Consider the following 44492-nt stretch of genomic DNA (forward strand, 5'->3'; position numbering starts at 1 on the left):
TACCGCTTCTGTCAATCTGGCTGCTGCAGGGGCGCACTACATCATTGATACTATTGCGCAGTTGCCTGAGGTAGTGCTGGATATCAACGCCAGATTGGCACGGGGTGAGCGGCCCTGATATTCAAGTAAAATCACTGTTAAGCAGCCCTTATTCTCCAGCAGGAAAGGGCTGCTTTTTTGTATGACTGGATTGCGTTTAACCAGTGCCGGCAAGCCGGGATCAAACACTTATCTGGGTATCCTTGTGCTGGGCGACTAGGGCTATCAGGGTCTTTATCATGGGGGAGTTGAGCTGTTTATTGTGCACCACCAGGCTGCTGCTGGCCTTGAGCTGGTCACTGACAATCCGCTTGGTTACTACCTGTTCGTGGGGCGTATGCTCATCCTCGGCCACCACAGAGATACCCAGGCCCTGGGCGACAGCTTCGCGCACCGATTCGCGGCTGCCCAGCTCATAGGCAAGCTGAGGGACAATGCCCGCGTTTTGCAGCGCGCCAAGAAACAGCTTGCGAGTCAGGGAACCTGGCTCGCGGATCAATAGCTCCTCATTGGCAAAGTCTTCTATGCTCAGGGTGTCCTTACGGCACAGCCGATGGTCTCTTGGCAAAATCGCCATCAGCTTATAGCGATAATAATGGAAAGCCTGCAGCCCTGGCTGACTCTGCGGCAGGACAAAGAAACCGGCATCCACAGCTTCTGTCTCCAGCAGTTGCAATACCTTGTTGGAGGCGGCAAAGGTGATATTGACCTTGATGTTGGGGTAAATAAGCCGAAACTCGCGCACTATGGCCGACAGTCTGACAGGGTTGACGGCGGCGATATGCAGCTCGCCGGTTTGGCTTATGCTGTGGGAAAGCAAAATAAACTCGGCTTCTTTCAGCTGGCTGAGTATTGCCCTGAATGAAGGCAACAGCGCTACCCCGAGCTGGGTCAGGCGATTATTTTCCCGCTGGCGCAGAAACAGCTTGGCGCCATAGGCTTCTTCCAAAGAGGCTATCTGATTGATGATAGAGGGTTGCGATACTTGCAGGTGTTCGGCGGCCTCTTTAAAACTGCGCTGCTGCGCCAGAGCACAGAAGGCGCGGATCTGAGCGAGTGAAATTTGAGGCTTGGGCATCTTTTCACGAGTAAACAGGGGCTGATGGCATAATTTTGCTACCAATTTATGACGCCACTATGACATGACCTGGATACAACCAGGATATAAGAGCAGAGATCAGAGCTGTTGCAGGCTGGCCAGCAAACGGTCCATTGCCCGATAACCCAGGGCCTGGGCCAGATGGCGCCGCTCGACCATGGGGCTGAGCTGCAGATCGGCTATTGTGCGTGCCACTCGTTGCAGCCGATGAAAGCTGCGCACCGATAATCCCAGCTGATTGACACTCTGTTCGAGAAACGCCAGATCGCCGGGTTTGAAACCTGCCTGCTTCAATGCCTTACTGCCCAACTGACTATTGAGTACGCCGGCGCGGCTGAGTTGTAGTTCCCTGGCCGCAGCGACTCTGGCGGCTATCTGCTCACTGGTTTCACCCTGCGCCGCCTCTGAGGTCAAGGCGCCTGGCGGGAGTTTGGGCACCTCAATGGTGAGGTCGAATCTGTCAATGAAAGGGCCTGACAGCCGGGCCAGGTAACGGCGGATCTGCTCTGGGCTGGCGCGGCTTCCCGGGCCGGCATCTCCACAAGGGCTGGGATTCATGGCGGCGATGAGTTGAAAACGGGCATCGAAGCGCAGTTTGGCTGCGGCGCGGGAGATGATGACATGGCCGGTTTCCATGGGTTCACGCAAGCAGTCGAGTACCTTGCGGGGAAACTCGGCAATTTCATCGAGAAACAGCACTCCCAGGTGAGCCAGTGAAATCTCGCCGGGTTTGGGAATCGAGCCGCCACCCACCAAAGAGATGGCGGAGCTGGTGTGGTGCGGAGCGCGAAACGGGCGGCGATAAAACTCCCCCGGCTCAGTGGCCATACCGGCCACTGAATGAATCGCAGCCACTTCCAGCGCCTCTTCATAACTCATGGGGGGCAGGAGTGAGATTATCCGGCTGGCCAGCATGGTTTTGCCTGTGCCAGGTGGCCCCAGCATCAGCAGGTTATGCCCGCCGGCGGCAGTGATTTCCAGTGCTTGTTTGGCTTGATATTGGCCTATGACCTCCGACAGGCAATCACTCGAGTGCGGCTTTGACTGTTCCAGCCATTCGGTTCCCGGCACTATCCCCGGCAGGGTTTGTTGCCCGTGCAGATAGGCGGCGATATGTTGCAGGTGCTGGGCCAGGCAACATTGCCGGTAGCCCACCAAATCGGCCTCACTGCGGTTATCCTGTGGCAATACCAGTTTGATGCCTCTTTGACGGGCGGCGATGATCACCGGCAGGATACCAGTGCAGTGCCTGACCTCACCGGACAGCCCAAGCTCACCGACAAATTCATGATCGTCCAGAGATTTCAGTGGCAGTTGCCCGGATGCTGCCAGAATGCCAATGGCAATAGGAAGGTCGTAACGTCCACCCTGCTTGGGCAGATCGGCCGGTGCCAGATTGATGGTTATCCTGCGCATGGGGAATTCAAAACCCGCATTGATTATGGCGCTGCGGACTCTTTCTCTGGCTTCCTTGACCGAAGCTTCCGGCAACCCCACCAGATTGAAGGCCGGCAGGCCGTTGGAGAGGTGAGCTTCGACCAGTACCTGAGGCGCCTCCACACCTTTGGCGGCTCGGGTGGCAACTCTGGCTATGGGCATAACAGTTCCTTTGTAGTGCGCTTCCCTGATTCAGTAGAGTGTAGCAGTTGCCTGGATTTACAGTGGCTTGAGGGAATAGCGGTTCTGGCCTTATCGACAGAGGTTTCCAGAACCCGGGAATGGACTGCACCAATAGCTATCACCACTGGAAGGTGGGATTAGATGACTTTCTTCATACACCTTAGACTGGTGTCTGTTTCATTGGAGAAGCAGAAAATTTGGTCGACCAAAGTGTAGTGCCACACCACTTTATAGTCAGTCGCCAGCAAGAGCTTCAACAGTGACAGTGCAGGGTTGGCAAACAAGACTTCCAGCGAATCGGCTGAGACAGGGTAGACTTTAACCTGTTCGACCTGAACTGCATTGTCGTGCAATACCAGCCTGGAGACCTTGCCGGAAAAGAGTATTTTCCCATCCGTTTTTTCTTTGTTGTCACTCAGTTGCAACAGCCCCCAGAAGCTTTCTGAATCAATATCTATGTAGAGGGAAAAAGTGATGCGCTTGACCTGCTTATCAGGGCCTTCTACTTCCTTGATCATCTGGTACATGCCATCTATGTCCTGAACCTCGTGATAGTCATATAGAAGGTTAATGATGATGGAACTCAGCAAGAGGGCTAGAGGGATGGTGATTGGCAGCAGTTTTTTTAACTTTGGCATACAGTTCCATCCTTCAGCTTATTGAGTATTGAGGCATCTGCATAACTGACATAGGTATTAATACTGTTATGCGATTTATTAATGCAGTCGATGGAAAATAAACCTGATCTATGGCTCAAGATAATAGTGTCTCTGTTATCCTTTATTGTTCTCCCAATTTCATAGAAGTCTACAGTGCCAATGAGTTGATAGTTTAGTTCTTCAATGACTGAGTTTATGGCTTGCTTGTCTATTGTGTTCTTGATCCTTGATATAGTAATTATCTTATTTATTCCGTTGGTGTATATTTTTATTCTTGGTGGCGTGTGTGTCAGCGCTTTTGTTATTGCGAATGGTACAAAGAATAATGCCAATGATATGCTTGTGATATACAGAATTCGTCTTAAGCTGAAATTGAACTTTTGTGGGATAGGCGTTACCGCCTCGGTATAAGCTGGATTAATGTTGTCATTGATGAACTCCAGCTGGATATTGCCCTGAAGTGTATCAAGGCCGTAACCAAAACCTTTCTTGGTGAATATAATATTGTTGCCGGAGATCTCTCTGAATATTCTTCTCAGATTGGCAATAGCAACTGGAATAGAATTGGGGGAAACAATTCTTCCATGCCAGCCGGCATCCAAGAGTTTATCTCTGCTTACTGCTTGACCTCGACTGAGGTATAGCTCTTTTAATATATAAAATTCTGGAATTGAACATTTATATCCTTTGGTGTCTGTTTTGATAATTGGATTGTCGTTGTTTTGGCGAGCTGTGATTGTTTTCCTACCTTTAGTGATGTCCATTTTTATTCCTATTGTTTTTGTTTTTAATTTAAGTTTCTACATGTTTTACGCCCTAATAATAAGTAATAAAAAATCCTGTTGTTGAGATAATGTTTCATTAATCAATAGAGTGTTAATTTTGCAAGTTATTGATTCTTAAGCTAAATACCTGTGTTGTCAATAGTGGGTATCCCTTAGGCTCCATTTATTAGTTTTTATAACTCCGGGATTAACTCCACTGGTGAGAATCTCTGCCTTGATCCCGCAAAATGCATAGTGTAACCGAATGCTGGTCTGTTTGTCGGGTTGTTGCTGTTCAGTGCTATCAAGGGGGAAACATGCTTACGCAGCAGAGATGTGACAATACGGATTCCGGCAATGAGCCGGGCAGCATAGGCAAGCTGTTTAATGAGTACAATAACGCACCATTAACTGAAGCCCATTTTCAGGAGATAGTTGCCAGAAAAATAAGCGGCTGTGCCCAAGAGGTGGCTTATGAAGTATTATTCAGGCCTGGAAAGCTATGCTTAAGTGTGGAAGGCTTCTATGCCAATCTGCATCAAAAAGAGCTATTGAATTTATCTCTGGAGCAGTTGCATCAATTGGCGGCTATTGATTACAGGCATCTCGATGTTTTGGCCCTGGCTGGCCACAAAATTGCACGGCTGTTTATCAATATAGAAGCTAGAATCATCTCCTCTTTAGAGGCTGAATTGGTTTGGCTAAAAGAAACATTGAAACAACAAGAGGTGGAGTTGGTTGTTGAAATCACGGAACGTTTGTCAGCCAAGATTGCTACAACTGCTTTTGCCAGTATCGCCAAGTTACATGATTTTGGTGTTAAATTTGCTTTGGATGACTTTGAGCCTAAAGGTGATTTGAGACGGCATTGGATTAATACTGCTTGCGTCGATTATATCAAATTGATCCTTCCCCGCGGTTTTGAAAAATCAGAAAAAGTCAGGTTGGATTTTATTGACTATATATATCAATTAAAAAATCAAGCTCAGATTAAGGTGATTGTTGAAAAGGTAGAGACGCTGGAGCAATTTTTGGCGATGGAGTTGGTACCCTATGATGGTTTGCAGGGATACCTGTTTTCCCAGCCGGAAAAGCTGGCGCAAATAGAGTTGCACCGGCATGCCTTTGGGTGATGTCGCAGGCGCTAATTCACTTGTTTAACGGATAAAAAAGGTCACTGTCACGGCAAAAATTTCTCGTTATCTGAATGTAAAATCTACTGATAGATTGTGTGAGACTTCTCTGTGCTGCCCCATGGGATGGCACTTTACTCACACAAGGAAACAAGATGAAAAGCTTAACTCTGCTGCTGGCCGGTATGTTACTCAGTGGTGCTGCCCTGGCAGCTGATGAAGAAAACGCCTTGCCTCAAGCCAGTGAAACCGATATTCAACAACTGCAGCAAGCCTGTTTGCAAATGGCCGATGAAGACGCGGTGCCAGCCGAAGAACGTCAGGAATATCTGCTGACTTGCGTTAATGATCAACTCAACGAAATGGGTTATCAGCTTCTGGAAAGTTTGCCAGAGGTTAATTAATCTCCAAAAGGGCAGCCCATCTGTGTTTTAATTCTCCGGTATACGATATGCATTGTTTGCTGGGGGATGGATGCCTTGCTGTTGAGTCTATTTAATACGTGGTGGAGTGATTTATTCACTCCACCACGTAAACTCCTTTCCCTTTTTCTGCTTTTGCTGACGGTTTTTCTGAACTACCCGACCAAGGTATTGGCTCAAGCTCATCCGTTACGGGTCAGCTTTATTAATCCAGGCTCTGCTCAAGAGAGTTTCTGGGGTGATATAGATAAGCTGATGTTGGTGGCGGCGGCCGAGCTCAACATTGAGTTGGAAATACTGCATGCCAACAGGGATCATTTCAGGATGATAGCCCTGGCACAAGAGTTGGCGGCTCGCGAGCAATTGCCCCGGTATGTCATTTTGGTCAATGAAAAAAATGTTGCCGCAAAAATGCTGGCAGCCTTTGAAGGGCTCCCCTTTAAAACGCTACTGCTGCTCAATGATATTGAGCCCAAGGCGCGTCATTCATTGTTGCAGGAGCCTTATTGGCAGCAGCATTTGCTGCCACCATTGGTTCCGGACAATGAAAGAATAGGTTTTCTGACCGCCCAGGCGCTGTTAATGCAAATGGGGAATAAGCGGCAGGGCAAGGTATTATTGATCTCAGGTGACAAGGGGACACCGGCGTCTATCGAACGGACTCAAGGAGCTTTAAACGGTTTTCGGCAGGCGGGGATAGAACCGCTGCAACTCGTCTATGGTCACTGGCAAGAACAGAGAGCCAGGGCGCAGACTCAGGTGTTGCTGAATCGTTACCCCGGGCTGGAAGGGATTTGGACCGCCAACGATCATATGGCCTTTGGTGCCATTGCGGCATTGGAGGACAAGGGGCTCAGACCTGGAGAGGATATTTTCATCGCCAGTATCAACACTTCCTCCAAGGTACTTGATTGGCGTAGTCAGGGGTACATCAGTGTCTTGGGCGGCGGTCATTTGCTGGCGGGGGCAGAGGCGCTCATGCGCATCCGTGACGACAGCGAGGCCAGGCCATGGAATGAGAAGGTTCCCCCAATGTTCAGGCTTCTGGTGCCGGGCACTGAGCCTTTCAATCTGCTCGAGCAACGAAATTGGCGGGCACTGCTCGCCTGGTACCAACAGACATCGGAAGTAACGCATTGAAACAAAGCTCCGTCATCAGTCACAAGATGACCCTGGTTATCATAGGTGTCAGTTCATTTTTTGCCTTGGTGACCATGGCGGCCCAGCTGTTCTGGAACTATCAGGATGGCGTTGAAGGCAGCAATCGCAGGTTACATGAATATGTCGAGGCAAATCTGCCCGGCATGGCGCAGGCCATTTGGGATGTGGACCATAAGCTGCTGCGGGACATACTGATTGGCATAGGCATGCAGCCCTATGTTTCCGGCGCGTCTTTGTCCAGTGCCGACGGGATTGCCCTGCAGGTGGGAAATAATCAGGCCCAGGATAATGAGACCTTTCTGTTTCCAATCATCTACCGTCAGCAACAGATAGGTGAGCTCAAGGTTCAGCGCAGCCGCAACCAACTCTATTATGAGTTGTGGCGACAGATGATTCTGATCGTCGTGGGTAATGGCTTGAAAACCCTGCTGATGATCTATGTGATCCTGACGCTGGTACGTAGCCTGGTTACCGGAAGATTGGCGGCACTGGCCGCATACGTCAACCGCATAGATTTGGGGCAACCGCGAAAAGTGCCCTTGCCCGATGCGGTTGGTGCGGCGAATCAGGATGAAATTGGCAGTGTCGCCCGCGCCATAGAGCAGATGTATCGACGTATTAGAACCGATTTTGCCCGCAAACGTTGGCAACAGAGACATCTGGCCCGGGGGCAAAGGCAGTTGTCTGAGTTGGTAGAGCTAAGCCATAAGGAGCTGGCTTGGCAGGCCAGAGCCAATGAGTTGTTGGCGGATCTGTCATTACAATTTTTGAAGTTGCAGCCGGGAGAAGTCAATCAGGCCCTGGCCGATGTTGGCCGTCAGATTGCCGAATTGTTTGCCGTCGAACGGGTCGCCTTGTTGGAGATAAAAGAGCAGCAACTCTGCTACCGCAGTGTCTGGAGCCGCCGGGGTGACCCTCAGGCTTCACGCTACATAGATATCAGTGAGTTGAATCGTTTTTCAGAGCAGCTCAACTCCCGCCAGATGATGGTGGTGGAAGATGTGGAAACCCTGAGGCCAGAGGCGGATGCGGAATATCGTCTGCTCAAGCAGTTGCAGTTACGTTCCCTGGCACTGTTTGCCATTACCGATGGTCACGATCTGTTGGGGGTATTGTCGCTGAGTAATGGTCAATCACCTCAGCCGTGGCCGCAGTCCCGCCGTGCCATGCTGACCCAGTTTGCCGCTGCGCTCAATGAACTCTTGGTCAGGGAGCGCAGGGACTTGCAGATGCTGGGGCTGCAGCGGGAGCTGTTGGGGCTGAATCACAAGCTCAAGCAGCTGTCGGAAACCGATGAGCTTACCGGGTTGGCCAATCGCCGCCCCTTTACCGAATCTCTGGCGCGGCTGCTGGCCTCGGAAGAAGCCGGTGCACTGATCATGCTGGATGTGGATCACTTCAAGGCCTTCAACGACAGTTTCGGTCATCCGGCCGGTGACAGTGTGCTGCAGCGCCTGGCGCAGACCATGCAAAAAGCGCTTCCTGAATCAGCCTTGTTGGCCAGGGTCGGCGGCGAGGAATTTGCTCTGGTCTTGCCGGGAGTCGACCGCCGGCAAGCCAAGGATTTGGCTGAAACCCTGTTGAATCGAGTCAGGGCGTTGCAGATCTCTCACGCAGCATCGCCCGCAGGCATAGTCACCATAAGTCTTGGGCTGGCACTTCTGCCCCGGGATGAACAGGATTTGAGTGAGGTTATTCGAGTGGCAGACAAGGCGCTTTATCAGGCCAAGCATTTGGGACGCAACACTTGGTTTCTGGCGGAATAACACTTGGTTTCTGACGGAGTAACACGGGGGATCAGTGGCCGGTGAATGTTTGCAGTAACAGCTGCAGTTCGCCGCTTTTTTCCAATTGGGTTACACCGGTATTGAACTCTTCCAGCAGCGCCATCTTGTGTGGGCTTTGCCTGGAAACCAGCATATAGAAGGGTTCTGGCCGAGTGTTGGGAATGGCTTGCGTTGCCAGCCCTATGACCTGTGGATCGCGATCCATCAGTTTCAAGGTGCCGCTGAAAATCTCCAGTCGTGCCAGAAAGAAGTCACACCGGCCCCGGATCAATAATTCGGGGATCAACGGCAGATCTTTGCTCAGGGACAATGGCTGAGAGTTGTCCCAACCGAAGTTACGATAATTGAAACCGCGAATGCCGCAAACTGTGCCCAGCTGTGCCAGCTCGGTCAGTGAGTTGAACCTCAAGCCCTGCGGGAAACGACGCTTGAGAAAGACCACCCCTGGGGTGAGATAGTAATAGGAGCGCGACAGCAGGAACTTTCGCCGTCGCTCGGGATTGGCCGAGGCGCTCATGGCAGCGTCTATCTTGCCCTGTTCCACTTCCAGCATGCACCTTGGCCAGGGAAGGGTGATGATTTGCAGCTGCCAGCGTGGTGGCGTAAACAGCCGATAAAGCAGCTGAATGTCATAGCCGTCACTATCGTGGGTCTTGTAACCATCGACTCTGGAAAAGTAATTGAAGGGGGGAAATTCAGACTCTTCGACACATATCCTTAACTTAATGCCGTTAGAGTCTTCTTCAGCCATTGAAACCGGTGAGATAAGCATCACTGTCAAAAATGCCGCAAACGGATATAATGTGAACTTCATTCCGGTAAAAGAGGCCTGCAATGGGTTTCTTGGAGTATAGCAAAGCCACTCAATTCGCCATGTAAATGTCCATACCGGTAACCAGTTCGCCTTTCTGACCTCCCAGTCATTCCATTTTCAGGCCTGGATAAGGGCACGGCATAGAAGCGCTTTGTAACTAACCTAAGGTGTTGTATGAGTTTATTCGATAATTTGGTGATTATCTTTTGCCTGATCGGAACTAGCTGTTTTTTTTCCATGTCCGAAATTGCTCTGGCCGCATCCCGTAAAATCCGTTTACGGCAGATGGCCGAGGAGGGAGACTTGCGCGCCGAAAAAGTATTGGCGTTGCAAACCACTCCGGGCAGTTTTTTCACCGTAGTGCAGATTGGTCTCAATGCCGTCGCCATCATGGGGGGGATTGTCGGTGAGTCTGCTTTTACCCCTTACTTCGCAGCAGCTTTGGCCCATGTGATCCCTCAGGCTTGGGTCGGACAGCTAAGCTTTGTGTTGTCCTTCGTGCTGGTGACCAGCCTGTTTATTCTGATTGCCGACCTGATGCCCAAACGGGTCGCCATGGCCTTACCGGAGAAAGTGGCGGTTAACCTGGTGAACCCCATGCTGATATGCATCACTCTACTGCGCCCCTTTGTGTGGATCTTCAACGGCATGGCCAACGGTATCTTCAAGCTATTGCAGATCCCCACTGCCCGCAATGATGAGATCACCCCGGACGATATCTACGCCATCATGGATGCCGGTGCCGAGGCCGGTGTGTTGGATAAGGGCGAACAGCAGATGATAGAGAATGTGTTCGAGATGCAATCTGTCAGTGTTACCTCTGCGATGACTGCCCGTGAGAGCCTGGTGTATTTTCTGCTGCAGGATGACGAAGACACTATCAAGAAAAAAATCGCCGAGGATCCGCACAACAAGTTTTTGGTCTGTGATGGTCAGCTGGACAATATCAAAGGGGTGGTAGACGCCAAGGAGCTGCTGATCCGGGTGATCAACGGCCGCAAGATAGATTTGAAAGATACCTCGTTAGTGCGCAGCAGCCTGATCATTCCCGACACCCTGAGCCTGTCGGAAGCCATGGAATATTTCCGTCATCACAGGGCCGATTTTGCCGTGGTGATGAATGAATACGCCCTGGTGGTGGGGATAGTGACTACTGACGATCTGCAAAGTGCGGTAATGGGCGCCTGGTCGCTGCATGAAAGTGAAGAGCAGATAGTGCCCCGCGACGCCAACTCCTGGCTGGTGGACGGGGTGACGCCGATAACCGACGTGATGCGTGCCTTTGGTATTGAGGAGTTCCCGCAAAACCAAAACTATGAAACCATCGCCGGTTTTATGATGTACACATTGCGCAAGATCCCCAAGCGCACCGATTCGGTCAACTACGCAGGTTATAAGTTTGAGGTGGTGGACATAGATGCCTACAAGGTAGACCAGTTGCTGGTTACCCGCCTCTTGCCTCAGGAAGATCAACTGCCCAAGGATGAAGAGTCACTCGATATTTAAGGCAAGCTTAAAGGGCGTGGCTTACAAGCCTGCCTGCTGTGTTGTGCTTCTTGCAAAGGACTAGGGCCATTTGCTTCGAACCACGCCTTGTATCCAGGCCTGTAAGCCGATGCAGAGCACGCATGGGACTTGTTCGCACCTTCCTTAGCTAAATCACTTCCAGAAACGCACTCACCAAGGGATCCTGGCGCCGCTTGGCCTTGCAGCAGCACCCCAGTTCAAAGGGGGCTATCTCGGCCGGTGAGGCCAGGGTTTTTATCCTCTCGCCCAGTGGACTGTTGGCTACCACTACATCCGGAGTGATGCTGACACCGCAGCCCAGAGCCACCATGGGCACTATCGCCTCGTGGCCCGATACCTGGGCATAGATATTGGCCTTGATCCCCATCGCCTTGAACCAGCGCTCGGCCCGTAAACGCCCGGGGCCGTGGTCTGGCACGATAAAGGGCAGTTGCTCCCAGGGAATAGGATTTTGCGCCAGCAGCGACTGCAGCTGACAGTTGATGGTGGGCGCGATAATCGACAGTGGCACCTCTCCTATGGGGGCAAAGTGCAGACTCGGCGGAAAGTCCTGCGGCAGAGCGGCGATGGCGATATCCGCCCTCTGCTGCTGAATTTCCTGCACCGCATCGGCGGCATCACCCGTGGTGAGTTTGATATCGACCAGGGGCTGCTGGCGGCGAAACTTATCCAATAGGGCCGGCAGATGGCTGTAGGCGGCTGTGACTGAGCAATAGAGTTGTAATGTGCCCCTCAGCAGCTTTTGCTGCGGATCCAGCTCGCGGCGCAGCTCCTGCCACTGAGTCAGTGTCTGGCTGGCGAAGCGGCGAAAGGCTTCGCCTGCGTGGGTCAGGGTAACGCTGCGGTTGTCCCGCTCCAGCAGCTTGCTGCCCACTTCATCTTCCAGCCTTTGCAAGGTGCGGCTTAAGGTTGAAGGGCTGACATGCATCCGGGTGGCGGTGCGGGAAAAATGCAGGGTGTCGCAGAGATCCAGATAGAGTTTTATCGCCCGAATATCCATGCCGTTTTGCCTCTCTTATTATTGCGTTTTGTGCAACATGACATGCCGAATATATCATTTCAAGCAATTTAAACCATGGGCTATAGTGATTTGCATCACTGAGCCGTTTCGGCTTGGTCCCAGGAATTCGGTTAAACAGGTGGCTAAGATGGCAAATTACTTCAATACCCTGAATCTGCGGCAGCAGTTGGCACAGCTGAGCCAGTGCCGTTTTATGGAGCGCAGCGAGTTTGAAAACGGCTGTGACTATATCAAGGACTGGAATATTGTCATCCTTGGCTGTGGTGCCCAGGGCCTCAATCAGGGGTTGAACATGCGTGACTCAGGGCTGAACATCGCCTATGCTCTGCGCAGCGAAGCCATAGCCGAGAAACGCGCCTCCTGGCAGCGAGCCACCGAAAACGGTTTCAAGGTAGGCACCTTCGAAGAGCTGATCCCCGGGGCCGATCTGGTACTGAACCTGACACCTGACAAGCAGCACACTCCTGTGGTCAATGCGGTAATGCCCTTGATGAAGCAAGGTGCGACCCTGTCCTATTCCCATGGCTTCAACATAGTGGAAGAGGGGATGCAGGTGCGCCCGGACATTACTGTCATCATGGTGGCGCCCAAGTGCCCCGGTACTGAAGTGCGTGAGGAATACAAGCGTGGCTTTGGGGTACCGACACTGATCGCAGTGCATCCTGAGAATGATCCCAATGGCGACGGTCTGGAGATAGCCAAGGCCTATGCCAGTGCTACCGGCGGCGATCGCGCCGGCGTGCTGCACTCCTCGTTTATCGCCGAGGTGAAGTCGGATCTGATGGGCGAGCAGACCATTCTCTGCGGCATGCTGCAGACGGGAGCGATTCTGGGTTATGACAAGATGGTGGCCGATGGCGTTGAGCCGGGTTATGCCGCCAAGCTTATCCAGCAGGGCTGGGAAACCATCACAGAGGCGCTCAAGCATGGCGGTATCACCAATATGATGGATCGCCTGTCCAACCCGGCCAAGATCAAGGCGTTTGAGATTGCCGAAGAGCTTAAGGTGTTGCTGACTCCGCTGTTTGAAAAACATATGGACGACATCATCAGCGGCGAGTTTTCCGCCACTATGATGGCCGACTGGGCCAATGACGACGCCAATTTGCTGCGCTGGCGTGAAGAGACCAATAACACCGGCTTTGAAAAGGCGCCGACCTGCGCCGAGCAGATAGATGAGCAGACCTATTTCGACAAGGGGATCTTCCTGGTGGCCATGATCAAGGCCGGGGTGGAACTGGCGTTCGATACCATGGTGGATGCCGGGATCATCGAAGAGTCGGCCTATTACGAGTCGCTGCACGAGACGCCGCTGATTGCCAACACCATAGCCCGCAAACGCCTCTATGAGATGAACGTAGTGATCTCGGATACCGCCGAATATGGCTGTTACTTGTTCAACCATGCCGCCGTGCCGCTGCTGCGTGACTATGTTAACGCCCTCTCTCCCGAGGTCCTGGGCGCCGGTCTCAAGGATTCGGGCAATGGGGTCGATAATCTGCGTCTGATCGAGGTCAACGAAGCGATTCGCCATACGGCCGTCGAATATGTCGGTGCCGAACTTCGCGGTTACATGACTGAAATGAAAAGGATAAACCTGCAAGATTGACGTAAACGTTAGCTTAATTGCCGCCGGCGGCAATTAAGCTGTTTAGGCGAGCCATTGCCGAGGGTGCCATAGCCAGGCCAAGTTGGAAGATTTTCAGGTTGTGAATTTTTTTGTTGTGTTCTGAAAACACTTTATGGTAATGGTTAATAAGTGCGCTGCCAAAGGGCTCGCCAAGCAGATAAATTGAATACAGGAAACTGTCTGAGAAATGTTTAACTTAAGCGCCAAGCTCCTCCTCGTGATTATTACCGTCGTGATTATTCCATCACAGCGGGGGCGGCTCGTGGCGCGACGACAGACCAGATAGGGTCAGAAATTGCAAACAAACCCCCCGCTCCGAAAGGACCGGGGGGTTTGTCGTTTCAGGGCCATTGAAAACTTAAACAGCAGCAAAAATAGGCGAGATAACAAGATGGAACAAGGGCAGAAGATCAGCGGCAGTGAAGCAGTTATCAAGGTATTGGCCGCCCATGGGGTGAACACGGTTTTTGGTTATCCCGGCGGCGCCATCATGCCTATCTACGATGCTCTCTACGACAGCCAGGTCGAACATCTGCTCTCCCGTCATGAACAGGGCGCCGCCTTCGCCGCCGTCGGTTATGCCCGCTCAAGCGGCAAGACGGGCGTCTGCCTGGCCACCTCGGGTCCGGGGGCTACCAATCTGATCACCGCCTTGGCCGATGCGCTGTTGGACTCAGTGCCGCTGGTGGCCATCACAGGCCAGGTTTCCACCTCCGTGATAGGCACAGATGCCTTTCAGGAGATGGACGTGCTGGGCATGAGCCTGTCATGTACCAAACACAGTTTTATGGTGACCCGCGCCGATGAACTGGTTGCTACCCTGTACCGCGCCTTCGAAATCGCCGCCTCCGGCCGTCCCGGTCCTGTGCTGGTGGATATCCCCAAAGACATCCAGCTTGCCCAAGTGGAATACAAGGCGCCGTTGCAGGCGGTGCCCGATGAGCCGGAGCTGGACCAGGCGGCTTTGGCGGAAGCCAACGCCTTGCTGGCGGCCGCGCGCCAACCCATGTTGTACGTCGGTGGCGGCGTCGGTATGGCGGGCGCAGTGGAGCCGCTGCGGGCCTTTATCCAGCGTAGCGGTATTCCTTCGGTGGCAACGCTTAAGGGGCTGGGCGCCATAGCCCATGGCACTCAAGGTTACCTGGGGATGCTGGGGATGCACGGCAACAAGGCCGCCAATCTGGCGGTGCAGCAGTGCGATCTGCTGCTGGTGGTCGGTGCCCGTTTCGATGACAGGGTCACGGGTAGGCTGGAGAGCTTTGCCAGCAAGGCCAAGGTGATCCACCTGGATATCGATGCCGCCGAACTTGGCAAACTGCGTCAGCCGGATGTGGCCATGGATGGGGACTTAAGAAGCATATTGACGCAACTGGCGCCGCAAGCGCTGCAAATAGCGCCCTGGCAGGCTGAAGTCGAGCACCTGCGGGCGCTGCACCAGTGGGATTACGCCCATCCAGGCTCACTCATCTATGCGCCGGCCATGTTGCGCCGTCTGGCCAACAAGCTGCCGAGCGACTCTGTGGTGAGCTGTGATGTCGGCCAGCACCAGATGTGGGTTGCCCAGCATATGCATTTTCGCCGCCCGGAAGATCATCTTTCCAGTGCCGGGCTTGGCACCATGGGCTTTGGCTTGCCGGCGGCCATAGGCGCGCAGATGGCCCGGCCGGATGCCACTGTGGTCACGGTTTCCGGCGACGGCTCTTTCATGATGAATGTGCAGGAGCTGACCACCATCAAGCGTCGTAAACTGCCGGTGAAGATACTTTTGATAGATAACCAGAAGTTGGGCATGGTGAAGCAGTGGCAACAGCTGTTTTTTGAAGAGAGATACAGCGAAACCGACCTGTCCGATAACCCCGACTTTGTTACCCTGGCGTCCTCCTTCGATATCCCCGGACGCACCATCTACTCGGCCGATGAGGTTGAGCAGGCACTGGATGAGATGCTCAGTGCCAAAGGCCCCTTCCTGCTGCACGTCGCCATAGACGATGCCTTTAATGTCTGGCCGCTGGTTCCCCCCGGCGCCTCCAACTGTGAAATGATGGAACAAACGGAGAAGCGATCATGATCCATAATCTGGAATTGACCCTGGAACAACGCCCCGAAGTACTGGAACGTGTATTGCGGGTAACCCGCCACCGCGGCTTTACCGTCCGCGATATGCATATGACACTGGCCGAGGATCAGCGCCTGCAGCTGGCAATGGCGGTCGACAGTGACAGAGCCATAGAGCTACTGAGCCGTCAGTTGACTAAGCTGGTAGACGTGGCCCGCTGCACTGTGCGGCCCGCGAGCAGCCTCTCCCGTACCGTCAACGGCTAACCAAGAATCATCAGAATAAGCGTAAGGAATTGAGCAATGCCCAAACTCAGATCAGCAACCAGTACCGAAGGCCGCAACATGGCCGGAGCCCGAGCCCTTTGGCGTGCCACTGGGGTTAAGGAAGGCGACTTCGGTAAGCCCATTATCGCCATTGCTAATTCCTTCACTCAGTTTGTCCCCGGTCATGTGCATCTGAAAGACATGGGCTCTCTGGTGGCATCGGCCGTCGAAGAGGCCGGCGGCATCGCCAAAGAGTTCAACACCATAGCGGTCGATGACGGCATCGCCATGGGTCATGGCGGCATGCTCTATTCCCTGCCTTCCCGTGAACTGATTGCCGACAGCGTCGAATATATGGTCAATGCCCACTGCGCCGATGCTCTGGTGTGTATCTCCAACTGCGACAAGATCACCCCCGGCATGTTGATGGCGGCGCTGCGGCTCAATATCCCCGTGGTATTTGTTTCCGGCGGGCCTATGGAAGCGGGCAAGACCAAACTGTCCGATAAACTTATCAAGCTGGATCTGGTGGATGCCATGGTGGCGGCGGCCGATGACAGGGTATCCGATGCTGACAGCGAGAAAATCGAACGCAGCGCCTGCCCAACCTGTGGCAGCTGCTCCGGCATGTTTACTGCCAACTCGATGAACTGCCTGACCGAGGCGTTGGGGCTGTCGCTGCCGGGCAACGGCTCCATGTTGGCGACCCACAGTGATCGACGCGAACTGTTTCTGGAGGCGGGCAGAAGAGTGATGGCGCTGGCCAAGCGTTACTACTCGGATGATGATGCCTCGGTATTGCCGCGCAATATCGCCAACTTCAAGGCGTTCGAGAATGCCATGACCTTGGATATCGCCATGGGCGGTTCTTCCAACACTGTGCTGCACCTGTTGGCGGCGGCTCAGGAAGCCGAAGTGGATTTCACCATGACGGATATCGATCGTCTCAGCCGCAAGGTGCCGCACCTTTGCAAAGTGGCACCTTCGACCCCCAAATACCATATGGAAGATGTCCACAGAGCCGGTGGCGTAATGGGGATCTTGGGTGAGCTGGAACGCGCCGGTTTATTGCATACGGATGTTAACCATGTGGCTTCCGATGATGGCTCGCTTGAGTCTGTGCTGGCCAATTATGATGTGATGCGCACAGAGTCTGCGAAGGTAAAAGACTTCTTCAGCGCCGGTCCCGCGGGGATCCCTACTACCCAGGCCTTCAGCCAGGATTGCCGCTGGCCATCGCTGGATACAGATCGCCGCGAAGGTTGTATCCGCAGCCGCGAGTTTGCCTTCAGTCAGGAAGGGGGCTTGGCGGTACTGTCCGGTAATCTGGCCGAGCATGGCTGCATAGTGAAAACCGCCGGGGTGGATGAATCCAACCTGAGGTTCAAGGGCCTGGCTAGGGTGTATGAGAGCCAGGACGAGGCCGTTGCCGGGATCCTCGGTGGTGAAGTGGTCGCCGGGGATGTGGTGGTTATCCGCTACGAAGGCCCCAAAGGTGGCCCTGGTATGCAGGAGATGCTTTATCCCACCAGTTACCTCAAGTCTCGCGGTTTGGGCAAGGCCTGCGCCTTAATCACAGATGGCCGCTTCTCCGGCGGTACGTCCGGGCTGTCCATAGGCCATGTGTCACCGGAAGCCGCCTCAGGGGGCACTATCGCCTTGATTGAAAATGGTGACGCCATTGAAATCGATATCCCGGCCCGCAGCATCACGCTTAAGCTGAGCGATGCTGAGCTCGCCCAGCGCCGTGAGGCGATGCAGGCCAAGGGGCCTTTGGCCTGGAAGCCGTTGGCACGGGTGCGCCCTGTGTCGCTGGCGCTCAAGGCTTATGCCATGTTGGCCACCAGTGCCGACAAGGGCGCCGTGCGCGATCGCACTAAGTTGGAGGGCTAGTATGTTGGCGCTGGCATCCAAGAGTCAGCTGTCGCTGGCCAACTATTATCTGCAGAAGATCCTCTTGTCCCATGTCTATGATGTGGCGCGGGTTACCCCGCTGTCGAGTCTGAACAAGTTGTCGGCCCGCCTGGGCTGCCAGGTGTTTCTCAAACGCGAGGATATGCAACCGGTACACTCGTTCAAGCTCCGTGGCGCCTATAACCGCATCGCCGCCTTGAGCCCCGCTGAGTGCGAAAACGGAGTGGTATGTGCCTCGGCCGGTAATCACGCCCAGGGCGTTGCCATGTCGGCCTCGAGCCGCGGGGTCGACGCCGTGATAGTGATGCCGACCACCACCCCGGATATCAAGATAGATGCGGTGCGCCGCCTCGGCGGCAATGTGGTGCTTCATGGGCAGTCGTTCGATCAGGCCAATCAGTATGCCATGTCGCTGGCCCAGGATGAGGGGCGGGTGTTTATCCCCCCCTTCGATGATGAGGCGGTGATCGCCGGGCAGGGCACGGTTGCCCAGGAGATGCTGCAGCAGCAAAGAGATCTCGAAGTGGTGTTTGTGCCTGTGGGTGGCGGTGGCTTAATCGCCGGTATTGCCGCCTACTACAAAGCCGTGATGCCCGAGGTGAAGATCATCGGCGTCGAGCCGGAAGATGCCGCCTGTCTCAAGGCGGCGCTGGAAGCCGATGAACCTGTGACACTGGAGCAGGTAGGCCTGTTTGCCGATGGGGTGGCGGTTAAGCGTATAGGTCAGGAGCCTTTTCGATTGGCGCGGGAATATGTCGATGAAGTGGTGACTGTCAGCTCGGATGAAATTTGCGCCGCGGTCAAGGATATCTTTGAGGATACCCGCGCCATTGCCGAACCGGCTGGTGCTTTGTCGTTGGCCGGGCTGAAAAAGTATGTCGGTGATAAGGGCAAGGGCGAGAAACTGGCGGCGATTCTCAGCGGGGCCAATGTCAATTTTCACAGCCTGAGATATGTGTCCGAGCGCTGCGAGCTGGGCGAGCATAAAGAGGCGGTGCTGGCAGTGACCATTCCGGAAAGGCCGGGCTCCTTCCTGCATTTTTGTGAACTGCTGGAGCGGCGGGTGATGACAGAGTTCAACTATCGTTTCAGCGGGCGCGATCGCGCCGTGGTGTTTGCCGGGATCCGTCTTAGCGAAGGTATTAGCGAGCTGCAGGCGATTATCTCATCTCTGGAGAGTGCCGGTTTTGCGGTGCAGGATCTATCTGCCGATGAGGCGGCCAAACTGCATGTGCGTTATATGGTGGGCGGCTTGCCACCCGAGCCTTTGGAAGAAAAACTGCTCAGCTTTGAATTCCCGGAGCATCCCGGAGCCTTGCTGCAGTTTCTCACGACGTTGAAGAGCAAGTGGAACATTAGTTTGTTTCACTATCGCAACCATGGCGCCGCCTTTGGGCGGGTGCTGGCCGGCTTTGAAGTGCCCAAGGCCGATGAAGCCGCCTTTGGTCAGTTTCTGAATGAGTTGGGGTTTGTCTGTCAGGACGAGACGGATAACCCCGCCTACCGGCTGTTTCTGGCGCGCCCAGGCCAGTGAGATCCTGAAAGGGAAAAGGTCGACTGTCTTCGCCAAAAGCAGGGGCAGTCCGGCGGTCAGTTTTATGCTATGGTCTTGAGTTATTATTCTAATCCGTACCCTGAAACCTCTTGTAAGGAGAGCCAAGATGTTTGCTGCACCCTCGGTTAGCGCTTTTAACCCTCCCCGCCGGATCCTGATGGGCCCCGGCCCTTCGGATGTCTATCCTCAGGTATTGGCGGCGCAGTCGCGGCCGACGGTCGGGCATCTGGATCCTCTGTTTGTGGCCATGATGGATGAGCTCAAGAGTCTCATTCAATATGCGTTTCAAACCCGTAACGAGATGACTATAGCGGTTTCTGCCCCGGGCAGCGCCGGTATGGAAACCTGCTTCGTTAACCTGGTGGAGCCGGGCGAAAAGGTGATTGTCTGCCGTAACGGGGTGTTTGGCGACAGAATGCGCCAGAACGTCGAGCGGATTGGCGCCGAGGCGGTGATGCTGGATTTCGAATGGGGTACAGCGGTTGACCCAGAAGTGGTGGAAGCTGCGCTGAAGGCGCATCCCGATGCCGCCTTCCTGGCCTTTGTGCACGCCGAAACCTCCACCGGCGCGCTTTCCGACGCCAAAACACTGTGCGCCCTGGCGCGTGAGCATGGCTGTCTGTCGATTGTCGATGCCGTAACTTCCCTCGGAGGCGTCGAGCTCAGAGTCGATGATTGGGGCATAGATGCCATCTATTCCGGCAGTCAGAAGTGCCTCTCCTGTGTGCCTGGGTTGTCTCCTGTGTCTTTCTCACCGGCCGCAGTGGCTAAACTCAAGGCGCGCAAGAGCCCGGTGCAGAGCTGGTTCCTGGACCAGTCCCTGGTGATGGGGTATTGGAGCGGTGATGGCAAGCGCAGTTATCACCACACAGCGCCCGTTAATGCTCTGTACTCACTGCACGAAGCGCTGCGGTTACTGGCCGAAGAGGGGCTGGAAAATGCCTGGCAGCGCCACCGGGATATGCACCTTTTGCTGCGTCAGGGGCTTGAGTCCATGGGGCTCGAATTTGTGGTGGCCGAGCAGAGCCGCTTGCCGCAACTCAATGCGGTTTATATCCCGCAAGGTGTCGATGATGGCGCCGTGAGAAAGCAGCTGTTGGATAATTATAATCTGGAGATAGGTGCCGGCCTCGGCGCCTTGGCCGGAAAGGCTTGGCGTATCGGCCTGATGGGTTACGGTGCCAGACGGGAAAATGTTGCCCTGTGCCTGCAGGCCTTGGCCGAAGTGCTCAACTGATAGCCCGCCTTTAGATAAACGCCCCTTTCAATGACGGGGCGTTTTCGTTTCAGCCTTTACTCACAGCCCCTGTGAACCAAGGTTCCAGGCGGCGATAGCTGTGACTGCCGACATAGATAGCCAGGGCCGACAATATTCCGCCCAGCAGGGTCGAGGTTAATACATCGACACTCCAGTGCATTCCCAGCAACATGCGGCTCAGCCCCATCAGCAGCGCCCAGCAGATAAGCAGCGCCGGAAGCCAGAGATTGTTGTGCCTCAGCAGAAAGAAACTGCTGCACATAGTCAGGGTCACGGCAAAAATGGTATGGCCGGAGGGAAAGGAAAACCCTGTTTCTATCTGCCAGTGGCGCTGGATCTGTGCCGAGATGGGCATATCCAGTGGTGATACCCCGGGAAGAACCTGGGCCAGCAGCTCCCTGCGGGCGTACTTGTCTATGCTGTAGAACTCCTTGATATCCAGATGCTGCTGGTGGGACAGCCATTCGATATAGGGCCGGGATTCTGCAAATACCAGCTTGAGCTGTTCATTGAGCAGCAAACACAGCACCAAGCCCAGCGAAGTGCAGAACATCATCTTCAGCCAGCTGCCCCTTGGCAGGATAAAAAAGCTGATGGCAAATACCAGTAACACAGTGCTTACGCCCCAGGGGGCCGAACCGGACACGGTTAACCAGTACCAAAACTGAGCGGCGGCACTGTCGAGATTGAGCCAGGGGAAGAGCGGCTCTGACAGGGAAAACAGCGCCAGCGGCAAGCTGAGCAGAAACAGCCAACAAATGGCCAATGAGGTCAAAGGGACGGCTGCATATTTCATTAATACACCCTTATCGGAACGGACAAACCGCCATTGTGCCAGAGGGGAGGAACGCGGCAAGCATTAATGGCGTCCTCCGTCGAAGTAGGCCCTTTGGGCGGCAGTTTGTCAGCACACTTGTAAAAAAACGGCTGCCCAAGTGTGGCAGCCGTTGGTTGGCAGTAAATACTACTCTTCAATTTGTTGGTGACGGGTGAGGTACATTAGCACCAGCATGATCAGTACCAACAGTCCGGTTCCCATCAAGAGGGCGTAATCTTCCAACTGGAGTATGGAGTAGAGTACGCCGTAGAGACTCGCCAGCATGGCCGCAACTATAGCTCCTTGGCGTCGACTGCCACTGGCACTGGCGACATAAAGTGGAATGCTGAGCAGGGGAACCGCCGCGGCCACCAGATAAGCGGTTAAAAACAGCAGGTGTTCTGACAGCGACAGCAGCAATAGATAGAAGAGGCACATGGCGCCACCCACCATCAGATACTGTACTGCGCTGAGGCGTGACTTGTTGCCCAGCTCGAAGATCAGCAGCAGTATGTAGGTCAGTAAGATAAAGAGTATGCCGTACTTGAGCGACCTTTCTATCTTGCCGTAGTGAGTCACGGGTTCGAACAGGGTAACACTGGCACTGATCTCGGTAAGATCCCGGCCATCACTGGCGCGGAATACCTGAGGGAAGTTACGACTCAGATGGCTTATCTGCCAGTTGGCATCAAAACCTTCAGTGCTGAGATTACGGCTGGCGGGCAGGTAACCCTGGAAGCTGGGATGCGGCCAATCGGCATGGATATCTATCTGGCTCAGTTCCGCCAGCGGTAGTACCTCCAAGCCTTCAGAACCCCTGAGGCTGAGCTGGAAGGTCAGTTGATATTCACCTTGGCTCGGATCCAGCGCTATGGTGCGATGAAAGCCGCGGCCAAGGCCGCCTGTGTTATCCAGGCCTGTACCTGACATCAAGCTGGGCATGCCCTGCTCTCCAGCCAGATTAAAACGGCTGACAGTCTCAATAGCCTGGTTGGCTGAAACGCCGAACACCAGCCGGGCCTGGTTATAATCAAAGCCGAGTAAGCCTGGGATATTGACCTTGGGCAGTTCGAAGTTGGCCTGACCCTTGATTTGTCCCAGATATACGAGTGACTGATAGATACCGCGATGGCGGAATTCGTGCTGCAGAGCGGCATCCAGTGTCATGCCTTTGGGCAGGATCAAGAGTTCATCGCTGTAAACCTGGCGACTGCGGTGCTGTTTGCCGTCGATATTGCTGTCGGAGATCACTTCATAGCGAAACGGCAGTACCAAAACCGGACCGGCCAAGGTTTGGGAATCGCCCCAGGTGTGGCCTATCTCGCGCACCACTTGGCGATAGAGGCTTTCTCTGTCCTGGCTGAGATCCTGGATCATCCCAAGCGGTATCAATGACAACAGGCCCACCATGGCCACAGCAAAGAGTTTGAGCGTTAATTTGGATTTGAATTGAGGCAGCGCCGCTTGGCCGTTTTGTTTCTTCATCACGCTTTTCAGCAGCAGATAAGCCCCGAAACCCATGGCACCAAGAAAGGCCAGCGCTACCACCAGGACGATAATTTCAAACATGAGGTATGTTCCTTTAACCTATAGTGGCAGTATTAGAACAGATTTGACCTGACATATCATGACAAGTCACTGATCAATAATGGCGAAATTATGGCACGGCCCTTTTTGCCCCGGTCTGATTTGGCTTCTTGGATGTTATGCTCAAGGGATTCTGCTGTTACTGTCACATTTATTATGACAATGTGGTCGTGATTGAATCATCTATAATGAGTGTGAATCAATGCTGCAGTCATTTAAAATAACCGCCTATACAATCTGCTGTGAAGATACCTATGAAGAACTTTTCCAAAATCTGTTGGTTGCCGTTTTTTTTCAGTTTGCCCCTGCATGCTGAACTGGCCGATTTTGATGACTATGGGCCGCTGCGGGTCTATGCCCAGTCTCCCCTGCAATCCAGTAGCCTGGCCCCCATGTTGCGCTCGGGCTTTTCCATGGCTGAGGGACAAAAAGAATGGTATCTGACCGGTAACATCGCCAGTGTGTGGGCCGAGACGGACGATTATCTGGCCGATTACTATCACAACTCCTTAACTGGTGGTCTCAAGTGGCAAATCGATGACCGTTGGATGCTGGACGCCAATTACACTTGGCGTTTCAGTGGCAATAACCACTTGGATTCGCTGACCATGTGGTTCCACGATTCCTTCGGTTTCGATCAGAACGGTCGTGAGCATCAGCCGCGAAACCAGAATCAGATTTACTCCAAGCAACACGATATCAATCTCAGTGATTTTGGTGGCGAGACGATGAATAACGCCTTCAATATCTACCTGGGGTATCAACTGCTGCAAAACGAGCACCATGGTCTGTCTGTTGGGGCCAGTCTGTATTACAACTATGTGGGTTCGGGCCCTTTTGCCAATGAGAACTTTGAACAGGCGTTGCAGCTTAACTACAGCTATCGCAACGGTCGGCACAACTTCCATTCAACACTCGGCTTGAGCTTCCGTGAGGATGAGGAAGTGTTGTCGGATATGCCCTATGAGTCCAACGCTTTGATGCTTGGCCTAGGCTATGAATATCGTGTTGGTCGTCATGGTTGGATGCTGGAGTACCACAGATATGAGGGGATGACAGAGGCCGATGATGACTTCTCTGAAGCCTCCAATGAAGCCTTGCTGGGCTACCGTTATTATCTGGATCGCAGCGCCATAGAGTTCACTGTGATTGAAAACTTCCTCAACATGGATAACAGCACGGATATCGCCTTTACTCTGGGCTATCGGCATATGCTCTAATTTAGCCGTGTTAAAACATAAGGCCGCTCATGAGCGGCCTTATCCATTTTGGGGTGAGATGTATTACTCCGCCTGTTCAGCCTTGGCTTCCAGTGCCTCGACTCTGGCTTGCAGGGCTTCCAGCTTTTCGCGGGTCTTGAGCAATACATGCTGCTGCACTTCAAACTCTTCCCGGGAGACCAGATCCAGTTTCAGCAACTGGTGTTGCAGTACTTGCTTGCTGCGCTCTTCAAACTCGCCGGCAAATTGCTTCAGCCCTGAAGGCAGGTTTTCGCTCAGCTGTTTGGCCATTTCTTCAATTTTCTTGGGGTTGATCATCTCTTTAATCCACTGGCAAGGTTTTAACTGATTGTAACTTATAGGCCGTACTTAACCCAAGGTTAACCTAAGGAAGGTGCGAACAAGTCCCATGTGTGCTCTGCGTCGGCTTACAGGCCTGGATGCAAGGCGTGGTTCGCAGCAAATGGCCCTAGTCCTTTGCAAGAAGCACTTCCCTAAGGGGATTTTGGGGCTGCCTCCGGCACTGATTCTGGTATGATCTCAGCCTCTAAACCTTCCTTGTGTGAGATATCGATAACCCATGAAGCTCAATCCTGCCCAGAATGAAGCCGTCCATTATGTTTCCGGTCCCTGCCTGGTATTGGCTGGAGCCGGCAGTGGCAAAACACGGGTTATCATCAACAAGATAGCCCATCTGGTGCAGAAGTGTGGTTATCAGGCCAAGCATATCGCCGCTGTGACTTTTACCAACAAGGCAGCACGGGAGATGAAAGAGCGGGTGGCTCAATCCATGGGCCGTAAAGAAGCCAGGGGGCTGTGGATCTCTACTTTCCATACCCTGGGGTTGGAAATCATCAAGCGTGAACACAAGACTTTGGGCCTCAAGGCCGGGTTCTCTCTGTTTGACGATCAGGACACCTTGGCTCTGCTCAAAGAGCTGACCCAGGACGAGCTGCAGGAGGATAAAGATCTGCTGCGGGCGCTGGCGACCATGATCTCCAATTGGAAGGGGGGCTTGGTGATCCCGGATCATGCCCGCAAGATAGCCAAGGGTGAACAGGAACAACTGTTTGCGCTCCTGTATCAGCGTTACGCCCAGCATATGAAGGCTTACAATGCACTGGATTTTGACGACCTTATCCTGCTGCCGACCCTATTGCTGCGGCATAACGCCGATGTCAGAGCCCGTTGGCAGGCGCGGATCCGTTACCTGTTGGTGGATGAATATCAGGATACCAACACCAGCCAGTATGAACTGGTTAAATTGTTAGTGGGAGAGCGGGCGCGTTTTACTGTGGTAGGCGATGATGACCAGTCCATCTACTCCTGGCGTGGTGCCAAGCCACAAAACCTGGTGCTGCTGGGCAAAGACTTTCCTGAGCTCAAGCTCATTAAGCTGGAACAAAACTATCGCTCCAGTCAGCGAATATTGCGGGCGGCCAATATTCTGATCGCCAACAATCCCCATGTGTATGATAAGTCGTTGTTCAGTGAGCTGGCCTATGGCGAGCCGCTGCGGGTACTGTTTGCCGCCAATGAAGAGCAGGAAGCGGAGCGGGTGGTGGCCGAAATCATTCGCCACAAGTTTATGGGTAAGACCAGCTATGGTGAATACGCCATTCTCTATCGGGGAAATCACCAGTCTCGCTTGTTGGAGCGGGCGCTGATGACTAACCGTATTCCCTATAAGCTTAGCGGTGGCACCTCATTCTTTGCCAGAGCCGAAATCAAGGACATCATGGCCTATCTGCGCTTGGTGGTGAATCCGGATGACGATAACGCCTTTCTGCGTATCGTCAACCTCCCTAAGCGCGGAATTGGTCCGGCAACCTTGGAAAAACTGGGGAATTTCGCTAACCAGAAACATATCTCCATGTTTGAGGCGATTTTCGACGCTGAATTGAATCATCACCTGCCTCCGGCGGCCATGGGCTCACTGTATGAGTTTGGTCGCTTCATCGTCGATACCGGTGAAATTGCTCAACGCGGTGAAGGGGTTGATGCCATCAAGCAGTTGATCCGCAAAATAAACTACGAAGACTATCTCTACGAGACCAGCACCAGCGCCAAGGCAGCCGAGATGCGAATGAAGAACATCTCCGAGCTGTATCGCTGGGTGACAGAGATGCTGGCCGGTGATGACCTGGATGAGCCCATGAGCCTGCCCGAAGTGGTCAATAGGCTGACGCTTAGAGACATGATGGAAAGAAACAATGAGGATGAAGGCGGCGATCAGGTGCAGTTGATGACGCTGCACGCCTCCAAGGGACTGGAGTTTCCTTATGTGTTTATGGTGGGGGTGGAAGAGCGAATTCTGCCGCATCAAACCAGCATAGATGAAGACAATGTCGATGAAGAGCGGCGTCTGGCTTATGTTGGCATCACCCGGGCTCAGAAAGAGCTGTGGTTTATGCTCTGCCGTGAGCGGCGCCAATTCGGCGAAACCATGCGTTGCGAACCCAGCCGCTTCTTGATGGAACTGCCTCAGGACGACCTTATCTGGGAAAATCGCAAGCCGCAACAGAGTGAGCAGCAACGAATGGAAACCGGTAAGGCTAACATCGCCAACCTGCGGGATATGTTCAAGAAGTAAGCCTTGGCTTCAAGACCCGACTCAGGCGCAAACCTGGGTTGCCGTATCTATGACCTCGGTGTTGTTGCTGTCAGCGGCGCTCAAGCGACTCCCCAAGGCTTGTCCCTGGCCTGAGTTAAAGCCCATTTGCGCCAGTTGCTGTTTCTGCTCTTGGGTATTGACGCCATCCAATACCAATTCAAGCTCCAGCGCGCCGGCACTCAAGCGTATCGCTTTGAGCAAGCGTCTGTGGTGGGGGCTTTGCAGATGTGACACCAGGCTGGCATCCAGTTTCAGTACATTGACAGGCAGGAAGGATAGGCTGATCAAGGGGCTGTAACCACTGCCGTAGCCTGTGATCCCCAGAGTGACCTGCAAGCGTTTGAGCACTTCAAAGCCGTTGATATGGTTTTCCAGATCCCGTGACAAGGATTGCTCGTTGAAAAACAAGCAGAGGTCGTTAAGCGGGAAGCGGCAGTTTCTCAGGCAGTTTTTCAGACTGCGCAGCGCGTGTTTATGTTTGAGGTGCTGGCTACAGATGGCCAGATGCAACTTGGTACCTGTGGCCAGTTGCAGCTTGGGAAGCTCGCTGTTCAGCGCCTCTATCGCATACCTGTCCAGTTCCAGCTGTAAGTTGGCTTGCTCTGCCAAATTGGCGAGTTGTTGCTGTTTGATTTTGCCGTGTTGTGGATGAGGCCAATACAGGCGTACATCCAGTGCCTGTAGCTGCCCGGTCTTAAGATCCTGCACCGGGAAGTAACTGAGCCGAATTTGCTGGGTATCCAGGGCGTTTCTCAGTTCATTTTCCAGGCTCACATCCTGCATCAGTTGCTGATGCGATTTCTCATCGAATACCACATAGCAACCCTTGCCTCGGGTCTTGGCCATATACATGGCGGTGTCGGCATCCCGCAGAATGGACTCGCTGGTGTCATCTCTGTGATGACCACTGACGGCTATACCGATACTGGCGCCTGAGTTGAACTGTTTATCGGCCAACTCGTAGGGGCGTGACAGCTCTTTGAGGATCCGCTCGGCGACTTCCTTGGCATCGTCGGCCGTGCGTAACCCATCCAGCAAAATCACAAACTCATCGCCACCGAGACGGGCGAGGGTGTCGTTGTCGCGAATACAAAACTTGAGGCGGATGGCTGTCTCAACCAGAAACTTGTCGCCTTCCAGGTGTCCCAGGGTGTCGTTAATCAGCTTGAAACGGTCGAGATCGACGAACAGCAGGGCGAATTTGTCCTGCATGTGTCGGCGATTATGCTTAACGGCCTGGCTCAAACGCTCCATAAACATCAGCCGATTGGGCAAGCCTGTCAGGGCGTCGTGTTTGGCATCATGCAGCAGTTGTTGCTCTGCTTTTCGGCGCTGGGAGATCTCTTTTTGTAACTCTTGGTTGGTGGTGGCCAGCTCACGGGTGCGCTCCAGGATCTTTTCTTCCAACTCTTCGTTGCTGCGTTTCAGTGCCTCGGTGGCCAGCTTACGCTCTATGGCCGTAGCTATGTGCTGCGACACAAAGGTCAGCAGCTCAAGATCCTTGAACTGATAGTTCTGGTGCATGCTGAAGCTATAGATAGTCAGGGCGCCGGCAATTCTGTCCTGAATAAACAGTGGCACACCAATCCATTGGTGCATGCTCTGGGTGTGATTGAGCTCAGGAGCCTTGCTGTATATCTCTTTGGCGCACACCAAAGATTGGATATCACTCTGATCCAGTAATACGGGGCGTTTCAATCTGAGCAGGTATTCCACCAGTCCGTCCATTAAGGGACGGCATTTGGGTGGCTGGTCACTGAGCTGGGAAACATAGAAGGGAAAGTGCAGCTCAGTTGCCGTGTCGTCCAGCAGGGCTATGTAACAGTTATTGGCGGGCAACAGATGACTGAGGACCCGGTGCAGCTCGGTATAAAACTCGCTGTCATCCAGGTTTGAGGAGGAGAGTTCGGCGATTTCAAACAGGGACTTTTGCAGTCTCTCGGCGCGGCGCCTCTCATAGACCTCCTGTTTCAGCTTATCGTAGGCCTGGCTCAGCTCCTGGGTTCTCTGGGTGATGGCTTGTTCCAGTTGTTCATGATGCCGTAATCGCTCCATGGCCCCGGCTATGTGGTGGCTGATGAAAGCCATCAGCTCAAACTCCATCTCGCCGTAGGAACTGGCAGGATTGTAGCTCTGTACCACCAAGACACCGATTGCTCTGTCATTTTGCATTATCGGCACGCCGAGCCACTGATGACAGGGGGAGCCGAGGGACATGATTTCCCCGGCGGCGGCCAGCTCTTCAGCTTTGCGCTCATCACACAACAGGGGCTTGGCCGTTCGCAGCACATAACCGGTGAGACCCTGCATCAGAATTTCAGATAGCTCCTGTTCCGGATAGAGCTCAGAAGGGTGGGAGTCTTTTTCATCGGAGAAAAACGGCAGTTCCAGATGTTGCCTCTGGGCATCGAGCAGGGAGATATAAAAGTTGTCGGCAGGGATCAGTTGCTGAAGGTGCAAGTGCATGCCTTGGTAGAAGCTCTCCATTGAGGTTGCCTTATTGGCAATATTGGAGATCTCCAGCAGCGCGTTCTGAGTGGCTTCGGCTCTTTTGTATTTGGCCGCCAGTCGTCTGAGTCTGGCAACCCTTTTTTCTAAACTCGAGACTTCCTGAGCCGAATGCTGATGGAGAGTTTCATCCCTAAACATGTTATCCGCCAAGGAATAATTGCAATATAATTGTTGTGTGGTTTTCAATCAAAGGATAGGAATAGCATGAAATACGGTATTATCCAAGTCAATTTTTTGGCTGGTGTCGGATAATTGTTGTGCTATTTAAGTCAAAACTTGAGCAAACAGCCGAAAAAAAGCAAATCAGGTGTAGACGCGGGGAGTAAATCCTCCTACTATATGCGGCGCTGACACGGCGGGCGCCCATAGCTCAGCTGGATAGAGCGCACCCCTCCGGAGGGTGAGGCCGAGGGTTCGAATCCTTCTGGGCGCACCAGTTTGATTCAACTGCTGTGCCAGTCAGTGAAAGAAATATCAGTGGTGATTGTAGCTCAGTTGGTAGAGCCCCGGATTGTGATTCCGGTTGTCGTGGGTTCAAGTCCCATCAGTCACCCCACTTATTTCGTGAAGCGAGTCAGCTTCAAATCTTACGGTGATTAGCGCAATTGATAGCGCCTCCCGGTTTGGAAACCAGAGTGGAGCAGAGGGTGACCCTCTTCCTTTCAAGGTGCCCAATAAAACAATGTTTCGGTGATTAGCGCAGCCTGGTAGCGCATCTGCTTTGGGAGCAGAGGGTCAGAGGTTCGAATCCTCTATCACCGACCAAATTTGATTTATCTGACTTAAAGTCGGGTAAAAGTTGGAAAGTATTTCGGTGATTAGCGCAGCCTGGTAGCGCATCTGCTTTGGGAGCAGAGGGTCAGAGGTTCGAATCCTCTATCACCGACCAAAACATTTAAGCCCCTGAGAAATCAGGGGCTTTTTGTTGATTTCTTAGCACTCAACGCCTTCCTGTTTTCATCTTTTAGATGCTTAAGTGTCTTGGGTTTTCGCTGTCTCTAGCAGCTTCGGGGAAAGGAAAGGCTCCCTGAAGGGAGCCTTATATCAGTTACTCAACATTCACCGGCGGTGAAATAAAGCCTTGGTATGCTTGGGTCTTGAGTGGCGTAAAACGCTCCAACTGACCTTTCTCCTGAATACCTGTGACTATCACATCGATTTCCAGTCCTCGGGCCACGTTCACCAGTGCTCGGCACAGTTCGCTGTTGTGCTGGTTTTCATCATATTGTGCAAAAGATTGATCCAGCTTGACGTAAGCCGGCCGCAGACTTTGCAGATAAGACATGGAGCCGAACTGACGGCCGAAGTGGTCTATCCCTATGCTGGCGCCATTGTCGCGGATAACGGTACATAGCGCCTGGCAGGCATCGATATCGGTATAGATGGCAGCTTCCGGTAATTCAAAGGCCAACCGGCTTGCATGGCGACTGTTACGCAGGAAGTGATTGAGCCATTCGTGGAACTTGGGATCGCTGATGCTGTGATGGGTGAGGTTAACCGCAACTGCTTCGGCATTTTTCTCCAACAACTCATCTTCGCTGATCTTTTCAATCAGGCAGCGGTCGAGCAGGCTACCCAAGGACAATAGCTCGACATAAGGCATGAACTGGCCGGCGTGTACCAGTTTGTCACCTATCTGCAGCTGACAGAAAAGCTCCCGCTGCAGTACGTTGTCTGAGTCCTGATAGTGCACTGGCTGCCAACGGAAACGGAACTGTTTACGATTAATTGCTTCGGTAAGCTTGTCACGCCATTGTTCGCGGCTGAACAACTGCTGCTCATTGGTCTCCAACCAGTGATAGACCTTGCCTTCCTTGAGGGCGATTTGCAGGGCATTGTCCGAGCGTGCCAGCAGTTCTGAGCTGTTCATCTGTCCTATGCGCTCGGCAATACCTATGGCGTAGTCTTCATTGGGTTTGCAACCCGCCTTGACCATTTCCTGGTTGATGGTGCGGATCAACGTCTGTAGATACTTACTTAACTGTTCACGCTCAACATTGGTGACCAGGAAAGCAAATTCATAGGCGGCGATACGGGCAATGACAGATTCACAGATTTCGCCCAGCTCATGCTGCAGTTTTTCCGAGAGCAGCTTGATGGTTTCGTCTCTTACCTGATAGCCATACTTGCTATGCACTTCTTCGAGCCAATCGAACTTGGCCATCATCAGGGCACCGCTGCCGGGTTCACCGAGCCAACCACCAATTCGGCCCATCATATATTGACGGTTGGGTAGGTTGGATACTTGATCCACCAGATTCTTTTTCCTGAGTGCGGTAACTTCTTCGTCCAGAGAGCTGAAGATCTTCTTCAACTGGGCCGACATGCTGTTGAAGGCGTTAACCACATCCCTGAGTTCCAGGGTTTTGGGGAGCGGCATATCCGGACCGAATTCCCGTTTGGCAATGCTCTTGGCGTGTTCGGCAATGGCATGCAGTGGACTGAGGATCCAGGTCAGGCCCAGACGGGCGAATAGAATGGCGACCAAAAACAGGATTGAAAAGGCTATCAGGGTGTGGCTCATAATGCGCCACAGTTCATGGTAGCCGAAACCCGGGTGCGCGGTAATTTCCAACTTGGCCAGCTGCAACCAACCCGAAGTAATGGTACTTTCCTTGCGTAACGGGGTGAAGATCCCCAGATCGATAAACCATTGGGGCACATCTTCGATGCGGATATTGTTATTCCAGACCTGCTGTTTACCGTCGACCAACCAGGTGAGTTTCACCTCTTGGTAATAGCCACCCTCGAAGATGACATTGACCATGGTTTCTGCGGTGGCGAGATCACCGGCCTCCAGCGATGGAACCAACATCAATCCCAATGAATGGCTGACATTATTGAGGTCCGACTCCATCTGCTCGGTCAGAAAGTTCTGGGTCTCATTGAATTGCACATAGCCCACACTGGCTACAACCAAGAGAAACAGCCCAAACAGTAACGAGTATATCTGTCGAAACAGTGTCATTGCTGTAGCTACTCCAGTTTTAATTTTGGCTGACGTAAGCGAATCAGCCCCTAATCTGTGTCTCAGGTCATTCCACTTTTCCAAGCGAGCGGATGAGCCTGCCAATACACCGCGTCCTTTCTCTTTGTTCAGCCACAATTGCTTACCGTTAAAGCTGTACACAGGGATCAGGTCTCTGCGTTGAGTTGCCGGTTTGAGCTCGCGATCCAGATTGTCCAGAATAAGAGGAACAGAGGAGGGCGTCTCATAATAGGCCAGCACCATATGGTACTGATTAACACTGGTTGCTTTAACCATGGTGATGCGCATCTTGTCTTCAGGTATACCCAACTGCAGCAGAGTGAAGTATTTGGCGATGGAGAAGTCTTCACAGTCACCACCATTTACTCCGATAAACTCTAAAGGGGTGGCCCAGTAGTTGGCCATCCCCCAGAGCTTGATATCATCTACAAAGCGAAACAGGTTAAAGAAGTTGTTTACCTTGGTGATTTTCCCCATATCGTCCAACCCTTGCGCCTCGTCCAATATCTTGAACCAGGCTCTGGCTCTGAGACCTGCCCGCTCGCCATAACGAGCTTCCAGAGTCCTGGTAATGCTGTTGGGGTCGAGCTGTTGGGTTGAAGCGGCGTACAGGCATGACACTGCCAGAGTCGATGCCAGTACTGTGTAATGGCAGACCCGTCTGAGCAGTGAATACTGGTTGAGCCTGCCTGTCATATGGGGATATCAAGGTCCTATTTCACTTCTTGATCCACAGTGTAGATGTTCCACTTCATATCGGCCATAGTGTCTTCGCCTGTTACTTCGGCGATCACTCGGCGGTTACGTTTGTGGGCCAATTGCGTATCTGTTGGATCTACTGGTCTATCGTAACTGTAACCTATGGCTGTCAGTCTATCGGCAGTGATACCGAATTGATCTTCAAGCACTTTGGTTACGGCGTTTGCCCGATTCTGTGACAGCTCGAGGTTATGCTCATAGCTGCCGGTACGGCTACAGTGTCCTTCAATCGTCACCTTGGTGCTGGGATATTGCTTCATAAAGTCAGCAATAACACCAATTTGATCATAGTACTGAGGATCTATGTAGAAGGAGTCGTTGGCAAAGAGTATTTTCAACTCGGAACGCTCATTGATAGGCTTGATCTTACCACAACCATAGTTATCAATGTTGGCACCTTCAACGGTACCTGAGCAGCGCTCACGGGCTTCGATAACACCGTCTCTGTCATTATCATTGAGATCGTTGACCTGAGCTGTCGGCTGATCCATGGAAACCGTGTCACGCATTGAGCAGCCCGCCAGTATGGCGACGCTAAGCAGGGTGATAAAGAGTTTCATTATTTAACTCCTCCTTCATATTCACGCTCCCCTTTCCATACATCGGGGCGGGTGACTCTAAGCGAGTCTAGTAGTTGACCTGTGGCATTGAGTACGCGGTATTTGGCAATCACTTCGTCGTACTCGGCGGTCAGATAGTCTTTTCTGGCTTCAAACAGCTCATTCTCGGTATCCAGCAAGTCGAGCAGGGTGCGCTGACCCAGGTTGAACTGCTGTGAGTAGGCGACTTGAGTGTCTTTGGCGGCAATGACATGCTCGCGAATATACTGCTTCTGTGGCCCCAGGAACTCATAAGCGTTCCAGGCAAGGTTGGCGCCTTCAACCACTTCACGATAGGCGCGCTCACGGATCTCTTTAGCTTCACCTATCTTGTAGCTGGCCTCTTTCTCGCGAGCCAAGTCGCGGCCACCGGCGAACAGGTTATAACGAACCCTGACCATGGCCAGAATGTCATTGTTGTAGCCGCCGACATTTTGGCTGGCGATACGGCTAAAACCGTCTTCACCGTCCAGGTTGTTGTTCAGGTTGCCTTCCACTTCCAACGTGATCTTGGGGTAGTAGTTGGACTGAGCCGACGACTTTTCATACTCGGCGGCGCGAATATCACTGGCGGCCGACTTGAGAATAGGATGGTACTCCTGAGCCATCTTGATACTGGCATCTATATCTGCCGGCAACATATCGGCATCCGGAACCGGTACTATCAGGTCTTCCGGCTGCTGATGGGTGATGCGGAAAAACTGACTCTTGGCATCGAGGAAGTTATTGCGCGCCGACACTACGTTGGCGTTGGCACGGGCCAGACGACCTGTGATTTGAGATAGATCCGCGGTAGAACCCAGGCCCGAATCAGTACGTTGCTTGATCTGCTCGTAGATATCCTGGTGGCTCTTGAGGTTCTTCTCGGCCAGTGTCAGCACCTGCTCGGTACGTATGTAGTTGATATAGACCTTGGCAACATCCAGCGCCATATCTTCGGCAGCGGCAAACAGCGCCCATTGATCGGCACTGGCTTCGAAGCTGTATCTGTCGACTTCACTGCTGGTAAAGAAGCCGTCGAACAGCATCTGCTTGATGCTGACGCCGAATTCGCCTCGTTTGAGTTCAATTTCATCATCCAGGGTGCCGGCCAAACGGCGACGGGTGGCCGGACTGTCTGTGTATTCATAGCCGTAGCCACCGGTAATATCTACCGTTGGCATATAACCGGCTATGGCCTGGTTCACCTGCTCTTCACGAGCCTTGAAGCGGTTAAAGGCGAGCCGTAGTTCCGGGTTGGTATCCAATGTCTGCGCTACGGCTTGTTCCAGGGTCTGACCAAACCCTGCCGTGGGCAACATCAGCCCGGTAATCGCCAGTGCCAAGGCACTGGGTTTCACCAGCCGAGTAACTTTCTTGTTCATGCTAAACCCTCCAGGTTTATTGTGACTTTGAGCCTAGCGTTCTCTTAACGCTGTTTCTTTGGCCCTTAGAATGGGATTAAGTATGTACTCAAGGACAGTTCTTTTCCCGGTAATTACGTCAACAGAGGTCAACATGCCGGGAATAATGGGCATCTCAGTGCCATCGTCTTTAATTAAACTGGACTCTTCGGTCCGCACTTTTACCAAATAAAAGCTGTTGCCTTCTTCATCTTGAGTAGTGTCTGCACTTATCTGTTCCACAGTGCCTTTCAAGCCGCCGTAACGAGTAAAATCATAGGCGGTAACCTTAACTATGGCGGGCAGCCCCGGATGCAGGAAGGCGATATCCTTTGGTAAAATTCGGGTTTCGATCAGCAGTTGGTCTTCGGAAGGAACTATCTCCATGATATCGATACCTGGCTGAACAACTCCTCCCAATGTATTGATATTTATGGTTTTAATGGTTCCATTGACCGGTGAGGTTATGACGGCTTTGCTGACTTTATCCTTGGTTCCCACTTGGGCCTCATTCATTCTTGCCAGCTTGGCCTGCATCTCATTCAGTTGTGCGCGGGAGTCGGCGGCGTAAACCAATACCGCTTCCCGGCGTTTGAGTATGGCCTCATCCATGTTGGCCTTGAGCTTGGGACGCATCACCCTGAGAGTCGCCAGTTCGCCCTGAATGTCGTTCACTGTACGTTCCAGCTTCAAGAGTTCCACCTCGGGCACTATGCCTTTCTGTGCCAGAGGTTTGGTCAGTTCCAGCTCGCGGCTGACCAAGCGATAACTGGTGCTCAGGGTGCCGATTTTTGAGGTTAACTCTTCGGTTTCCTGCTGCCGCTGCTGGATTTGCCTTGCCTGGATTTCGACCTGGTTGCTGAGGTTGTCCAGGCGGCCGGCGTATTCATCCTGTTGGCGCTTGACCAGTTCAGGCTCCTTCTCGGCCAGTTCGGCAGGAAATACCAGCGGGATCTTGGTGATCTTGAGCTGTTCCCGCCAATCGTTGGCCATGTCTGAGATAAAGATGCTGTTCAGCTCGGCCTGCAGGCGAATAACGTTGGCCTGCAGGCTGTAGACCTCTTGCTCCTGCTGGGCGGCATCGGAACGGAAACGTGTGTCATCGATGCGAACCAAGGGCTCCCCCTGTTTGACCAGCATGCCTTCTTGAACGTACATCTCTTTCAAAATACCGCCATCGAGACTTTGGATGACCTGTACCTGGGAAGAGGGGATCACTTTACCCGTGCCCTTGGTAACTCGGTCGAGAGAAGCGAAATAGGCCCAGGTCAGGAAGCAGAGCATCATTGTCGCCAGCGACCAGATGATCAATCTGTGGCTGGTGGGAGCATCTGTCATCATGGCGCCGTAGACATCGTCTACCATTTCCAAGTCATCAGAAGTCAGGTGCTTATTCATATTACTTGCCTCCTGCCATCAGCCCTTGGTTGAGCTTTTCGAGCACCTTATCCTTAGGACCGTCGGCAATGATGTGGCCTCTATCCATCACTATGATGCGATCCACCAGATTCAGCAGGTGCATCTTGTGAGTGATGATCAGCAAGGTTCTGTCTCGGCTGACATTATGCATTGAGCGCATGAATTGCTTCTCGGCTCTGGCATCCAGGCTGGCTGTGGGTTCATCCATCAACAGCACGGGTGGGTCATTGAGTATGGCTCTGGCCAAGGCCACGGTTTGCCGTTGTCCTCTGGACAGTGAGTGGCCGCCTTCACCTACCTGTTGATCCAGGCCTTCCGATTCCATATCGGTAAACAGGTTGACCCCAGAAAGTTGCACCGCTCGGATCAACTGGTGCTCGGTGACCTGGCGGGTGCCGAAGAGAATATTGTCTCTGACCGAACCGTGGAACAGGGTGACATCCTGTGGCAGATAGCCGAAGTTACGGCGTAGATCGCTGGGGTGGATCTGGGCACTGTCTATGCCATCGTATCTTAGGCTGCCGTTACTGGGTTTGAATAACCCGACCAGCAGCTTGGCCAAGGTGCTCTTGCCGCTGCCATTACGGCCAATAATGGCTATCCGCTCGCCCGGGCGGATCCTCAAGGCGAAGGGATGCAATACAGGTTTTTCCGAACCAGGGTAACTGAAGCTGAGGTCGTCGGCTTCTATCTTGCCCATCAGGCGCTGTTTGCTGACCAGGTGGCCTTTGTTTTCAAACTCGTCTTCCTGGGTCATTATCTGATCCAGCTGTCTCAGCGCGCTGGCCGTCTGGTTGGCTCGAGTCATCAAGCCGGCCAGTTGCGCCATGGGTGCAACTGCTCTGCTGGCAAGCATCACAGCGGCAATGATCCCACCCATGGAAATATCATTGTCGGCAACCCGGTAGACGCCGAGAATGACGACACTGACGACGGTCAACTGCACCACAAAGTTGGCAACGTTGGCCACTGAGTTGGAGAGCTTTTTCGATCTCAACTGCCAGTTGGCTGTGTGGCCTATCATCTGCTGCCAGGCTTTTTGTACCAGGCCTTCCGCGCCGTATGACTTGATGGACTCCAGAGAGGCCAGACTCTCGATCAGATGGCCGTGTTTGAGGCTGGCAAATTTATTGCTTTCCTCAATGGCAGTCTTGAGCCTGGGCTGAATGATCAGGGTATAGCTGATGATGATTAAGCTGGCGATTAATGGGATCAGTGCCAGATCGCCGGCGACCAGATAGATGATCAACATAAACAGCAGGGCGAAGGGCAGGTCGACCAAGGTGGTGATGGTCGCCGAAGTAAGGATCTCCCTGATGCTGTCAAACTCACCTAATTGACGCGCCATGCCGCCGACACTGGCCGAGCGGTTTTCGAGGGGAATACCGATTGCCTTATAAAACAGTCGCGACGAGACTATGATGTCGACTTTCTTACCGGCAACATCGATAAGGTAACTTCTCAGCTGTCTCATGACCAAATCAAACAGATAAGCAATACCGGCTCCGATGGCCAGTACCCACAGTGATTCGAATGCCAGGTTGGGCACCACTTTATCGTAGACGTTCATGATAAACAGCGGTGAAACAAGGGCAAACAAGTTCACCAGGATTGAGGCAATCAGGGCATCACGATAGATGGGGGCCGAGTCTTTGATGGTTTGCAGTAACCAGTGTTTACTGTGGTCGTGATGATAAACATCAAACCCCATATCGCCACGGTACTGCTGTTTAACCAGAAACAGATAGCCTACATAGAGGGTTTCCAGCTCCTCCATGGACAGGCGTTGTTCGCCGCCGGTTTCAGGTAATTGGATCACGGCATGCTGTTGCTCCAGATCCAGCTCGCGAAGAATGCAGGCTTTCTTGTCTTTCAAAAGCAAGATACAGGGAAGCTGAATGGCAGTAACCTGATTCAAGCCTTTACGGGAAAGCTTGGCGGTTAGGCCGGCCCTTGCAGCTGCCTGAGGTACCAGTTCCGGGGACAGAATAGCCGAAGACAGGGGCAGGCCTGCCGCCAGAGACTCACTGGAACAGGGGCTGCCAAAGTATTCCGTCAATAGAACCAGACTGTCGAGCAGGGGATCCACAGTGACTCGCTGGGAAGCCGAGATAGTCCATTGCTCAGGTTTAGGTGAAGCGGATGCGGTCACAGAACGACTTATCCTTTCGTTTTATATGATTAATTCTAGTATCAGCCATGCTAGCCCATATTGCGAATTGCAATATGGGCTAGCATTCAAACAACAGAGCTTTTAAAACACTGAATCCAGCGTTTTTTGCTCATCCAGGCCACTGGAGCTGGTTTGACTGACATAGGAGGAACCAGGGTTACCCGATTGAGTGTCGACAATCAGAGGACCATCGCCGCTGTTCCCCAGTAAGCCATTGATAATGTCGCTTTCATCACTGCCGTATGTCGCAAACAGGTCGACACCGTCGAGCACTATGTGCTGATCGAATTCACCATCCAGATCCGCATCGATCGAGATAGTGGTATTGCCATCAGCAACACTGAATTCGAAATATTGCTCCAGTGAGTTGTGCTCTTCACCCAACAGCAGATCACTGAGGTTCAGCTGATCTTTGTTGAGCTCAAAGTCAGTGATATGGTCGGTGCCGGTTTCACCCGCTTTCCAGCTGAAGGTATCTACGCCTTGGCCACCGGTGAGCCAATCATCACCATTGCCGCCAACCAGCAGGTCGTTGCCATTACCACCGAACAGCATGTCATTACCATTGCCGCCGTAGAGTTCATCATTACCGCCTTGGCCAAACAGAATATCGCTTCCGTCACCGCCGCGGATGATATCACCCTTGTCGTTGGCGCTTGACTTATCAAAGAGGTTTGAATGCTCGCTGATATAGTTGTGAATTTCAGCATCGGTCACATCACTTTGGCCCAACTCGCCGGCAATAAAGGCTTTGAGCGCGTTGTAACCCTGACCTTGAATACCATCAAAGCGAATCACGTCACCGAAGATGATGTCGTTACCCGCACCGCCATCCAAGGTATCTGAGCCAGGCATATTGGTGATTTCATTACCGAGAATAGCGTCGGCAAGTTCATCGGCATCGATGTTGGTCTGGACGTTGCCATCTGTATCGTAAGACTGCAGGTCATCCTCATCGATATTGGAGCCCATTCCTATGGCTTCAACCGTGACACCCAGGCCAGAGAGTAGAGCAAAACCAGCTTCGGAATTCGCCGTAGTGTCCGAATTGGTACTGCTGCCGGTACCAGCCAAGGCATAGTAATCATAGTTACCTTGGGCATCGGGTCGCATGGCTCCAACTGGGCTTCTGCTCACGTTGTTAAAGTCTTCTACACTGAACACGTTACCGCTTTCGTCAATTACTACATGTCCGTTAACGGTATAGACTTGGCCGAATACGTAGGCGGCGCCAATGACTTGTGACAAGCTACGATCATTACCACTCCACCATGTGTCGTAGATCTTCGGGTTCCCACCGGCATTGGCGTTGTAGTAAGTTGGTTTGCCGTCAGTGATAAAGAAGGCCAGGTTAGTGGCACCGCTATTATCTTGAGCATCACCATTGGCGAACCAGTTGGCTGTGGTGGTGAAGACATCCTCATAGTTGGTGCCGCCACCGCTGCTCATGTCATTCAGGGCATTCTGAAGAGTGCTCAATGCATTGGGGTCATTGAGATCTACACTGATGCTGCCCTTGGCATGAGTATCAAAATCGACCAAGAATATTTTCACGGTGCCGCTTTGCTCACCACCTGCACTGTCTTTGAGAGTTTCAAATACCTGTGCCAACTGGGACTTCATGGTATTAAGTGTGCTGGTGTTGATACTCCCCGAGCTATCGACCATAAAGGCGATATTGTAATCCTGCCCGGGAACCACAACAGTGCCATCCAGATCGCCGATAACGATATCTTCGGCGTTACCCAAATTGACCGTTTGATCGCCTGGACCTGCTTCAGTGACCTGATAGTTAAATACAGGCACCACCGCAATATTGCCGGTGTAAGAGTCACCATCGGCATCGGTTACCGTTACCGCAAAGTCCAGGTCGCCGTCTTCGGTGCCCTGCATGGTCTGGTACTGATAGAAGTCCCAGTGGCCTGTACCAGGGGTGAATTCCAGCTTAAAGACCAAGTCGCCCGAGTCTGTTTGACCCAGCAAAGTATTGCCTGAAAGGGTCACTTCAACGGCTTCCCCGCTGGCGGTAACCAGGGATGTGTCGGTCACACCTGCCAATGCAAGGCTGCCTTGGCCATCAGCGCCCCATTGGGCTGTTACTTCACCGGAAGCATAGGCGATTGCCGGGGCATTGCCTGTACCAGTGAATTCTATCGAGGAAATCGTGAAGTCACTGTTGTCTCCATGGCTGGGGGCTGTGCCGTTGTCGGTTGCCTTGATAACAACTCTATCAAAGCCACCATCCTGCACGTTAAAGTCAGCCGCATAGTCACCGTTACCGGCATCAGAGCTGAAGGTTTGGGTCGATATAAGTTGGCCATCACGCCAGAACTCAACCACACCGCTTTCAAGCTCACCTCCGAAGATGTTGGCAAACTCTATCTTCATGCCGAACGCCAGGGTGTTGGGATCCAGATCTATGATGACTTCTTCAGAAACGCCGGTGCCATCAGCAAATTCACGGAAATCTACTTCGTTGGCTATGTTGTGGTATGGCGAGCCTGAACTGGCAACCCCTATGCCTGCACCGCTGCCGTTAATATTTGCAAAGGTCAGAGTGTGGTCGGTAGACGAGGTAAAACCTCTGGCTGTGATGGTGAAACCATTAAAGTCCAGTTCCCCTCTATTACCTGTGTAACCGGTCAGATCGAATGTACCGACCAGAGTATCCGGGATATCGGTTGCCGTAGCCGTTACTGGTGCTGTATCCGGCATGTAAGGCGCATCATCTTCGACGCTGACCACGAAGCTACCGGAGACAGTACCGCCATTGCCGTCATTGACACTGACACCAAATGTCAGATCTTTAACATCTTCAATGCTGGTATCAGGGTGATCTATTGGTCCCAACAGATTGACCTGATAGTCCCAATCACCACTGCCATTACCCGCTGGCGGTGTCAGTACCACAGTCATTACTGCAAGGTTACCTACAGAGCCTGTCAGGGTGTGAGTCGCAATGTCCCACTGCCAGGTAACAGCCTGGCCACCTGAGGTGATACCACTTGGTGGTGTCAGGCTAACAGTCAGTGCATCACCATCCACATCCTGAAGTTGGATAGTGCCATTTGCAGTGGCACTGTCAGTGGTATCACTGCTGCCGTTTGAATCCGGCAGGCCATTGGTCAAGCCTTCCTCAGAGACAACAGCATTGGTAGTGGTAACAATAGTTGGTGCGTCGTTGACACTGTTGACCTTGATGGTCAGGGTCGCAGTATCACCATTGTTGGTCACATAGGTGATAACGGGCACAATACCGTTCCAGTTGGCTTCCGGAGTAAAGGTATAACTACCATCCAGATTGATAACCAGAGTGCCGCCCTCAACTGTGACATCTTCTCCTGCGCTGTAGACCTGGCTATCCCCGGCTACGGTAAAGCTGGCCAGTTCAATGTCTTGGCCATCGCTGAATTCACCTGTGTCATTGTCAAAAATGTTGCCGGTTGCCAGCTGATCTTCATTGATTTCCTGATAATCATCCACAGCAGCCGTGTACTTCTCAACTTTAACATCCAGAGTCGATACTGCGGTTTGGTTGTTGTTATCTGTACCAACAATCTCAATACCTGAAATCTTCAGAGAGTCGACATCTATGTTATGGGGGAGATTCCCTATCAGCTCAGCGTTGACTATGATATTGCCTTCACTGCCTGCCGCTATGGCAGACCAATCCAGACTGATCTTCAATACGTCTTTATTTGGACCATTACCCGGCATTGAAGCTATCAGGTACTCACCCTCAAGGCGCCAGCTCAATGGGAAGTTTTCTCTTATCCCTTCCACTGTAATACCACTGAAGTCACCATTTTGATAGTTGAAGCCGAAGTCTGAAAGTTCACTGTCACCAGCCTTGAAGCGCAGTGACTGTTGATCGGTATCCAGGTTGTCATCCTGCAAACCAAATTCATCCAGACTGGCCAGTGCATAGGAGGTAATAGCGACTGGAGCGCCTCCTGGAGCATCCAGGTGAATATCCAGATTGCCGTTGGTCTGATCGCCGTCACTGTCAGTGACCACTACACCAAAGTCCAGATCCAGAGGCTCTGTGGAGCTGACGATCTCCTGAGCGGTTGTGCCGGTCAGTTGGAACTTGGCACCGTCAGGCGTTACAGCACTCAGCTCGATATAGGCGATAGCGCCCAAATCACTGATAACTTCGTTGGGGCCGATTTCGCCTTCACCCAGCAGTTGACCGTTGGCATCATAGGCCTTGTAGTGCACCAGCACAGGGTCGTTATTACCGACGTTGAAGTTAAAGCTGGCACTGGCTACTGTGTCTGCATAGTCAACGATAAGGGTCTCATCACCTGAAACCCAAGGGTTAGCCACCCCAAAGCCGTTGTCTGTACCATTGACATCGGCCAAGTCTCCGTTGCCATCACGGCCATAAAGCGTGAAAGCAACTTCGGCATCAGAGGGCACTTTGCTTGGATCGTTGTATATGTTGTAGGCACCGGTAGCGTTGTCATAAGTGACATACACGGTACCGCTGATGCCTCCTTTACCTCCGTCCAACGCGCCAATGTCTATCTCTTCCAGCTTGTCTATGCTCTGCAATATATCGAGCTGATAGCTGTCGCTGTTTGGATCTGTGTTGAGGGTAAAGATCAGCGTCTGATCAGGGTTAGACGCATCATAGGCCGTAGCAGGGCTTTCATCGCTTGTATAAGCGAACAGTTGATCCGGGTTGTTTGGATCGACAAAGAAGAAGACTGTTTTGCCTCCTGCCGTGATATCAGAAGCACCAAAGTAGGTTTGAGAACCGGCATCCCAGCCGTTTACGTTGCCGCTGAGATCGGCACTATAGTCTTTATCTGCTCCTGATGTGTTCATGACCCCAGTATAGGTGCCAACAGTGTTGACCCCATCCAGGATAGGTTCAACATCGACAACAGGTGAGTCGTCTTCAACTGTAACCTGGAATGAACTTGAGTCTGTCGCTCCTGAACCATCCGCGACATCAATGCCAAAGTTCAAATTGAGCACATCTTCAACATTCGCTACAGGATGATCCAGCGGAGCATGCAGTGTGACCTCATAACCCCAAGTACCACTGCTGTTACCCGCAGGAGCCGTGAGCGATATGGTCATCACCACAGTTGAACCGGCAGAGCCTGTCAAGGTCTGAGTACTGGCATCCCAACTCCAGGTTACATCGACGCCTCCGGAGGTTATACCTGATGGGCCGCTAAGCGTAACTTCCAGCTCATCGTTGTCAGGATCTTGCAGCTCAATGGTACCGTTGGCTATCACTGCATCTGTTGTATCTGTGTCGCCTACATCATCCGGCGCACCATCGGTCAGCCCCTCTTCAGATACGGCAACATTGGTGATGTTACCTATGCTTGGTGGGTTCTGGGCATCAAGAATGGTGGTGTCGGCGCTGCTCTCGGTAGGACTGATAGTCGCATCGGCACCGCTGACACTGTCGATGGTGACGGTGAAGTCTTCGGCGCCTTCATAGATACCGTCGTTAATGGTGCTGATATCCAGCGGCACACTGGTGCTGCCGGCCGGAATGGTGACACTGGCAACGCCGGTGAAGTCGCTGCCGTCCTCGGCCACGCCGGAGTAGGTGAAGTTGACCACCACATCCTCGTCGGCCACCTGGTCGATGCTGACGGTGAAGGCGGCGGTCTCACCCTCGGTGACGCTGCTTTGATCGGCGACGATGCCGACCACAGGCGCATCCTGGGC

The 44492-nt window shown here is 52.8% G+C and carries 30 protein-coding genes, 4 tRNA genes and 1 pseudogene (1 of these 35 cut by a window edge); 18 read left to right on the forward strand and 17 right to left on the reverse strand.

Translation table 11 applies throughout. The features are described 5' to 3' along the window. Positions 1-118, forward strand: the end of a protein-coding gene (gene phnX, locus N512_RS0108960) for a phosphonoacetaldehyde hydrolase (protein WP_028780104.1). Its footprint begins 692 nt before the window's first position; only the last 118 of its 810 coding nucleotides appear in the window; its start codon lies beyond the left edge, outside the window; it ends in the stop codon at positions 116-118. Between the two features lie 102 nt (positions 119-220). Here phnX and N512_RS0108965 read toward each other — a convergent pair whose 3' ends face one another. From N512_RS0108965 to N512_RS23750, 4 genes are all read right to left on the reverse strand, one after another. Next, positions 221-1117 (reverse strand): LysR substrate-binding domain-containing protein, encoded by an 897-nt coding sequence (locus tag N512_RS0108965; protein WP_028780105.1) that lies wholly within the window; start codon positions 1115-1117, stop codon positions 221-223. A gap of 99 nt (positions 1118-1216) precedes the next feature. Beyond that, positions 1217-2737 carry a YifB family Mg chelatase-like AAA ATPase gene (locus N512_RS0108970; RefSeq protein WP_028780106.1) on the reverse strand — a complete coding sequence of 507 codons (1521 nt, stop codon included), beginning with the start codon at positions 2735-2737 and terminating at the stop codon, positions 1217-1219. A gap of 158 nt (positions 2738-2895) precedes the next feature. After that, positions 2896-3396, reverse strand: coding sequence for a hypothetical protein (locus N512_RS0108975; RefSeq protein WP_025010079.1), 501 nt, complete (start codon positions 3394-3396; stop codon positions 2896-2898). Further along, positions 3384-4181: a winged helix-turn-helix domain-containing protein gene (locus tag N512_RS23750; protein WP_051472725.1), complete on the reverse strand. Its 798-nt coding sequence runs from the start codon at positions 4179-4181 to the stop codon at positions 3384-3386. Before N512_RS23750 ends, N512_RS0108975 begins: the two co-directional genes overlap by 13 nt. Before the next feature lie 317 nt (positions 4182-4498). Here N512_RS23750 and N512_RS0108985 point away from each other — a divergent pair, with 317 nt between their 5' ends. The 4 genes from N512_RS0108985 (at position 4499) to N512_RS0109000 (ending at position 8663) form a co-directional block, all read left to right on the forward strand. Beyond that, the gene (locus tag N512_RS0108985; protein ID WP_028780107.1) at positions 4499-5314 is read left to right on the forward strand and encodes an EAL domain-containing protein; all 816 of its coding nucleotides are present in this window, start codon (positions 4499-4501) and stop codon (positions 5312-5314) included. A gap of 155 nt (positions 5315-5469) precedes the next feature. After that, entirely contained in the window at positions 5470-5718 is a 249-nt protein-coding gene (locus N512_RS0108990; protein ID WP_025010076.1) for a hypothetical protein, read from the forward strand. 189 nt (positions 5719-5907) lie between these two features. Further along, positions 5908-6876: an ABC transporter substrate-binding protein gene (locus tag N512_RS22660; protein ID WP_197021445.1), complete on the forward strand. Its 969-nt coding sequence runs from the start codon at positions 5908-5910 to the stop codon at positions 6874-6876. Further along, positions 6873-8663 carry a sensor domain-containing diguanylate cyclase gene (locus N512_RS0109000; RefSeq protein ID WP_051472727.1) on the forward strand — a complete coding sequence of 597 codons (1791 nt, stop codon included), beginning with the start codon at positions 6873-6875 and terminating at the stop codon, positions 8661-8663. Before N512_RS22660 ends, N512_RS0109000 begins: the two co-directional genes overlap by 4 nt. 31 nt (positions 8664-8694) lie before the next feature. Here N512_RS0109000 and N512_RS22665 read toward each other — a convergent pair whose 3' ends face one another. Then, the gene (locus tag N512_RS22665; RefSeq protein WP_025010073.1) at positions 8695-9498 is read right to left on the reverse strand and encodes a substrate-binding periplasmic protein; all 804 of its coding nucleotides are present in this window, start codon (positions 9496-9498) and stop codon (positions 8695-8697) included. A gap of 174 nt (positions 9499-9672) precedes the next feature. Here N512_RS22665 and N512_RS0109010 point away from each other — a divergent pair, with 174 nt between their 5' ends. Continuing rightward, positions 9673-11004, forward strand: coding sequence for a hemolysin family protein (locus N512_RS0109010; protein ID WP_025889658.1), 1332 nt, complete (start codon positions 9673-9675; stop codon positions 11002-11004). A 148-nt stretch (positions 11005-11152) separates the two neighbouring features. Here N512_RS0109010 and ilvY read toward each other — a convergent pair whose 3' ends face one another. Beyond that, positions 11153-12025, reverse strand: coding sequence for an HTH-type transcriptional activator IlvY (gene ilvY, locus N512_RS0109015; protein ID WP_025010072.1), 873 nt, complete (start codon positions 12023-12025; stop codon positions 11153-11155). 148 nt (positions 12026-12173) lie between these two features. On the opposite strand from ilvY, the gene ilvC reads away from it, so the two are divergent. The 6 genes from ilvC (at position 12174) to N512_RS0109045 (ending at position 20704) form a co-directional block, all read left to right on the forward strand. Beyond that, positions 12174-13655, forward strand: a complete 1482-nt coding sequence (ilvC, locus tag N512_RS0109020) for a ketol-acid reductoisomerase (protein WP_028780109.1) — start codon at positions 12174-12176, stop codon at positions 13653-13655. 412 nt (positions 13656-14067) lie between these two features. Further along, positions 14068-15744, forward strand: a complete 1677-nt coding sequence (gene ilvG, locus N512_RS0109025; RefSeq protein WP_028780110.1) for an acetolactate synthase 2 catalytic subunit — start codon at positions 14068-14070, stop codon at positions 15742-15744. Further along, positions 15741-15998 carry an acetolactate synthase 2 small subunit gene (ilvM, locus tag N512_RS0109030; RefSeq protein ID WP_025010070.1) on the forward strand — a complete coding sequence of 86 codons (258 nt, stop codon included), beginning with the start codon at positions 15741-15743 and terminating at the stop codon, positions 15996-15998. The genes ilvG and ilvM overlap by 4 nt, the downstream gene beginning before the upstream one ends. A gap of 36 nt (positions 15999-16034) precedes the next feature. Beyond that, positions 16035-17891 (forward strand): dihydroxy-acid dehydratase, encoded by a 1857-nt coding sequence (gene ilvD, locus N512_RS0109035; RefSeq protein WP_028780111.1) that lies wholly within the window; start codon positions 16035-16037, stop codon positions 17889-17891. A 1-nt stretch (position 17892) separates the two neighbouring features. Continuing rightward, complete coding sequence (gene ilvA, locus N512_RS0109040) at positions 17893-19446, forward strand: threonine ammonia-lyase, biosynthetic (RefSeq protein WP_028780112.1); 1554 nt, start codon at positions 17893-17895, stop codon at positions 19444-19446. Positions 19447-19573: 127 nt separating this feature from the next. Then, positions 19574-20704 (forward strand): pyridoxal-phosphate-dependent aminotransferase family protein, encoded by a 1131-nt coding sequence (locus tag N512_RS0109045; protein ID WP_028780113.1) that lies wholly within the window; start codon positions 19574-19576, stop codon positions 20702-20704. A 49-nt stretch (positions 20705-20753) separates the two neighbouring features. Here N512_RS0109045 and N512_RS22670 read toward each other — a convergent pair whose 3' ends face one another. After that, complete coding sequence (locus N512_RS22670; protein WP_044735363.1) at positions 20754-21521, reverse strand: phosphatase PAP2 family protein; 768 nt, start codon at positions 21519-21521, stop codon at positions 20754-20756. 168 nt (positions 21522-21689) lie between these two features. Further along, on the reverse strand, positions 21690-23111 hold the full coding sequence (creD, locus tag N512_RS0109055) for a cell envelope integrity protein CreD (RefSeq protein WP_028780114.1): 1422 nt from the start codon (positions 23109-23111) through the stop codon (positions 21690-21692). Positions 23112-23383: 272 nt separating this feature from the next. Here creD and N512_RS0109060 point away from each other — a divergent pair, with 272 nt between their 5' ends. Further along, positions 23384-24349: a DUF3187 family protein gene (locus tag N512_RS0109060; protein WP_028780115.1), complete on the forward strand. Its 966-nt coding sequence runs from the start codon at positions 23384-23386 to the stop codon at positions 24347-24349. Positions 24350-24412: 63 nt separating this feature from the next. Here the strand turns inward: N512_RS0109060 and ubiK are convergent, their stop codons facing one another. After that, on the reverse strand, positions 24413-24667 hold the full coding sequence (gene ubiK, locus N512_RS0109065; RefSeq protein ID WP_025010065.1) for a ubiquinone biosynthesis accessory factor UbiK: 255 nt from the start codon (positions 24665-24667) through the stop codon (positions 24413-24415). A gap of 262 nt (positions 24668-24929) precedes the next feature. On the opposite strand from ubiK, the gene rep reads away from it, so the two are divergent. Continuing rightward, positions 24930-26942: a DNA helicase Rep gene (rep, locus tag N512_RS0109070; protein ID WP_028780116.1), complete on the forward strand. Its 2013-nt coding sequence runs from the start codon at positions 24930-24932 to the stop codon at positions 26940-26942. Positions 26943-26963: 21 nt separating this feature from the next. On the opposite strand, the gene N512_RS22675 is transcribed toward rep, so the two are convergent. Continuing rightward, positions 26964-29612, reverse strand: a complete 2649-nt coding sequence (locus tag N512_RS22675; RefSeq protein WP_051472729.1) for a sensor domain-containing phosphodiesterase — start codon at positions 29610-29612, stop codon at positions 26964-26966. A gap of 221 nt (positions 29613-29833) precedes the next feature. On the opposite strand from N512_RS22675, the gene N512_RS0109080 reads away from it, so the two are divergent. The 4 genes from N512_RS0109080 to N512_RS0109095 all read left to right on the forward strand — a co-directional run bounded on the left by N512_RS0109080 (position 29834) and on the right by N512_RS0109095 (position 30363). Further along, a tRNA-Arg gene (locus N512_RS0109080) sits at positions 29834-29910 on the forward strand. A gap of 44 nt (positions 29911-29954) precedes the next feature. Beyond that, a tRNA-His gene (locus N512_RS0109085) sits at positions 29955-30030 on the forward strand. A 132-nt stretch (positions 30031-30162) separates the two neighbouring features. Next, a tRNA-Pro gene (locus N512_RS0109090) sits at positions 30163-30239 on the forward strand. Between the two features lie 47 nt (positions 30240-30286). Beyond that, positions 30287-30363, forward strand: a tRNA-Pro gene (locus tag N512_RS0109095). A gap of 159 nt (positions 30364-30522) precedes the next feature. Here the strand turns inward: N512_RS0109095 and N512_RS0109100 are convergent. From N512_RS0109100 to N512_RS0109125, 7 genes and pseudogenes are all read right to left on the reverse strand, one after another. Then, positions 30523-32442 (reverse strand): bifunctional diguanylate cyclase/phosphodiesterase, encoded by a 1920-nt coding sequence (locus tag N512_RS0109100; RefSeq protein ID WP_028780117.1) that lies wholly within the window; start codon positions 32440-32442, stop codon positions 30523-30525. A gap of 8 nt (positions 32443-32450) precedes the next feature. Beyond that, positions 32451-33159, reverse strand: a pseudogene (locus tag N512_RS24040) (transglutaminase-like cysteine peptidase). A gap of 17 nt (positions 33160-33176) precedes the next feature. Continuing rightward, positions 33177-33782 carry an OmpA family protein gene (locus N512_RS0109105; RefSeq protein ID WP_025010062.1) on the reverse strand — a complete coding sequence of 202 codons (606 nt, stop codon included), beginning with the start codon at positions 33780-33782 and terminating at the stop codon, positions 33177-33179. Then, positions 33782-35185: a TolC family outer membrane protein gene (locus tag N512_RS0109110; protein ID WP_025010061.1), complete on the reverse strand. Its 1404-nt coding sequence runs from the start codon at positions 35183-35185 to the stop codon at positions 33782-33784. The genes N512_RS0109105 and N512_RS0109110 overlap by 1 nt, the downstream gene beginning before the upstream one ends. A 33-nt stretch (positions 35186-35218) precedes the next feature. Continuing rightward, positions 35219-36601, reverse strand: coding sequence for an HlyD family type I secretion periplasmic adaptor subunit (locus tag N512_RS0109115; RefSeq protein WP_025010060.1), 1383 nt, complete (start codon positions 36599-36601; stop codon positions 35219-35221). Between the two features lies 1 nt (position 36602). Continuing rightward, complete coding sequence (locus N512_RS0109120) at positions 36603-38774, reverse strand: type I secretion system permease/ATPase (RefSeq protein ID WP_028780118.1); 2172 nt, start codon at positions 38772-38774, stop codon at positions 36603-36605. A 102-nt stretch (positions 38775-38876) separates the two neighbouring features. Further along, positions 38877-44477 carry a type I secretion C-terminal target domain-containing protein gene (locus N512_RS0109125; RefSeq protein WP_269319537.1) on the reverse strand — a complete coding sequence of 1867 codons (5601 nt, stop codon included), beginning with the start codon at positions 44475-44477 and terminating at the stop codon, positions 38877-38879. Between the last annotated feature and the right edge of the window lie 15 nt (positions 44478-44492).

The organism is Shewanella sp. 38A_GOM-205m (assembly GCF_000518445.1).
In the GTDB taxonomy this organism is placed as follows: Bacteria; Pseudomonadota; Gammaproteobacteria; order Enterobacterales; family Shewanellaceae; genus Shewanella; species Shewanella algae.

Coding starts and splice junctions, on each gene's coding strand:
- N512_RS0108965 (WP_028780105.1), bottom strand. CDS start 1,117: ATGCCCAAGCCTCAAATTTCACTCGCTCAGATCCGCGCCTTCTGTGCT.
- N512_RS0108970 (WP_028780106.1), bottom strand. CDS start 2,737: ATGCCCATAGCCAGAGTTGCCACCCGAGCCGCCAAAGGTGTGGAGGCG.
- N512_RS0108975 (WP_025010079.1), bottom strand. CDS start 3,396: ATGCCAAAGTTAAAAAAACTGCTGCCAATCACCATCCCTCTAGCCCTC.
- N512_RS23750 (WP_051472725.1), bottom strand. CDS start 4,181: ATGGACATCACTAAAGGTAGGAAAACAATCACAGCTCGCCAAAACAAC.
- N512_RS0108985 (WP_028780107.1), top strand. CDS start 4,499: ATGCTTACGCAGCAGAGATGTGACAATACGGATTCCGGCAATGAGCCG.
- N512_RS0108990 (WP_025010076.1), top strand. CDS start 5,470: ATGAAAAGCTTAACTCTGCTGCTGGCCGGTATGTTACTCAGTGGTGCT.
- N512_RS22665 (WP_025010073.1), bottom strand. CDS start 9,498: ATGAAGTTCACATTATATCCGTTTGCGGCATTTTTGACAGTGATGCTT.
- N512_RS0109010 (WP_025889658.1), top strand. CDS start 9,673: ATGAGTTTATTCGATAATTTGGTGATTATCTTTTGCCTGATCGGAACT.
- ilvY (WP_025010072.1), bottom strand. CDS start 12,025: ATGGATATTCGGGCGATAAAACTCTATCTGGATCTCTGCGACACCCTG.
- ilvC (WP_028780109.1), top strand. CDS start 12,174: ATGGCAAATTACTTCAATACCCTGAATCTGCGGCAGCAGTTGGCACAG.
- ilvG (WP_028780110.1), top strand. CDS start 14,068: ATGGAACAAGGGCAGAAGATCAGCGGCAGTGAAGCAGTTATCAAGGTA.
- ilvM (WP_025010070.1), top strand. CDS start 15,741: ATGATCCATAATCTGGAATTGACCCTGGAACAACGCCCCGAAGTACTG.
- ilvD (WP_028780111.1), top strand. CDS start 16,035: ATGCCCAAACTCAGATCAGCAACCAGTACCGAAGGCCGCAACATGGCC.
- ilvA (WP_028780112.1), top strand. CDS start 17,893: ATGTTGGCGCTGGCATCCAAGAGTCAGCTGTCGCTGGCCAACTATTAT.
- N512_RS0109045 (WP_028780113.1), top strand. CDS start 19,574: ATGTTTGCTGCACCCTCGGTTAGCGCTTTTAACCCTCCCCGCCGGATC.
- N512_RS22670 (WP_044735363.1), bottom strand. CDS start 21,521: ATGAAATATGCAGCCGTCCCTTTGACCTCATTGGCCATTTGTTGGCTG.
- creD (WP_028780114.1), bottom strand. CDS start 23,111: ATGTTTGAAATTATCGTCCTGGTGGTAGCGCTGGCCTTTCTTGGTGCC.
- N512_RS0109060 (WP_028780115.1), top strand. CDS start 23,384: ATGAAGAACTTTTCCAAAATCTGTTGGTTGCCGTTTTTTTTCAGTTTG.
- ubiK (WP_025010065.1), bottom strand. CDS start 24,667: ATGATCAACCCCAAGAAAATTGAAGAAATGGCCAAACAGCTGAGCGAA.
- rep (WP_028780116.1), top strand. CDS start 24,930: ATGAAGCTCAATCCTGCCCAGAATGAAGCCGTCCATTATGTTTCCGGT.
- N512_RS22675 (WP_051472729.1), bottom strand. CDS start 29,612: ATGTTTAGGGATGAAACTCTCCATCAGCATTCGGCTCAGGAAGTCTCG.
- N512_RS0109100 (WP_028780117.1), bottom strand. CDS start 32,442: ATGACACTGTTTCGACAGATATACTCGTTACTGTTTGGGCTGTTTCTC.
- N512_RS0109105 (WP_025010062.1), bottom strand. CDS start 33,782: ATGAAACTCTTTATCACCCTGCTTAGCGTCGCCATACTGGCGGGCTGC.
- N512_RS0109110 (WP_025010061.1), bottom strand. CDS start 35,185: ATGAACAAGAAAGTTACTCGGCTGGTGAAACCCAGTGCCTTGGCACTG.
- N512_RS0109115 (WP_025010060.1), bottom strand. CDS start 36,601: ATGAATAAGCACCTGACTTCTGATGACTTGGAAATGGTAGACGATGTC.